At 62.5% G+C, this 57,121-nt stretch carries 56 protein-coding genes (1 of these 56 cut by a window edge); 41 read left to right on the forward strand and 15 right to left on the reverse strand.

Annotated elements, in window-relative coordinates; genetic code table 11:
* Positions 1-52: 52 nt before the first annotated feature.
* The 8 genes from AUR04nite_RS10800 (at position 53) to dapF (ending at position 7,077) form a co-directional block, all read left to right on the forward strand.
* Entirely contained in the window at positions 53-532 is a 480-nt protein-coding gene (locus AUR04nite_RS10800; RefSeq protein WP_141364848.1) for a CinA family protein, read from the forward strand.
* Positions 533-731: 199 nt separating this feature from the next.
* Positions 732-1,145, forward strand: coding sequence for a helix-turn-helix domain-containing protein (locus AUR04nite_RS10805; RefSeq protein WP_141364850.1), 414 nt, complete (start codon positions 732-734; stop codon positions 1,143-1,145).
* A 106-nt stretch (positions 1,146-1,251) separates the two neighbouring features.
* Positions 1,252-1,476 (forward strand): DUF3046 domain-containing protein, encoded by a 225-nt coding sequence (locus AUR04nite_RS10810; protein WP_141364852.1) that lies wholly within the window; start codon positions 1,252-1,254, stop codon positions 1,474-1,476.
* 230 nt (positions 1,477-1,706) lie between these two features.
* Complete coding sequence (gene recA, locus AUR04nite_RS10815) at positions 1,707-2,759, forward strand: recombinase RecA (RefSeq protein WP_141364854.1); 1,053 nt, start codon at positions 1,707-1,709, stop codon at positions 2,757-2,759.
* A gap of 59 nt (positions 2,760-2,818) precedes the next feature.
* Complete coding sequence (locus tag AUR04nite_RS10820) at positions 2,819-3,628, forward strand: regulatory protein RecX (protein ID WP_246055490.1); 810 nt, start codon at positions 2,819-2,821, stop codon at positions 3,626-3,628.
* A 29-nt stretch (positions 3,629-3,657) separates the two neighbouring features.
* Positions 3,658-5,190: a tRNA (N6-isopentenyl adenosine(37)-C2)-methylthiotransferase MiaB gene (gene miaB / locus AUR04nite_RS10825; RefSeq protein WP_141364856.1), complete on the forward strand. Its 1,533-nt coding sequence runs from the start codon at positions 3,658-3,660 to the stop codon at positions 5,188-5,190.
* Position 5,191: 1 nt separating this feature from the next.
* Positions 5,192-6,103, forward strand: a complete 912-nt coding sequence (gene miaA, locus AUR04nite_RS10830) for a tRNA (adenosine(37)-N6)-dimethylallyltransferase MiaA (RefSeq protein ID WP_141364858.1) — start codon at positions 5,192-5,194, stop codon at positions 6,101-6,103.
* Between the two features lie 41 nt (positions 6,104-6,144).
* Positions 6,145-7,077 carry a diaminopimelate epimerase gene (gene dapF, locus AUR04nite_RS10835; protein ID WP_141364860.1) on the forward strand — a complete coding sequence of 311 codons (933 nt, stop codon included), beginning with the start codon at positions 6,145-6,147 and terminating at the stop codon, positions 7,075-7,077.
* A gap of 35 nt (positions 7,078-7,112) precedes the next feature.
* Here dapF and AUR04nite_RS10840 read toward each other — a convergent pair whose 3' ends face one another.
* Positions 7,113-7,721 carry a class I SAM-dependent methyltransferase gene (locus tag AUR04nite_RS10840; RefSeq protein ID WP_141364862.1) on the reverse strand — a complete coding sequence of 203 codons (609 nt, stop codon included), beginning with the start codon at positions 7,719-7,721 and terminating at the stop codon, positions 7,113-7,115.
* A gap of 408 nt (positions 7,722-8,129) precedes the next feature.
* On the opposite strand from AUR04nite_RS10840, the gene hflX reads away from it, so the two are divergent.
* A complete protein-coding gene (hflX, locus tag AUR04nite_RS10845) occupies positions 8,130-9,698 on the forward strand; it encodes a GTPase HflX (protein WP_141364864.1) in 1,569 nt (522 codons plus the stop codon).
* On the forward strand, positions 9,691-11,688 hold the full coding sequence (locus AUR04nite_RS10850; RefSeq protein WP_141364865.1) for an ATP-dependent DNA helicase: 1,998 nt from the start codon (positions 9,691-9,693) through the stop codon (positions 11,686-11,688). The genes hflX and AUR04nite_RS10850 overlap by 8 nt, the downstream gene beginning before the upstream one ends.
* On the opposite strand, the gene AUR04nite_RS10855 is transcribed toward AUR04nite_RS10850, so the two are convergent.
* The 3 genes from AUR04nite_RS10855 to lexA form a co-directional block, all read right to left on the reverse strand.
* A complete protein-coding gene (locus AUR04nite_RS10855; protein WP_141364867.1) occupies positions 11,689-12,669 on the reverse strand; it encodes an NADPH:quinone reductase in 981 nt (326 codons plus the stop codon).
* 103 nt (positions 12,670-12,772) lie between these two features.
* Positions 12,773-13,240, reverse strand: a complete 468-nt coding sequence (locus AUR04nite_RS10860) for a phage tail protein (RefSeq protein WP_141364869.1) — start codon at positions 13,238-13,240, stop codon at positions 12,773-12,775.
* 283 nt (positions 13,241-13,523) lie between these two features.
* Positions 13,524-14,243, reverse strand: coding sequence for a transcriptional repressor LexA (gene lexA / locus AUR04nite_RS10865; RefSeq protein ID WP_141364871.1), 720 nt, complete (start codon positions 14,241-14,243; stop codon positions 13,524-13,526).
* Between the two features lie 255 nt (positions 14,244-14,498).
* On the opposite strand from lexA, the gene AUR04nite_RS10870 reads away from it, so the two are divergent.
* The 9 genes from AUR04nite_RS10870 (at position 14,499) to AUR04nite_RS10905 (ending at position 20,765) form a co-directional block, all read left to right on the forward strand.
* Positions 14,499-14,852 carry a LysM peptidoglycan-binding domain-containing protein gene (locus AUR04nite_RS10870; protein WP_141364874.1) on the forward strand — a complete coding sequence of 118 codons (354 nt, stop codon included), beginning with the start codon at positions 14,499-14,501 and terminating at the stop codon, positions 14,850-14,852.
* Between the two features lie 88 nt (positions 14,853-14,940).
* Entirely contained in the window at positions 14,941-16,041 is a 1,101-nt protein-coding gene (locus tag AUR04nite_RS10875; protein WP_141364876.1) for a histidinol-phosphate transaminase, read from the forward strand.
* A gap of 30 nt (positions 16,042-16,071) precedes the next feature.
* Positions 16,072-16,692: an imidazoleglycerol-phosphate dehydratase HisB gene (gene hisB / locus AUR04nite_RS10880; RefSeq protein ID WP_141364878.1), complete on the forward strand. Its 621-nt coding sequence runs from the start codon at positions 16,072-16,074 to the stop codon at positions 16,690-16,692.
* Complete coding sequence (gene hisH / locus AUR04nite_RS10885; RefSeq protein WP_141364880.1) at positions 16,693-17,328, forward strand: imidazole glycerol phosphate synthase subunit HisH; 636 nt, start codon at positions 16,693-16,695, stop codon at positions 17,326-17,328. It begins immediately after the preceding gene.
* 1 nt (position 17,329) lies between these two features.
* A complete protein-coding gene (locus AUR04nite_RS17915) occupies positions 17,330-17,479 on the forward strand; it encodes a hypothetical protein (protein ID WP_170184176.1) in 150 nt (49 codons plus the stop codon).
* Positions 17,480-17,501: 22 nt separating this feature from the next.
* Positions 17,502-18,236, forward strand: a complete 735-nt coding sequence (gene priA / locus AUR04nite_RS10890; protein WP_141364882.1) for a bifunctional 1-(5-phosphoribosyl)-5-((5-phosphoribosylamino)methylideneamino)imidazole-4-carboxamide isomerase/phosphoribosylanthranilate isomerase PriA — start codon at positions 17,502-17,504, stop codon at positions 18,234-18,236.
* A 36-nt stretch (positions 18,237-18,272) separates the two neighbouring features.
* Positions 18,273-18,476: a hypothetical protein gene (locus tag AUR04nite_RS10895; protein ID WP_141364884.1), complete on the forward strand. Its 204-nt coding sequence runs from the start codon at positions 18,273-18,275 to the stop codon at positions 18,474-18,476.
* 40 nt (positions 18,477-18,516) lie between these two features.
* Positions 18,517-19,398, forward strand: a complete 882-nt coding sequence (locus AUR04nite_RS10900; RefSeq protein WP_141364886.1) for an SseB family protein — start codon at positions 18,517-18,519, stop codon at positions 19,396-19,398.
* Between the two features lie 32 nt (positions 19,399-19,430).
* Entirely contained in the window at positions 19,431-20,765 is a 1,335-nt protein-coding gene (locus tag AUR04nite_RS10905; protein ID WP_141364888.1) for an MFS transporter, read from the forward strand.
* 122 nt (positions 20,766-20,887) lie between these two features.
* On the opposite strand, the gene AUR04nite_RS10910 is transcribed toward AUR04nite_RS10905, so the two are convergent.
* The gene (locus AUR04nite_RS10910; RefSeq protein ID WP_141364890.1) at positions 20,888-21,253 is read right to left on the reverse strand and encodes a DUF1844 domain-containing protein; all 366 of its coding nucleotides are present in this window, start codon (positions 21,251-21,253) and stop codon (positions 20,888-20,890) included.
* Positions 21,254-21,583: 330 nt separating this feature from the next.
* On the opposite strand from AUR04nite_RS10910, the gene infC reads away from it, so the two are divergent.
* The 9 genes from infC (at position 21,584) to AUR04nite_RS10955 (ending at position 30,162) form a co-directional block, all read left to right on the forward strand.
* Positions 21,584-22,234 (forward strand): translation initiation factor IF-3, encoded by a 651-nt coding sequence (gene infC, locus AUR04nite_RS10915; protein ID WP_246055491.1) that lies wholly within the window; start codon positions 21,584-21,586, stop codon positions 22,232-22,234.
* 170 nt (positions 22,235-22,404) lie between these two features.
* On the forward strand, positions 22,405-22,599 hold the full coding sequence (gene rpmI / locus AUR04nite_RS10920; protein ID WP_047121169.1) for a 50S ribosomal protein L35: 195 nt from the start codon (positions 22,405-22,407) through the stop codon (positions 22,597-22,599).
* Between the two features lie 99 nt (positions 22,600-22,698).
* On the forward strand, positions 22,699-23,397 hold the full coding sequence (rplT, locus tag AUR04nite_RS10925; RefSeq protein WP_141364894.1) for a 50S ribosomal protein L20, sunset domain variant: 699 nt from the start codon (positions 22,699-22,701) through the stop codon (positions 23,395-23,397).
* A 97-nt stretch (positions 23,398-23,494) separates the two neighbouring features.
* Positions 23,495-24,388: a TrmH family RNA methyltransferase gene (locus tag AUR04nite_RS10930; protein WP_141364896.1), complete on the forward strand. Its 894-nt coding sequence runs from the start codon at positions 23,495-23,497 to the stop codon at positions 24,386-24,388.
* A 15-nt stretch (positions 24,389-24,403) separates the two neighbouring features.
* Positions 24,404-24,853, forward strand: coding sequence for a (deoxy)nucleoside triphosphate pyrophosphohydrolase (locus AUR04nite_RS10935; protein WP_141364898.1), 450 nt, complete (start codon positions 24,404-24,406; stop codon positions 24,851-24,853).
* 65 nt (positions 24,854-24,918) lie between these two features.
* A complete protein-coding gene (locus tag AUR04nite_RS10940) occupies positions 24,919-25,563 on the forward strand; it encodes an LppM family (lipo)protein (protein ID WP_170184177.1) in 645 nt (214 codons plus the stop codon).
* Positions 25,564-25,704: 141 nt separating this feature from the next.
* The gene (gene pheS / locus AUR04nite_RS10945) at positions 25,705-26,784 is read left to right on the forward strand and encodes a phenylalanine--tRNA ligase subunit alpha (RefSeq protein WP_141364902.1); all 1,080 of its coding nucleotides are present in this window, start codon (positions 25,705-25,707) and stop codon (positions 26,782-26,784) included.
* A gap of 4 nt (positions 26,785-26,788) precedes the next feature.
* On the forward strand, positions 26,789-29,329 hold the full coding sequence (gene pheT / locus AUR04nite_RS10950; protein ID WP_141364904.1) for a phenylalanine--tRNA ligase subunit beta: 2,541 nt from the start codon (positions 26,789-26,791) through the stop codon (positions 29,327-29,329).
* Positions 29,330-29,331: 2 nt separating this feature from the next.
* On the forward strand, positions 29,332-30,162 hold the full coding sequence (locus AUR04nite_RS10955; RefSeq protein ID WP_141364906.1) for a 4'-phosphopantetheinyl transferase family protein: 831 nt from the start codon (positions 29,332-29,334) through the stop codon (positions 30,160-30,162).
* Here AUR04nite_RS10955 and AUR04nite_RS10960 read toward each other — a convergent pair.
* On the reverse strand, positions 30,157-31,398 hold the full coding sequence (locus AUR04nite_RS10960) for an MFS transporter (RefSeq protein ID WP_141364908.1): 1,242 nt from the start codon (positions 31,396-31,398) through the stop codon (positions 30,157-30,159). The genes AUR04nite_RS10955 and AUR04nite_RS10960 overlap by 6 nt on opposite strands.
* A gap of 197 nt (positions 31,399-31,595) precedes the next feature.
* On the opposite strand from AUR04nite_RS10960, the gene AUR04nite_RS10965 reads away from it, so the two are divergent.
* The gene (locus tag AUR04nite_RS10965; protein WP_141364910.1) at positions 31,596-31,787 is read left to right on the forward strand and encodes a hypothetical protein; all 192 of its coding nucleotides are present in this window, start codon (positions 31,596-31,598) and stop codon (positions 31,785-31,787) included.
* A 70-nt stretch (positions 31,788-31,857) separates the two neighbouring features.
* Here AUR04nite_RS10965 and AUR04nite_RS10970 read toward each other — a convergent pair whose 3' ends face one another.
* A complete protein-coding gene (locus AUR04nite_RS10970) occupies positions 31,858-32,382 on the reverse strand; it encodes a phosphoribosyltransferase (RefSeq protein ID WP_141364912.1) in 525 nt (174 codons plus the stop codon).
* A gap of 450 nt (positions 32,383-32,832) precedes the next feature.
* Between AUR04nite_RS10970 and AUR04nite_RS10975 the strand changes: the two genes are divergently transcribed.
* Entirely contained in the window at positions 32,833-34,224 is a 1,392-nt protein-coding gene (locus tag AUR04nite_RS10975; protein ID WP_170184179.1) for a DUF5129 domain-containing protein, read from the forward strand.
* Here the strand turns inward: AUR04nite_RS10975 and ppk2 are convergent.
* From ppk2 to AUR04nite_RS11010, 7 genes are all read right to left on the reverse strand, one after another.
* The gene (gene ppk2 / locus AUR04nite_RS10980; RefSeq protein ID WP_141364916.1) at positions 34,221-35,117 is read right to left on the reverse strand and encodes a polyphosphate kinase 2; all 897 of its coding nucleotides are present in this window, start codon (positions 35,115-35,117) and stop codon (positions 34,221-34,223) included. The genes AUR04nite_RS10975 and ppk2 overlap by 4 nt on opposite strands.
* Before the next feature lie 161 nt (positions 35,118-35,278).
* A complete protein-coding gene (locus tag AUR04nite_RS10985; RefSeq protein WP_141364918.1) occupies positions 35,279-36,580 on the reverse strand; it encodes a M1 family metallopeptidase in 1,302 nt (433 codons plus the stop codon).
* A 40-nt stretch (positions 36,581-36,620) separates the two neighbouring features.
* Positions 36,621-40,547 carry a Pls/PosA family non-ribosomal peptide synthetase gene (locus tag AUR04nite_RS10990; protein WP_141364920.1) on the reverse strand — a complete coding sequence of 1,309 codons (3,927 nt, stop codon included), beginning with the start codon at positions 40,545-40,547 and terminating at the stop codon, positions 36,621-36,623.
* Between the two features lie 272 nt (positions 40,548-40,819).
* Positions 40,820-41,773 carry a hypothetical protein gene (locus AUR04nite_RS10995; protein WP_141364922.1) on the reverse strand — a complete coding sequence of 318 codons (954 nt, stop codon included), beginning with the start codon at positions 41,771-41,773 and terminating at the stop codon, positions 40,820-40,822.
* Positions 41,774-41,858: 85 nt separating this feature from the next.
* Positions 41,859-42,782, reverse strand: coding sequence for an amidohydrolase family protein (locus AUR04nite_RS11000; RefSeq protein ID WP_141364924.1), 924 nt, complete (start codon positions 42,780-42,782; stop codon positions 41,859-41,861).
* Positions 42,783-42,809: 27 nt separating this feature from the next.
* Positions 42,810-43,085 (reverse strand): hypothetical protein, encoded by a 276-nt coding sequence (locus AUR04nite_RS11005; protein WP_141364926.1) that lies wholly within the window; start codon positions 43,083-43,085, stop codon positions 42,810-42,812.
* Positions 43,085-44,053 carry a quinone oxidoreductase family protein gene (locus AUR04nite_RS11010; protein ID WP_141364928.1) on the reverse strand — a complete coding sequence of 323 codons (969 nt, stop codon included), beginning with the start codon at positions 44,051-44,053 and terminating at the stop codon, positions 43,085-43,087. Before AUR04nite_RS11010 ends, AUR04nite_RS11005 begins: the two co-directional genes overlap by 1 nt.
* 167 nt (positions 44,054-44,220) lie before the next feature.
* Here AUR04nite_RS11010 and argC point away from each other — a divergent pair, with 167 nt between their 5' ends.
* The 7 genes from argC (at position 44,221) to AUR04nite_RS11045 (ending at position 51,946) form a co-directional block, all read left to right on the forward strand.
* Entirely contained in the window at positions 44,221-45,252 is a 1,032-nt protein-coding gene (argC, locus tag AUR04nite_RS11015) for an N-acetyl-gamma-glutamyl-phosphate reductase (RefSeq protein WP_141364930.1), read from the forward strand.
* The gene (gene argJ, locus AUR04nite_RS11020; protein WP_141364931.1) at positions 45,249-46,463 is read left to right on the forward strand and encodes a bifunctional glutamate N-acetyltransferase/amino-acid acetyltransferase ArgJ; all 1,215 of its coding nucleotides are present in this window, start codon (positions 45,249-45,251) and stop codon (positions 46,461-46,463) included. The genes argC and argJ overlap by 4 nt, the downstream gene beginning before the upstream one ends.
* Before the next feature lie 15 nt (positions 46,464-46,478).
* Positions 46,479-47,414: an acetylglutamate kinase gene (gene argB / locus AUR04nite_RS11025; protein ID WP_141364933.1), complete on the forward strand. Its 936-nt coding sequence runs from the start codon at positions 46,479-46,481 to the stop codon at positions 47,412-47,414.
* A gap of 26 nt (positions 47,415-47,440) precedes the next feature.
* Entirely contained in the window at positions 47,441-48,685 is a 1,245-nt protein-coding gene (locus AUR04nite_RS11030) for an acetylornithine transaminase (protein WP_174787873.1), read from the forward strand.
* 34 nt (positions 48,686-48,719) lie between these two features.
* A complete protein-coding gene (argF, locus tag AUR04nite_RS11035) occupies positions 48,720-49,679 on the forward strand; it encodes an ornithine carbamoyltransferase (protein WP_141364936.1) in 960 nt (319 codons plus the stop codon).
* Between the two features lies 1 nt (position 49,680).
* Complete coding sequence (locus AUR04nite_RS11040; protein WP_141364938.1) at positions 49,681-50,184, forward strand: arginine repressor; 504 nt, start codon at positions 49,681-49,683, stop codon at positions 50,182-50,184.
* Between the two features lie 82 nt (positions 50,185-50,266).
* On the forward strand, positions 50,267-51,946 hold the full coding sequence (locus AUR04nite_RS11045) for an HNH endonuclease signature motif containing protein (protein WP_170184180.1): 1,680 nt from the start codon (positions 50,267-50,269) through the stop codon (positions 51,944-51,946).
* Between the two features lie 99 nt (positions 51,947-52,045).
* Here AUR04nite_RS11045 and AUR04nite_RS11050 read toward each other — a convergent pair whose 3' ends face one another.
* Complete coding sequence (locus AUR04nite_RS11050) at positions 52,046-52,597, reverse strand: macro domain-containing protein (RefSeq protein ID WP_141364941.1); 552 nt, start codon at positions 52,595-52,597, stop codon at positions 52,046-52,048.
* A gap of 269 nt (positions 52,598-52,866) precedes the next feature.
* On the opposite strand from AUR04nite_RS11050, the gene argH reads away from it, so the two are divergent.
* The 4 genes from argH to AUR04nite_RS11070 all read left to right on the forward strand — a co-directional run.
* Positions 52,867-54,285 carry an argininosuccinate lyase gene (gene argH / locus AUR04nite_RS11055; protein ID WP_141364943.1) on the forward strand — a complete coding sequence of 473 codons (1,419 nt, stop codon included), beginning with the start codon at positions 52,867-52,869 and terminating at the stop codon, positions 54,283-54,285.
* A gap of 109 nt (positions 54,286-54,394) precedes the next feature.
* Positions 54,395-55,135, forward strand: coding sequence for a maleylpyruvate isomerase family mycothiol-dependent enzyme (locus tag AUR04nite_RS11060; protein WP_170184181.1), 741 nt, complete (start codon positions 54,395-54,397; stop codon positions 55,133-55,135).
* Between the two features lie 163 nt (positions 55,136-55,298).
* Complete coding sequence (locus AUR04nite_RS11065; protein ID WP_141364947.1) at positions 55,299-55,838, forward strand: adenine phosphoribosyltransferase; 540 nt, start codon at positions 55,299-55,301, stop codon at positions 55,836-55,838.
* Positions 55,839-56,015: 177 nt separating this feature from the next.
* Positions 56,016-57,121: the 5' portion of a HelD family protein gene (locus AUR04nite_RS11070; RefSeq protein ID WP_246055493.1), read on the forward strand. It continues 1,099 nt past the right edge of the window; 1,106 of the gene's 2,205 nt are visible here — the first part of the coding sequence; it begins with the start codon at positions 56,016-56,018; its stop codon lies beyond the right edge, outside the window.

The raw sequence follows: 57,121 nt of genomic DNA on the forward strand, positions 1-57,121 counted from the left end.
TTCTCGGTGCGCACCAGCTGTATCCACCGAGACCAACTGTGAAGGATGGAACATGAGGAACCAGGCACCGGCGGCGATTGCCGCAGCCAAGAGCAAGCAGCTTCAGCTGGCCACCGCCGAATCTTTGACCGCTGGCATGATCGCCGCCACCCTGGCGGAGGTCCCCGGGGCTTCGGCGGTGCTGCGCGGCGGCATCGTCAGCTATTCAAGCGACGTCAAGGCCCAGGTGCTCGGCGTCGATGCCGGGCTGCTTGAATCCAACGGGTCCGTGGATCCCGAAGTGGCCCGCCAGATGGCGGTCGGCGCCCAGCGCGTCTGCCAGGCGGATGCGGCGGTGTCCGCTACCGGTGTGGCGGGCCCGGCTGCGCACGACGGGAAATCGGTGGGCACGGTTTTCATCGGCTGGGCCATCGGCGATCAATCGGGAGCCAAAGAACACCATTTTGTGGGCGACCGTGCGCAGATTCGAGAACAAAGCACTAATGCTGCAATTAGCCAGCTGGCTGCCATTTTGGGTAAAGCTTCTTCATAGGAAAGTCGGAAATACTATTTTTCCTGGAATGTTTCGCAATGATTCGACGATATGTGGCGTGAGTCGCATTTTTATGATTAGGGTGAAGGCACGGGAACAAATTCGAACAACTCTCCGTTGTACGATTTGAAGGGCCGCAAGGATGGCCCCCGGTATTGAATACATCTTCGAGAAGGACCTAGGAGCAAAGGCTAAATTTATGGTCAAGCAACCCGTCACTGTCAATGGTGTTGTCCGTTGGCGCGATATGGGAGAAGCCCATACGGTCCAGCCCGAGAAGGAGGAGCACAAAATGGTAGTACTCCGTCATGAAATCGGCGACGTTCTGCGCGACGTCCGCCAGCGCCAGGGCCGCACCCTCCGCGAGGTTTCCCACAGCGCCCGGGTTTCCTTGGGCTACCTTTCAGAGGTCGAGCGCGGACAGAAGGAAGCATCTTCCGAGCTGCTGTCCTCGATCTGCTCGGCGTTGGAAATTCCACTCTCGCTGATGCTTCGCGAAGTTTCCGAGCGAGTCGCCTTGGCAGAAGGCATCACCATCCCAGATACCGTTCCCATGGATATGGCCAATGAATTTGCGGCGGCCCGCAATAACAAGCCGCTGGCTTCGGTCTAGGACAATCAGAATTCACCGGGGCTTCTGAAGTGAATTCAGAATTCCCGCCAACGAGGGTTCACGCGTCGAGCGTGGACCCTCGTTGCAATTATGGAAGAATGCACCAGTGCGACTTAGTGACTTTTGGCGAAATCTTGAACATGAATTCGGCCCTCGGTACTCCCATGTCTTGGCCGATACCCTCTCGTTGACCGAGCTGGGAAGTCTGACCGCAAATGAGGCGTTGAACAAGGGGATCAAGCCTAAGCAGGTATGGGAAGCCATGTGCCGGGCCCAGGATGTCCCAGTGGAGCGGTGGCTCGGCGTCGACATCGAGCCGAAGCAGTCTTGACCGGCGCAGTTTCGAAAGTTCGAAACACGCGCGTTGATTTTCGAATATCTATTCGGATAGGGTTATCCTAGATACAGGGCGATCGGATCGCCCGAACAACGTGAACTTGAAGTTTGTCCACACTTGCACGGTCTTGGACCCCAAAGTGTCGGTAGGCGCTCATACTGTCTAATGCAGGACAAAGAATCGTGAGCAGGTCGTTCGATGGCTTGCAAGAGCAAAGGTGAACCATGGCAGCAAATAATGATCGGGAAAAGGCGCTTGAGTCTGTCCTGGGCCAGATCGACAAGGCCTTCGGCAAGGGCTCGGTCATGCGTCTGGGTGATGAAACCCGCGCACCTATTGAAGTAATTCCTACCGGCTCTGTCGCATTGGACGTCGCTCTGGGTATTGGCGGTCTTCCACGCGGCCGCGTCGTGGAAATCTACGGACCAGAATCTTCGGGTAAGACCACCGTTGCCCTGCATGCGGTAGCCAGCGCCCAGCGCAATGGCGGCATTGCCGCCTTCATCGACGCCGAGCACGCCTTGGATCCCGAATATGCCAAGAAGCTTGGCGTGGATACTGACGCACTGCTGGTTTCCCAGCCAGACACCGGTGAACAGGCACTCGAAATCATGGATATGCTCGTCGGTTCCGGCGCGCTGGACATCATTGTCATCGACTCCGTGGCTGCTCTGGTGCCCCGCGCTGAAATCGAAGGCGAAATGGGCGACAGCCACGTGGGCCTCCAAGCCCGACTGATGTCCCAGGCCCTGCGCAAGATCACTGGCCGCCTGTCGGCTTCGAAGACCACCGCAATCTTCATCAACCAGCTTCGCGAAAAGATCGGCGTTTTCTTCGGCAGCCCGGAAACCACCACCGGTGGCAAGGCGCTGAAGTTCTATGCATCGGTGCGTATCGACATCCGTCGCATTGAAACGCTGAAGGAAGGCACCAACCCGGTCGGTAACCGCACCCGTGCCAAGATCGTCAAGAACAAGATGGCTCCGCCTTTCAAGCAGGCAGAATTCGACATCCTTTACGGCCACGGCATTTCCCGTGAAGGCTCGCTGATCGATATGGGCGTCGAACACAACCTGGTGAAGAAGTCGGGTGCATGGTTCACCTATGACGGCGACCAGCTGGGACAGGGCAAGGAAAACGCCCGCCGTTTCCTTCGCGACAACCCAGATCTCGCCAACGAGCTGGAGCGCCAGATCCTTCAGAAGCTCGGCGTGCTGCCAGCAGAAGAGGTCGAGGAAGACGAGACAGAACTGCGAGTCGTCGAGGGCGATAAGTAGTGGCCCCAGGCTTCAAGAAACGTAGCGTCCGCTCCGGAAGTAATTTCGGACCGGACGCTATGTCCGTTTCCAGCGAGTTTCAGGGCAGCTTCGAAGACATGCCGGACTGGGCCAGGCCCGACCCCGACGAAGCAGCGCCAACGCAGCTGGCAGAGACGGACAAACCCGCTGCCGCCCTGCCGCTGGATCCGCAGCGCGGCAGGATTATCGCCAACTTGCCGCCGGAAGAGCAGAAGAAGCCAGAAAGCATTGACGAGCTGCGCGCAGCCATGCAGCAGATTCTCGACACGCCAGCTGCACCGGCGCCCACGAAAAAGGAACGCAAGCAAGCTCGTGCCGCCGCTAAAGCCGCCCAGCAGAGCGAGGACCCGGAACAGCTCAGTGACAGCCAATGGAGGGAGAAGGCGCGAAGCATTCTGCTGCGCCAGCTGACGGCGAGCGACAAGACGGCAAAGCAGCTCAAGGACAAGCTTCTGGACAAGGAATGTCCAGAACACATTGCCGATGAGGTCATCGAACGCTATGCAGAAATCAACCTGATCGACGATGAGCGTTTCGCCAAATCATGGGTGAGCGCCAGAGCCAGGTCGCGTGGATTGGCTCGCGGAGCCATCAAACGCGAGTTGCGGACCAAGGGTGTCGACGATGAAACAGCGGCAGAAGCACTCGAGCAAATCGACGACGAGTCCGAAGAACTGAGGGCCAGGGAACTGGTCCGGGCCAAACTTCGACCAGAATCAATGGGCGTCGACCGCGACAGGGCCCTGAGGCGGCTGGTCGGAATGCTCGGGCGCAAAGGCTATAACGGGGGACTTGCCTATAAAGTCGCCCGTGAAGAATGGGACGAACGCTTCGGCCCAAAGTACTAGGCGCCCAGAAGTTTCGGTAACCTTGTAGGGTGAGCGAGCAACAACTGATTTCCACCGTAGAATCCGAAGAACTTCCCCGTACCTACGAAGTGCGCACCTTCGGCTGCCAGATGAATGTCCACGATTCCGAGCGGCTCTCGGGCCTGCTGGAAGATGCAGGCCTGGAACGCAAATCAGATGAGCTGCACGATGAAGTCGCCGACGTCGTCGTCTTCAATACCTGTGCAGTTCGCGAGAATGCGGACAACAAGCTCTACGGAAACCTCGGAATTCTCAAGGGAATCAAGGCTGAGCGCCCGAATATGCAAATTGCAGTCGGCGGCTGCCTCGCGCAGAAGGACCGCGACACCATCTTGAAGAGGGCGCCTTGGGTGGACGTCGTCTTCGGCACCCACAACATCGGCTCCCTGCCGACCCTGCTGGCCCGTTCGCGCCACAATAAGAAGGCGGAACTGGAAATCCTGGAGTCCTTGGACGTCTTCCCCTCGACTCTGCCGACTCGCCGCGAATCGGTCTACGCCGGTTGGGTGTCGATCTCGGTTGGCTGCAACAACACTTGCACCTTCTGCATCGTTCCTTCACTTCGCGGCAAGGAGCGCGACCGCCGGCCAGGAGAGATCCTCGCTGAAATCCAGGCCCTCGTCGACGACGGCGCCATTGAAGTCACCCTGCTGGGCCAGAACGTCAATTCCTACGGTGTTGAATTCGGGGACCGGTTGGCCTTTGGCAAGCTTCTGCGCGCCTGCGGAGAAATTGAAGGCTTGGAACGTGTGCGCTTCACCAGTCCGCATCCTGCAGCATTCACCGACGACGTTATCGACGCCATGGCCGAGACCCCGAACGTGATGCCGCAGCTGCACATGCCACTGCAGTCTGGTTCGGACAAGGTGCTCAAGGAGATGCGCCGCTCCTACCGTTCCAAGAAGTTCCTGGGCATTTTGGACAAGGTCCGCGAACGCATTCCGCATGCCGCGATCACCACTGACATTATCGTTGGCTTCCCGGGAGAAACCGAGGAGGATTTCCAAGCGACGCTCGACGTGGTGGAAGCTTCGCGGTTCTCATCGGCCTTTACTTTCCAGTACTCGCCGCGCCCGGGAACTCCTGCGGCAACCATGGAAGCACAGCTGCCCAAGCAGGTAGTCCAGGAACGCTATGAGCGCTTGACCGCGCTGCAGGACCGCATGGCCCGTGAAGAAAACGCCAAGCAGCTGGGACGCACCGTCGAGGTCATGGTCACCGAGCAGTCGGGCCGCAAATCTGAACAAACGCACCGTTTGGCTGGACGCGCCCAGGACCAGCGCTTGGTGCACTTCAGCGTCCCCGAAGGAGCAGAGGCGCCGCGCCCGGGCGACCTGGTCACTCTGCCGATTACCGAGGTGGCATCCTTCCACCTGATTTCGGACCCGGGCATCGAGCAGTACCAGCTGCGCCGTTCGCGCGCGGGCGATGCATGGGACCGTGCCCAGGCCGAGAGCTGCGGCGTACCTGCTCCGGGCACCCAGAGCAGTGCGCCGGGACGCACCAATCTGGGCATGCCGACGTTGAAGGTGCGCAGCTAGTTTGCCGGATGCATCCGCCCTGCCGGTCATTGCAGTTGTCGGGCCCACCGGTACCGGAAAGTCCGACCTTGCCATTGCGCTAGCCCAGAAGCTCAATGGCGAGATTGTTAATTCTGATGCGCTGCAGTTCTATCGCGGCATGGATATCGGCACGGCGAAGCTTCCTTTGGAGGAACGTGGCGGCATTGCCCACCACCTGCTGGACACCATGGACATTCAGGACGAAGCATCCGTGGCCATGTTCCAGGCCCAGGCGCGCGAGCACTTCGCGTCGATCCGGGCCCGTGGCAGCGTGCCGATCATGGTCGGCGGCTCCGGCCTTTATGTTCGGGCGGCGCTGGATGTCATCGATTTTCCGCCCACCGACCCGGCGGTCCGGGCCGAGCTGGAAGAGGAAGTACGAGTCCACGGCGACGGCGAGCTTCGCCGGCGGCTGGCGCAGGTTGACCCTGTCTCTGCCGCCAGAAACCTCGATGTGCGCCGGGCTATCAGGGCCCTGGAAGTCTTCAACATTTCGGGGCGTGCGTTCAGCTCCTACATGCCGCAGCGCCAGTATTTCCAGCCGGCAATCCAGATCGGGCTGAATTACGACCGCGCCGCATTGCACGACGCGCTGGAATCCCGGGTGCACAAAATGGATGCCATGGGGCTGGCCGCCGAGGTGGCCGGGTTGCTGAACCGAGGGCTGCGCGAAGGAAAAACTGCCTCCCGGGCCATCGGCTACCAGCAGTACATTGACTATTTGGATTCAAAGATCAGCCGGGCCGAAGCCATCGAACAAACCGTGATTGCCACGCGCAAGTTTGCCCGCCGGCAGATCACCTGGTTCAACGCAGACCCCAGGGTTGCGTGGCTGGACCCGACCGAACCAGGGCTGCTGGACAAGGCGCTTAAGCTTGTGAGCAGCGAGTAACCACTTCAACCTCCCTCTGCGACCTACCCAAAGGAGCACCCGTGTACGGTACCGAATTGCAGCAGCTGGCCGGACAGGCATTCGCCAAGGCCCAGGCCACAGGCAACGACTTCGTGATGCTTTCAGACCCGAAGGGCGAACTTGCACTCACCGATTCTCAGGTCCAGGCGCTGTGCCATAGGCGCTTTGGCATCGGGGGAGACGGGCTGATCAGGGCGATCCCCACTGCATTGGTTGCCGGCTATGAGCACCAGGCGGTGGAGAATCCGCAAGCCTACTGGTTCATGGACTACCGCAACAGCGACGGTACGATTGCCGAAATGTGCGGCAACGGCGTCCGCGCCTTCGTTCATTTCCTGATTGCAGAGGACCTTGTCGACTTGGAAGTCGGCCAGAGCCTGCAGATCGGCAGCCGCGCCGGGGTGAAGCAGGTGACACGGCTGGCCCAAGGCTACGCGGTGAACCTCGGCGAATGGGGGCTGATTTTCCCCCAGGAAGCAGAACAGGACTCTGTAGACTCCATGGTGCGCCCTGCTGGGTGGGAGCAGGGCCTGCCTGCTTTGAGCATCACCATGGGTAATCCGCACACCGTGGTGGCTTTGCCCGATGCCAAGATGCTCCAGGAGCTCAATCTGCTGGCTGCCCCAGAAGTATCTCCGGTTCCGGAGCATGGCACCAATGTAGAGTTCGTGGTTCCTGCCGAGCCGCTGCTGCATGACGGGGTAGCCCAGGTGGCAATGCGCGTGCACGAGCGAGGCGTAGGGGAGACGCTGTCCTGCGGTACCGGGGCATGTGCAGCAGCAGCTGCAGTACGCTACTGGGCTCGGGGCTCAGCACTGATCAACGTCTGGAGCGTCGAAATTCCCGGCGGATTCGTGGGTGTCGAGTTCCAAGCCAACAATAACGGCGGAGAAGACACAATTCTCAGCGGCCCGGCCCAGCTCGTGGCCCGCGGAGTCATCGGGACCGATTGATCGGAAGCTGGAAGGGCGGAGCCGCGCTAAGTTAATTACGCGGCAGGCCGCTTGACCTTCAGGACCCGGAACGCTTTTGCCGTCGCTTCGCGGGTAACGCTCCAGTCCTTGGGCAGCTGTTCTACAAGCCACTTCTGCAACGAATCGCTGCCCAAGTTCTTCTGCACCACCATCCACGCCTCGCCGCCTGGGGCAAGGCGCGGAAGCCACATGAGCAGCAGTTCGTGCAGCGCATCCTTGCCGATGCGGATCGGGGGATTAGACCAGATCGTATCGAAGCGCAGATCTGAGTCAACCGAGTCTGGGGTGCCGACCATGACATTGTCCAGGCCAAGGGCTGTGGCGTTGAGCCGGGCCAGCTCAATTGAACGCTCATTGACGTCGACCGCATAAACCTCCGACTCGGGGCTCTGCTCGGCGGCAGTCAACGCGATGGGACCCCAGCCGCAGCCGATGTCGAGGATTCGACCGCGAGGCGTTGGAACATACTGCAGCAAAACCGCAGTTCCCTTATCAAGCCCCGAAGGAGAAAAAATTCCAGCCGCAGTTTGAACCTTGCGCACGGTGCCGTTGAGCTCAACAGAAATCGTCTTGCGCTCGTCGGCGGAGGCAGGACTGGCGCTGAAATAATGATCGGGACTCATACGTCAAAGTTTAGCGGTCGATCAGAACTCTTAGGCCAACGCCTGTTGCAACGTGAGCAATACAATATTGGAGGCTTCGGGTCACACTGATAGAGTTATCCCTATGACTTTGATTTTCGTCTAATTTGCAGCCCCTCGGTTACTGCAGACCTGCAACCGGTGCAGCCGAATTGCGCGCCCATTTTGCAGATCAGATGACGGCAAAGTCTTTTTCGTTTTAAGGTCCAGAATTCTCGACCCCACTTCATTTTGCCTCGTGGTAACCGCGACTCAGCACACCAAAGAAGCCGCTACTCAAATGCGTGAGGAAACCACGTGACCAACGAACCGATGAACACACACCCGACCACGTCGCCAAGTGGGGGTGTACCGCACTATTCTGGAATGCGAAGTACTTCAAAGGAGACCATGACTAACTCCGAATCACACGAACACGACTCCGAGCCAATGGACGAAGCCCAGATTCAGGCTGCCATCGATCGGATTCTCGCTGCGGATGAGGCACAGAGCCCTCAGATTCAGCATTTCGACCAAGAAGATGAGTCCATCTTCTCTGGCCAAGCCACTGCGCTGAACCGCTTTTCCAGCGGCTATACGTCCTATGACGGGGAGCAGGACGACTTGTCGGAGCGGCGCGCGCTGCGCCGTGTGGCAGGCCTGTCCACCGAACTTGAAGACGTTACAGAAGTCGAATACCGACAGCTGCGCCTAGAACGAGTCGTTCTTGCAGGAATTTGGACCGAAGGCAGCGTCACCGAAGCGGAGAACTCGCTGCGCGAACTGGCCGCACTGGCCGAGACTGCCGGTTCAGAAGTCCTAGACGGCGTGGTCCAGCGTCGCAGCAAGCCTGACCCATCGACCTATCTCGGTTCAGGAAAGGCCCAGGAGCTGCGGGAGATCGTTGCCTCCACCGGCGCGGACACCGTCATCGTCGACGCGGAACTGGCGCCTTCCCAGCGCCGCGCGCTGGAAGACGTGGTCAAGGTCAAGGTCATCGACCGCACCAGCCTGATCTTGGACATCTTTGCCCAGCACGCCAAGTCCCGAGAGGGCAAGGCCCAGGTTGAATTAGCCCAGCTCGAATACCTGCTGCCGCGACTACGCGGCTGGGGCGAATCGATGTCTCGCCAGGCAGGCGGCCGCGTCGGCGCCGCTGGCGGAGGCATTGGCTCGCGTGGTCCTGGTGAAACCAAGATCGAAATGGACCGCCGCCGCATTCGCGACCGAATGGCTAAACTGCGCCGTGAAATCAAGGGCATGAAGCCTGCCCGCGAGGCCAAGCGCGCCAACCGCCGCCGCAATGAAATTCCAGCGGTAGCCATTGCCGGCTACACGAACGCCGGAAAATCATCGCTGCTCAACCGATTGACCAATGCCGGTGTCCTGGTAGAAAACGCACTCTTCGCGACCTTGGATCCAACGGTGAGACAGTCCGCCACCGAAGACGGGCTGACCTACACCCTCGCCGACACCGTGGGTTTCGTTTCTAATCTGCCGACGCAGCTGGTGGAGGCCTTCCGCTCGACGCTGGAGGAAATCGCGGACTCGGATTTGATCCTTCACGTGGTGGATGCCTCGCATCCTGATCCAGAAGGCCAGATCCAGGCTGTCCGTACGGTGCTTGGCGAAGTCGACGCGTTGAACATTCCCGAGATCATCGTGCTGAACAAGGCAGATGTCGCAGATCCGTTCGTCATCGAACGGGTGCGAAACCGAGAATCGAACACGGTGGTCGTCTCTGCCCATACCGGTGAAGGCATCCAGGAGCTGCTGGAGAAGATCAGCACCTCGATTCCCCGGCCTGGCGTCCAGCTCGAAGTGCTCATTCCCTACGATCGAGGCGACCTGATTTCCAAGCTGCATCAGAGCGAGTCTGAGATCTTGGAAAGCGAACATCTGGAAAACGGAACCCGTCTGATCGTCAAGGTACGTGAATCACTGGCGGCAGAGTTGGAGAACTTCAACCTACATGGATAAGCAAGAGCAAGCCCTTGAGCTGCTTGAAACCGCAGTTTCCTCGATGGGCGGCGCCATGCGCACCGGCCAGCAGGAAATGGTCAAGCGTGTGGTCACCGCATTGGAAGACGAAGAACATCTTCTAGTGCAGGCCGGAACGGGAACAGGCAAGTCCATGGGCTACCTGATTCCCGCCCTGGCCCATGCCCAGACCAGCGCCAAGCCGGTGATCGTTTCCACGGCAACCCTGGCGCTGCAGTCGCAAATCGTCGGCCGCGACGTGCCGCGGCTGCTGGAATCGCTCAAGGGCAAGCTCTCGCGCCCCATGGATGTGGCCCTGCTCAAGGGCCGCTCCAACTATCTGTGCCAGTACAAGCTCGGCGGCGGGTATCCCGAAGACGACGAAGGCACGCTGTTCTCCATGGACGAGCCTGCCGCGCCCAAGGGGCAGGTCTTCTCTCCGCTGGCCTCGGAAGTGATGAAGCTGCGCGATTGGGCAGACCGCACCGATACCGGCGACCGTGATGAATTGGTTCCCGGCGTGAGCGACAAGGCCTGGAAGCAGGTCTCGGTGTCGGCGATGGAATGCCTCGGCTCGCAGAAATGCCCGATGGCCGACGAATGCTTCTCTGAGATGGCCCGGGCCCGCGCCAGCGAGGCAGATGTGGTAATCACCAACCATGCGCTGCTGGCTGTTTCAGCTTTTGAAGGGCTGTCGGTGCTGCCTGATTTCGACGTGGCGATCATCGACGAGGCCCACGAACTCCAGGACCGTGTCACCAGTTCGGTTTCCGGAGCGTTGTCCGCGCGCATGGTGCTCACCGCAGCTGGCGGTGCCAAGCGGCACTGCGCTGTGAACGTCGACGAATTGGTGAAGGCCACCCATCGCCTGGAAAAGTCATTGACCGGTGTTCCTACAGGCTTGTTGGAAAATGGGCTGCGCGAAGACATGGGCATTGCCTTGAACGACATCGTCGAACAATGCCGGCTGGTGCTTGCCCTGACCAAGCCCGAAGCCAATGCCCCTGCTGACGGCGGACGCCAGACCGCGAGGTCGCAGCTGCAGGCGATCATGGACGACGCCATCCGCATGATGGAGTCCGAAGAGCGCCGCGAAGTCCTCTACACCACCCGGCCCCGTGAATTTGTCGATGGGCGCGGCTATGTCGAGGCCGATGATTCGCAGCCGGCTACCCTCAATGTGGCTCCTCTGTCGGTTGCTGGCAAACTGCGCGAAGGGCTTTTTGACGGCCGCACGGTGGTTCTCACCAGCGCTACCCTGGCCATCGGCTCGCAGTTCGATTCGGTGGCAGGCTCCCTCGGCTTGATGGGTGCAGGTGCTCCCTCCTGGACCGGCGTAGACGTAGGAAGCCCCTTCGACTATCCGAAGCAGGGCATCTTGTATGTTGCCAAACACCTTCCCAAGCCAGGCCGGCAGCTGGCGGCGGAAACACTGGATGAAATCGAAGAACTGATCAACGCTTCGGGCGGCGGCGCGCTGGCGCTGTTCACCTCCAAGCGGGCTGCGGAAGAAGCCGCAGAGATCCTGCGGGCGCGCGTTGACGTCGACATCCTGTGCCAGGGCGAGGCGAGCATGAAGTCCTTGGTCGAACAGTTTGCCGAGGAACGGGACACCTGCCTGTTCGGAACGATGACGCTGTGGCAGGGAGTGGACGTGCCTGGAGACTCCTGCCGCCTGGTCATCATCGACAAAATTCCCTTCCCGCGGCCCGACGACCCAATCTCCAAAGCACGCACGGAAGATGTCCAGAAGCACGGCGGCAACGGGTTCATGCAGGTTTCGGCGACCCATGCCGCCATCCGATTGGCTCAGGGCGCTGGTCGTCTGATTCGTTCAGTTAACGACAAGGGCGTGGTCGCAGTATTGGATTCGCGCATGGCCACCGCACGTTACGGAACTTTCCTCAAAGCATCGCTGCCTCCGATGTGGCCGACGATCGACAAGAAGACGATCCTTGGCGTGCTGCAGCGGATGAACCCATCCAAATAGTCAATCGCTGAGCCGGACCAGGACCTTGCCGTGAGCTTGGCCCGACTCGACCAGCTGGTGGGCTCGCGCTGCCTGATCGAGGGGGAATATCCCCGCGCTGTGGTACTTCAACGGGTGCCGTCCCAAGAAGTCATTCAGGCGCAGTGCCGCGGCATGCAGCTGCTGCGCTGTGGCATTGGAGACCGCAAATCCTTTGACACTGATATTGCGTGTATACACGGCGCCTACCGGCAGGTCTGAGCTGCTGCTGATGCCTGCACTGAGAAGTACGGTTCCGCCGATGGACAGTGCCGGGATAACCTGGGTCAGGTCTTGGTGGCCCGAGGTGTCCCACCAGATGTCGATGCCCTGTTGCGGATTGTGTACGGCTTTCGCCGCGAGCATCGGATCCTTGTAGTCTAGGATCAGGTCGGCGCCCAGCGACTGGACCCAGTTCCTGTCCGCCGCCGAAGCGCTGGCCACGATGTAGGCACCCGTGGCATGGGCGAACTGCACGGCAACACTGCCGACATTGCCTGCCGCACCTCCGATGAAGACCTTTCGGGGTGAATCGGTGTTCAACAGTGCGGACAGTGCAAGCCATGTTGTTGTGAACGAGTGTGCTGTGGCCGCCAAAACCTGCGGCTCATCGAGCTGCTCCGGGACGGGCAACAATCGATTCACCGGAATGCAGGCGAACTCGGAAATCACTCCCTGCCGGCCGTCATAACCCATCGAATTGGTCCACATCCTCTGCCCGGGAACAACACCTCGCACCTGCGGCCCCAGTGCCTCGACGGTGCCGACGACATCCCTGCCGATGACAAACGGCCGGGGGAGCGCTGTGCGGTAGGCTCCGGCCCTGATGAAGGTATCGACGTGATTGACCGCAGCAAATTCACACTTCAAAAGAACTTCGCCGGCACCTGGCAGAGGCAGCGGGATCTCGCGAATGCTGACTTGCGTTCCAGAACCTGGTTCGTCAATGACTGCGGCTTTCATGATTTCAGCATGCTCCGGGACGCGACAGGGCGCAAACGCTGTCCGTCGGACACTGCGCCGCCTGCATCAGCACCCGCTTTTGCAGTTCGCCGGCCGCCTCAATTCAAGGCCGCGGGTGCTCGCCCTTGATTACAAAGTAGGTTCCGCGGATCTCGCCAGCCAGTTTGGAACGCTGACGCGCCCATTTGAAGGAATCGAGCTCTGCCGGAGGAGCCATGCCCTCGCTGAGCTTGAACCCGACTGCTCTTTTGCCGCCTTCGGCTTTGGTCCACAGGACATTGACCGCGAGACCATCTTGGAAGTAGAGGGCTGGCCACAACAGTTCATCGTCTTCATAGACGAAAACTTCCAGTACAGGAGAGGAAATCTCGATGCTGCGCTCGGTGCGCAGGATTTCCTGAACCCAGGCCACGGTTGCAGCTTGATCTTCGGGTGCGTACGTGGTGTATCCGAACTTGAATTTGTTGTGGAAATATCGCGCCTCGTTGGCGCGCAGCCCTGCAAGTGCCTGCGCTACCGGAGAAGACTCCAGTCCTGCCGTGGAAATGTCTTTGAAGCTGATAAGTGGCATTTGTGTCCTTGTGTAGTCAGAATTTGGCAGTCCAGGTTTGGGCAGACTCTTCGGCGGGATTCAGAAGCAACAAAGGCAGTGGACTGCTGCTTCTCGCCAATGAAATTCTGGCGCTGGCAAACGCGTTGCCAGCCGCCTCGAAGCTCTTGATTGGATCATACTGGCCGGCGCGCCATCGGCACTTCTTCATTCGTGACCATGTGGAGGCCAAAGCAGAAAAGGATGCAGAAAGGTGCGGCCGGCAGAGCCGACCGCACCTTCAGCTGGACTTAGGCGTGGAGTTCTAGAGGGAACGCATGACGGAAACTACCCGGCCCATGACCGTTGCCGCATCACCGAGAATAGGCTCGTATCGCGAATTCTGCGGCAGCAGCCACGTGTGGCCGTCGCGCTGTCGGAAAGTTTTGACCGTTGCCTCTTCGTCAAGCAGGGCGGCCACGATGTCACCGTTGTTCGCGGTCTGCTGACGGCGCACAACTACCCAGTCGCCGTCGCAGATTGCTGCATCGACCATCGAGTCTCCGGAGACGCGCAGCATGAAGAGCTCGCCGTGGCCGACGAGCTGACGTGGCAGCGCAAAGACATCTTCTACCGACTGGTCCGCGAGGATTGGCCCGCCAGCAGCAATGCGACCTACGAGCGGAACCATCGTCGTATCGGCCGAAGAGCTCAACTCGATGATCTTTGCCTCTTCAGCCTTGGAAGCGTCTGCACTTTGAGTCTCTTCCGTTTTCGAATTCTCGTCTGCAAGCTGCAGCGGAAGCAAAATCTCCATGGCCCGCGGCCGGCGAGGATCGCGGCGGAGATAGCCGAGCTTTTCCAGCTGGCTGAGCTGATGAGTCACACTCGACAGGCTCTTCAAGCCGACGGTGTCGCCGATCTCACGCATCGACGGCGGATAGCCGTTCTTACCGATGGAACGCTGAATGGTCTCCAAGATTTTCTTTTGGCGAATCGTCAGCGAACGTGCGTTCGATCGGGGAGTGCGTTCTGAAGCTGACATGATCTTAGCCTTCCCTACACACCGGTTCTGAGTTGGGCCGAAACCAAACTGTCGGAACCTGGTGATGATATGTTTTCGTTCCTCTTCTACTTCGAAATCTTAGTCGATATGGGAGCGTCAATCAAAGATTTGTTCGAAAATGTCTGGACAATTTCGGACCGTCTCTGTTAGAAAAGATATACGAGGTTCGAATGTATCTTCGAAAGATGGTTTCGAACACAAATTCGCATCACTGTCATCGTTGAGGAGAAGGTCATGGCACACGCAACACTTGACTCGAATCGCACCGCAGCACCAATGAAGATCCGCATCAATCGCAGAGGTTGGGCGGTACTCGTAGGGGTGCCGGTCTTTATTCTGACCGTCGCTGCCGCTTTTCTGTTCACCATGCTGACTTCCAGCGCTCAGGCCTCGTCGCAGCTGCCGCAAGGGGTGCCAACTGTGGGAGTGACCGTCGTCCCCGGCGACTCCCTATGGAGTCTTGCCGGTGAATATGCTGCGGGGAGCGACATCAGCGCGGCAGTCGAACACATTGCTGAACTCAATGACCTCGCCACCAGCGAGATTCGGGTAGGGGACACCCTTCAAATTCCTGTTCTCTCGCGATAGAAGCCAGATCGCGCGGCTCGCGGCTGCAATGTTACTGAAGCCTGTAGCCAATTCACTAACCTTCGAACCACGCCATTAGACTTAAGCTGTGAACGTTCGTAGTGAACTCTTGAGCCAGCTGCCCTTGCGTGAGAATCTCCGCGGGCTTTCCCCTTATGGTGCGCCGCAAATCGACGTACCCATTCAGCTGAATGTCAATGAGAACACTCATCCGTTGCCGCAAACGGTGATCGATGCGATAGCGCAGGAAGTTACCAAAGCTGCGGCAACCTTGAATCGTTACCCGGATCGCGAGTTCGTTGAACTCAGAGAACTGCTCGCCGCATATTTGGGCCACGGACTCAATCGGGAGAACATTTGGGCTGCGAATGGTTCAAATGAAGTTTTGCAGCAGATTCTTCAAGCTTTTGGCGGGCCAGGCCGATCGATCCTGAGTTTTGATCCCACTTACTCGATGTACCCGCTGCTCGCCAGCGGCACCGACACCAGGTACATTTCTGGAGTGCGCGCAGCGGACTTCACTCTTTCCGCCGAGTCGGCCGCCGCACAGGTTTACGAGCACAAGCCAAATATTGTTTTCCTGTGCTCGCCGAATAATCCCACTGGCACCGCACTGACTCTCGAAGTTATCGAGTCTGTCTATGAAGCGGCTTCCGAGCTCAACGCGATGGTCATCGTCGATGAGGCGTACGCCGAGTTTTCCTTGGCATCTACAAAGTCTGCACTGACGTTGCTGCCTGGCCGCCAGCGTTTGATTGTCACCCGCACGATGTCCAAGGCTTTTGGTTTGGCAGGGGCTAGGGTTGGATATCTTGCGGCGGCTCCCGAAGTGACCGACGCGATACGTTTGGTGCGCCTGCCATATCACCTCTCGGCAGTGACCCAAGCGACCGCTATCGCGGCACTGAAGAATATTGACCTGCTGCTTGCGCAAGTTGAAGAGATCAAGTCGCAGCGCGACCGCATCGTCAGCACGCTCAAAGAGCTGGGATTGAAGCCGTCGGTCTCCGATTCGAATTTCGTTTTCTTTGGCGGTTTGGAAGATCCTCACGCAATCTGGCAAGGGCTGCTCGATTCCGGGATCATCATCCGCGACAACGGCATTCCAGGCACGCTGCGCGTCACTGCTGGAACCGAAGCCGAAACCACTGCTTTCCTCGAGCGGCTGACTCAGCTGCTTGCAGCCTAGTACTAGAGAACAACACAAACGAAGGAAGACATGTCTGCCGAACTGATTGGGGCACGTCGAGCCCGGATGGAACGAGTCACCAGCGAATCATCGGTGTTCGTTGAACTGGATCTAGATGGTTCAGGCGTCTCCGAAATCAGCACCACCGTTCCTTTCTACGATCACATGCTGACCGCGCTGTCCAAGCATTCACTGATCGACCTAACTGTTCGCGCCACCGGCGACACCCATATCGACGTGCACCACACAGTAGAGGACACCGCCATCACCATCGGCGAGGTGTTGCGCGTAGCGCTGGGCAACAAGGCTGGAATCCGCCGCTTTGGCACTTCGTATGCTCCCTTGGACGAAGCGCTGGCACGTTCTGTTGTCGACGTTTCCGGCCGCCCATACCTCGTCCATGGTGGAGAGCCTGCAGGGCAGGAGTACCACCTCATCGGCGGTCACTTCACGGGTTCAATGACCCGCCATGTATTCGAAGCGATCACCTTCCACGCCCAGATCTGCGCCCATATCGAGGTACTTTCAGGCCGCGATCCTCACCATATTGTTGAGGCGCAGTTCAAATCCTTTGCCCGAGCCCTGCGTGAAGCAGTAGAGTTCGACGCTCGTATGGGCGACAAGATTCCATCCACGAAGGGTGCACTGTAAGTGGCGCAGAAGAAAGTTGTTGTCCTGGACTACGGCTCAGGAAATGTTCGATCGGCAGTCCGTGCTTTGGAAGCCGCGGGTGCCGAGGTTGAACTCACCGCGGATCCCGAGAAGGTCATGTCCGCTGACGGATTGGTTGTGCCTGGCGTTGGCGCTTATGCATCGGTGATGCAGCAGCTGACCAAGCTCGGCGCATTGCGCTGGATTGGACGCCGCATCGCCGGAGGCCAGCCGGTTCTCGGCATCTGCGTTGGGCATCAGATCTTTTTCGAGCAGGGTGTTGAACATGGGGTGAAGACTGCCGGAATGGGCGAATGGCCCGGGTCGGTGGAACGGCTGCAGGCCGATGTCATTCCGCATATGGGTTGGAACACTGTCCGTCCTCCACAGAACAGCAAGCTATTCGCGGGCATCGAAGACGAACGATTCTATTTCGTCCACTCGTACGGAGTGCAGAAATGGGAATTTGACGTCACCCAGCCGGCGATGACGCCACCGCAGGTTACCTGGTCCACGCATGGAACGCCGTTTGTCGCCGCAGTGGAAAATGGGGCGTTGTCAGCTGTGCAGTTCCACCCAGAAAAGTCCGGGGATGCCGGTAAGAGGCTGCTGGCCAATTGGCTGGAGACGCTCTAGCATGTGGTCGATTGTTTTGTTGACCGTCGGCGCATTTCTGGCCGGAGGTGCGATCTCGTTGAAGAACCAGAACGCACATATTTCATGGATCATCGTCGCGTGGGGCTTGGCCATTGGCTGTGCCATCGCTGCATGGGCGCTGACCTACTAGTCGTTATCTCGAAAAGGACAATATGAGCGAGCAACCAATTCTTGAACTGCTGCCGGCAGTCGACATTGCTGGGGGACAGGCAGTACGGCTAGTCCAGGGCGAGGCCGGATCTGAGACCGGCTATGGCGATCCGCTTGAAGCGGCTTTGGCTTGGCAGAACGACGGTGCTCAGTGGCTTCACCTGGTTGATTTGGACGCGGCGTTCGACCGCGGAACGAACGTGGAGATCGTACAGCGCATCGCCAATGAACTGAGTATCAAGGTCGAGCTCTCCGGCGGCATCCGTGACGATGCTTCGCTGGAACGCGCCCTTGAGTTCGGCGCCACGCGCGTGAATCTGGGAACTGCCGCATTGGAAAACCCGGAGTGGACGCGCAAGGCCATCGCCCGCTTCGGCGACAAGATCGCGGTAGGAATGGACGTGCGTGGCACGACCCTCTCAGGCCATGGCTGGACCAAGGACGGCGGAGACCTATGGGATGTCTTGGCCCGTCTGGAAGATGCAGGCTGTGCGCGCTACGTTGTCACGGATGTGACCAAGGACGGAACCCTGCGTGGACCGAATGTTGAATTGCTTCGGGAAATTGCTGCCAAGACCAACAAGCCGATCGTCGCTTCTGGCGGCATCTCCTCCTTGGAAGACCTTCGCGTTCTTCGCGAATTGACCGGCGAAGGCATCGAAGGCGCCATCGTGGGCAAGGCCCTGTACTCGGGGCAGTTCACCCTGCAGCAAGCACTGGACGTAGCAGGACGCTAGGCCAACCGCCTATCCGAGCGCCGAAAACGTGGATCTGTGGAGAACAGATCCACGTTTTTGTCATGCAAGGCGAAAGCGCTGTGCCTCCGAGGGCCAGCCATTGCCCGGGTGCTGGAACAGCAGGGAGCTTATCTCGGCCTGTGTTACTGGGACAGTCGGCAGCCGGTGCTGGCCCGCCACAAGCAGAAACCACCGGGCCAGATCAACCACGTGGGCAAGCTCATGAACGAGGAAGCTTGAGAAGTTCTCATAGCGTTGTATGCACCGATAGCATGGAGGCATGAGCACCGAACAACCAGAATCTGCGCCAAAAAGACACCTGCCAGGACATATCGTCGCGGCGTTGGCTCAAGCAGGATCTGCAGCAGACTCCGCCGGTCAAAGCTGGGAAGGCCGCGACCTTGGAGGCGATGGCAACCCGCTGCACAAGTTCGACAAAGACGACGGACTGGCCGATGCGGAAGTTGTTCAAGCCCTAGCCGATCTGCGCGGCGGTGTTGGCTCGGAAGCGGCGGTGCACAAATCCTTGGCAAACGCCCGAGTTTTTGTTGCTGTGATCGCCCAGCTGGGCGAGGAAGCAATGACTGAACATGGCTTCGCCTCTGATAAGGAAGCAGATATGGCTTTGGTGAAAATCAAAGCCCCTGATGGCCGCATGGCTCTGCCGGTGTTCACCACGGTCGAAAGGCTTCAGGCCTGGCATTCCGAAGCGAGGCCGGTGGCAGTCTATGCGCCAAGAGCCGCGCTGTCCGCAGTCAGCGAAGAATGTCAGCTGGTCGTCCTTGATCCCGGAAGCGACTACACCTTCGTCTTGCGCAGGCCGGGTGTTTGGAATTTGGCCAAACAAATCGACTGGACTCCAAGCTACCTCAACCAGAACGTCGCCGACCTCGTCCAAGAGGCAACTGTTGGATTCGAACAGCTGAATACAGTGCAGCTGGCACCGGGACGCGGCGTCGGCTCACGAGATTCACAAGGCAAACCAGTCTCGGGCGGAGGCTCGGGACCGGAATTGAATCTGCAGTTTGTCTTTGCCGCTGGAACCAGCGAAAACGACGCTCGACAAATTACGAGCGCAATCCATGGGCGCCTGGCCCAGAATACCGAGTTTGCCGAAGCGGTCGACTCCTTGGAAATCAGCTTACTTAGCTCGCAGACGTAAAAGCGGGCCGACCCAGAAGGGGAGCACCACCCATGAAGCGCTACTGGCAGATCCTGCGTCAACCACAGATCGCTTCACTGCTTGCCATCGGCATGGTGGCAAGACTTCCGCATTCAGCGCTGGGCATGCTGCTGATCCTGCACCTGGTTAACAACATGGGCCTGATGTGGGTGCAGGCAGGAACCGTCACGGCGTTGATGACCATCGGCATCGCCATCGGTGCGCCGTGGCGAGGCGCCAGGGTGGACCTCTGGGGGCTGCGCCGGGCGTTGATTCCGTCGGTCATCATTGAATCGGCGGTGTGGTGTACCGTGCCGCACGTCCCGCTGGTCTGGGTCTACCCGTTGGCGTTCATCGGAGGCCTGTTCGCCCTGCCGGTCTTTTCGGTAGTGCGTACCGCATTGGGCATTATGACGGTGGGGGACCAACGACGAACAGCATTCGCATTGGATGCCACGGCCACGGAATTGGTGTTCATCGTCGGCCCGGCATCTGCAGGCATCGTTGCAACCCAGATCTCCAGTGTCATCGGTCTGACTGTCATCGGTATTACCTCCAGCGTTGCAGGCATTGCCTTGATGCTGCTGAACCCGCCGACGCAGAGCTCGGATCCTAAGGCCATCGCCGCCAGAGCCAACGTTCATGAGGAACGGCTCGGCGCGGAAGCCAGCTTCATCGCCGCCGCACCTATGGGTGTGCAGGAAGTTGAAGGCGAATTGATTCTTGCGGGATGGAAGTCTGCCCGTGCCCGAATCAAGAAGCGCGGCCGGGCATTCAAGAATCGCTTCAGCTGGGTTAGCGCTTCGGTGCTGGCCGTCCTGATTGCTTCCGCCGGCGCCGGGATTTTGCTCACCGGCACCGAGGTGTCGATTCTTGCCGAGCTCCAGGCCACCAACGACAGCGACCAGCTCGGTCTGGTGTTCCTGTTCTGGTGCGGCGCTTCGCTGATCGGCGGATTGATCTACGGCTCAATGAGCCGCAATATATCACCGCTGATCCTGCTGCTGCTCATGGCGGTGCTGACTATTCCCATGTACTTCGCGTGGGATCCTTGGTCGCTGGCCTTGTTCTCTGCGCTGCCTGGATTCATGTGCGCCCCAACCCTTTCTGCGGCCTCTGAATGGCTGACAGACCTTGTGGCGGAGAAGCGCCGTGGAGAAGCCATGGGATGGTACGGCTCGGCCATGACCGCCGGTACGGCTATTGGTTCCCCGCTGACCGGATGGTTCGTTGACGGATACGGTCCGGCAGTAGCCTTCGCCGCCATCGGCATCCTTGCGGTGGTCTTTGTGGTGCTCGCACTGACTGCACAGCAGATACGCCGCAAGATTCGAGCCCGCAGGGTTGCCACGCGTACCGCGCTGTAGCCTGCGCCCGTCGTCCTTCGTGACGCAGCAGGCAGCAGGGCATGAAAAAGATCATCCCTGCACAGCTCACGGCGAGCTGTGCAGGGATGATCTTAATCTCTTAATTTCTTCTTAAACGAGCATTAGCTCACTGGGCCGGTGTACTTTTCGCCCGGGCCCTTGCCTGGTTCGTCAGGGATCAGCGAGGCTTCGCGGAATGCCAGCTGCAAGCTGCGCAGTCCATCGCGAAGGGGTGCTGCGTGCTGCGAGCCGATCTCCGGTGCACCGGCGGTGACTAGGCCTGCCAGTGCGGTGATCAGCTTGCGAGCCTCGTCCAAATCCTTGAGTTCATTTGCGTCATCACCCTCAGCCAAACCGCACTTGACCGCTGCTGCGCTCATCAGGTGAACGGCTGCGGTGGTGATGATTTCTACTGCTGCGACTTCAGCAATGTCACGGACCTGCTGGTCGACGGTGTGCTCATGCGAGTTGGTGTCTTCGGTACTCATACTGCTAAGCTTGTCACAGACCGACTCGATACGTGCAGTTCGGATTCCACTGGTTAGCACCGGTGGGCAGAAAAGCACTAGTATTGAGCCATGCAAGTGGAGGCCAACTCCCACCCGCCGTCGCCGCCATAAGGCTTCCGGGTAATTCGGCAGAATGCGTTTGAGCGCGTTCGGAAACAGTTGTGCGGATTTATATCCTCAGTACTGTTGTGTCGTTCCTTTTGGCCTTCGCCTGCAATCGCAGACGGGGGCCTTCTTCGTTTGCGGTTACGGAATTACGAATTTCAGGAGTGACACATCAGCGATCCACGCATTAATGAGCGCATTCGCGTGCCAGAGGTACGTCTCGTCGGCCCCAATGGTGAGCAGGTAGGCATCGTCCGCATCGAGGACGCGCTTCGTTTGGCTCACGAGTCCGATCTGGACTTGGTCGAGGTGGCACCCAACGCCAAGCCTCCAGTGTGCAAGCTGATGGACTTCGGCAAGTACAAGTACGAGGCCGCTGTCAAGGCTCGCGAAGCTCGTAAGAACCAGACCAACACGGTCCTGAAGGAAGTTCGCTTCCGCCTCAAGATTGACACCCACGATTACCAGACCAAGGTCGGCCACGCACTGCGCTTCCTGGGCGCAGGCGACAAGGTCAAGGCCATGATCCAGTTCCGTGGTCGTGAACAGCAGCGTCCAGAAATGGGTATCCGCTTGCTGGAGAAGTTTGCAGCAGACGTCGCTGAGGTTGGCACCATCGAGTCCAGCCCGCGCATCGATGGCCGAAACATGGTCATGGTTGTTGGTCCGCTGAAGAACAAGGCCGAGGCTCGCCGCGAACAGCAGCAGAAGTCGGGCGGCCGCAATTCGGCCAAGCGCAAGATCCGCACCGATGAGCCAGTCGAGACCGAAGGTCAGAATGTCGCAGCAGCGATGGACGACGAAGCTCGCGCAAAGCTTGAGCAGGCTCGTCAGGCAGCTGAAGGCGACGCCTAGCCAAACCTGTTGGGCTTTCGAGCCCGTCACCGCTTAGACGGTGAAGGAACTTCCTTGGAAGATCCAACTAAAAGAGAACATTAGCGGTCACCTTTGCCAAGGGGCCCGCTTCGGATGAACCCCGTCCAGCATTAACTTGCCGGATGGAGCACGTAAGGAGAACGGCAGCTATGCCGAAGTTCAAGACTCACAGTGGCGCTAAGAAGCGCTTCAAGGTAACCGGCAGCGGCAAGCTCGTCCGCCAGCAGGCCAACCGCCGTCACTACCTGGAGCACAAGTCCTCGCGCCTGACCCGTCGCCTGGCTTCTGACCAGCTGGTTGCTAAGGCCGATGTGAAGACCATCAAGCGGATGCTGGGCCTCTAAGCCTCCCTTTCGCATTTCGGGGAAGCATTACCCCACCACCCATAGACTTCTCCCACCCTGTTACCTCAGGGATGGGGAACCAACTTGAAGGAGACACACGTGGCACGTGTGAAGCGGGCAGTAAACGCCCACAAGAAGCGTCGCGTCGTAATGGAACGCGCCAAGGGCTACCGCGGTCAGCGTTCGCGCCTGTACCGCAAGGCCAAGGAGCAGCTGCTCCACTCGTTCGTATACAGCTTCAACGACCGCCGCAAGCGCAAGGGCGACTTCCGCCGCCTCTGGATCCAGCGCATCAACGCTGCATCCCGCGCCAACGGCCTGACCTACAACCGTCTGATCCAGGGCCTGAAGGCTGCTGAGATCGAGGTTGACCGTCGCATGCTCGCAGAGCTGGCTGTTTCGGACTCGAACGCATTCGCAACTCTGGTTCAGGTAGCAAAGGGTGCCCTGCCGGCTGATGTCAACGCCCCAAAAGCGCCTAAGGTAGTAGCCGCAGCCCCTAAGGCTGCAGCCAAGGCTACTGCCGCCGCTCCGAAGGCCGCTCAGGCCCCAGCCGCTTCGGCTGAGACCCCAGCCCCTGAGGCTGCCGCAGCAGACGGTGTCTTCAAGGTCACTGAAGGTGCAGTTGTTCCCGAAGGTTTCATCATCAAGGGCAACGCTGGTTCCAACAAGTACCACGTGCCAGGTTCGACCTGGTACGAGCAGACCGACGCTGAGTTCTGGTTTAACTCCATCGAGGCTGCAAAGGCAGCAGGCTTCGAGCCTGCTGGCGGCGAAGCTCGTCAGAAGATGAAGTAAGACTTCACTCTTCATTGGACAGATCACACCAAAGGGTGGGATTCGCACTAGCTGCGGAGCCCACCCTTTGGCGTTTTGCGAAAGGTATTCTCGAGGCATGACCAGCACAACCACTGAGGTAATGGACAACCCCCGCGCGGAACGAGTCAAGGCGGTCGCCAGGCTCGCCAACCGCAAAGGGCGTGAAAACTCCGGCCAGTTCCTTGTCGAAGGACCACAGGCGGTGCGCGAGGCGCTGCGCTCCCACGGCGCCGGCCGCGACATTATCCGCGCCGTATACACGGTGCCCGGATTCATCGAGAGCCACCCGGAATTCGACCAACTACTGCGCCAAGCGCACGTGACCGCGCGCCTGGTCACCGGCGAAGTGCTGCTGGCCATGGCGGACACCCAAAGCCCGCAGGGCATCTTGGCAGTGGTGTCCATCCACCAGCCGGAGCTAAGCGAAGTTCTGGGGACCAAACCACAGCTCATCGCCGTACTGTGCCGTGTCCAAGACCCGGGCAACGCAGGCACCATCCTGCGCGCCGCAGATGCAGCGGGAGCCGACGCCGTCGTGCTGACCAAGGGCAGCGTAGACATCTACAACCCGAAGGCGGTGCGCTCCACCGTCGGCTCGCTGTTCCACCTGCCGGTGCTCAGCAACATCGAATTCGACCATCTGGTAGCCGCCACCAAGACCTCAGGCATCCAGGTTCTGGCCGCCGACGGCTATGCCGCCCACAACCTTGACGCCCTTCAAGACCAAGCGGTCCTGCGCGCCCACAACCCCGGTGCGTCAGCGCTTGAGAGCGATGCGCCAGTTCTCGAAGCACCGAGCATGTGGCTGTTCGGCAACGAAGGACAGGGGCTTGACGAGCAGGAAAAGGCCCGTGCCGACTTCCGCGTTGCGGTGCCGCTCTATGGCGTCGCCGAGTCGCTGAACGTCGGCACCGCGGCAACAGTCTGCCTCTACGGATCCGCGCGTGCCCAGCACGCGGCGAAGGCCTGAAGGGAACTCTGATTCATGGGCGAACAGCTCAAGCAAATCGTAGCCGTAGCCATCGTCGATGACCTGAACACACCCACCCGCATGTTGGCCGCGCGACGCAACCGGCCCGAAGCGCTGGCGGGCCTCTGGGAATTCCCCGGAGGAAAGGTTGAATCGGGGGAGAGCGACATCGAGGCAGTGCACCGCGAGCTGCGCGAAGAGCTCGGCGTTGACATCGAGCTCGGGGCAGAAATCGCCGGCCCGATCGATCAAGGCTGGCGGCTGAATAACAAGGCAGCCATGCGCGTCTGGTTCGCAGCCATTACCCAGGGCGAGCCGGCAACCCTCGACGGCCACGACCAGCTCGCTTGGCTGGACCTCGACGACCGCCTGGAATCAGTTGTTCCGTGGATTCCAGCCGACGCGCCCATCGTCCGAGCCTGCCTGGCACGAAGCCGAATCGGCCACGTCGGCCAAACCCCGTAGACTTAAGCCAAGCCTGTGCTCTTGGCAGCATGGCCAACCACCAACATCCACTAGGAGCTTCTTCCGTGAAGAAAATCTTTAGCGTCATTGCGCTATTCTTTACCGCCATCTTGGCCCTGTCGGGCTGCGTCAACATGAACGTCGGCGTGGACATCCAGGGCACCGACAAGGTCACCGGATCGGTAGAAGTGACTACCGCGAAAGAATCTCTGCAGGGTCTTGATTTCAAGGACCTCATGGCGCAGCAGGTCGACATGTCCAAGCTTGACTCCATGCTTGCCGGACAGTGGACCTACACCGAGGTGAATGACGGCGAAAACGTCGGCATCCGCTTTGATACCGCGAAGACCATGAACTACACCGAGCTTGCAGATGCCTTCTCCGTGTTCAACATTCCGGTGACCGTAACCGACAACGGCAAGGAATTCACCTTCACCATGCCAGGCTCCGGCCAGACCGCTGTCGACTCCAGCTTCACCGAGGCAAAGGTTGCGGTGAGCTTCCCTGGCTCCGTCGTTTCCCACTCCGCCGGTGAAGTCGAGCACAACACCGTGACCTTCGACCTGATCGAGGGCGCCGAGGTCTACACCGCAACCGGCAAGGCCAACCACGCCCTGTTCTACTCCATCGTCTTCGGCGGGGCGCTGCTGGTGCTGACATTTGTCTTTGCCGGTGCTTTTGCGCCAAAGGCCAACAAGGACGCCCACTAATAAGCAAGCACCACTAGCTTCTAGAGCATCCTGGACCAAGGGCCTGTCATCGTTGAAACGAAGACAGGCCCTTGGCAATAGAATAGAAACTAAGTGTTCAAACGCGTAAGTACAAGATAAGAGTAAGGATCGATCGATCCCATGTCTGATCAGACAACCGAACAGGCTCCGGACGCGGAGCCAAACATCCCTCACCCAACCGACGAAGCAGGAATCCAGGGCGCCGTCGAGGCAGCTTTGGCTGCCATCGAAGCGGCTAGCGACCTGAACGAGCTGAAGGATGCCCGCCTTGCCCACACCGGCGAGAAGTCGCCGCTGTCCCTGTCCAACCGACAGATCGGCAAGCTGGACAAGTCCGAAAAGGCAGTCGCCGGCAAGCTCGTCGGAGGTGCCCGAGGCCGGGTCAACAAGGCCCTGGCCGCTCGCACCGTGGTACTGGAAGAGGCAGAAGCAGCCCGCATCCTGGTGGAAGAAACCGTGGATGTCACGGCCGCCGCACGCCGCCGCCGCACCGGCGCCCGCCACCCGCTTTCGGTCCTGCAGGACCGCGTCTCCGACATCTTCGTCGGCATGGGCTGGGAAATCGCCGAGGGCCCGGAAGTTGAATCCGAGTGGTTCAACTTCGACGCGTTGAACTTCAAGCCGGACCACCCGGCCCGCGAAATGCAGGACACCTTCTTCATCGAGCCTGCCGACGCACACCTGGTGCTGCGCACCCACACCTCCCCGGTGCAGGTCCGCTCCATGCTCGAGCGCGAGGTACCGGTCTACGTGCTGTGCCCGGGACGCACCTTCCGCACCGATGAACTCGATGCCACCCACACCCCGGTCTTCCACCAGTTCGAAGGACTGGCAGTGGACAAGGGCCTGACCATGGCAGACCTGCGCGGCACCCTGGAGCACTTCGCACGCCAGATGTTCGGCGCCGAAGCGAAGATCCGTCTGCGCCCTGCCTACTTCCCATTCACCGAGCCGAGCGCCGAACTCGACATCTGGCACCCGGGCGCCAAGGGCGGCCCGCGCTGGATCGAGTGGGGCGGCTGCGGCATGATCAACCCCAACGTGCTGCGCGCCGCGGGCATCGACCCGGAGGAGTACTCCGGCTTTGCCTTCGGCATGGGCATCGAGCGTACGCTCATGTTCCGCAACGACGTCCCTGACATGCACGACATGATCGAGGGCGACGTCCGTTTCAGCCAGCACTTCGGGATGGAGATCTAAGCACATGCGTATTCCACTTTCATGGCTGCGCGAGTACGCGCAGGTACCGGCCGACGCCTCGGCCGAAGACATCATGGCAGACCTGGTCAAGGTAGGCCTTGAAGAAGAAGACGTCCACCGCCCATCGGACGAGCTCGCCGGCCCGATCGTAGTCGGCCAGGTCCTCTCGCTGGTCAAGGAGGAAGCCTCCAACGGCAAGACCATCAACTGGTGCCAGGTCCGCGTGGTTCCAGAAGGCGCCGAGCAGACCCTGACCGGCAAGGGCATCGACCCCTCAGGGGTTCAGGGCATCGTCTGCGGCGCGCACAACTTCGTCGAGGGCGACAAGGTCGTCGTCACCCTGCCGGGTGCCGTGCTGCCAGGGGACTTCAAGATCTCCCCGCGCAAGACCTACGGCCACACCTCGGCCGGCATGATCGCCTCCTCCCGCGAGCTGGGCATCGGTGAAGACCACGACGGTATCATCGTGCTCTCCCGCCTGGGCCTCGATCCGGAGCTGGGCACCGACGTCATGGAGCTGTTCGGCCTGAACGACCAGACGGCGGAGATCAATGTGACCCCGGACCGCGGCTACTGCTTCTCCATCCGCGGCGTAGCCCGCGAATACGGGCTGGCCACCGGCACCGAGTACACCGACCCGGCGGCGATCGTGAAGGTCAGCGCCGCCACCGAGGCCGGCCACGAGGTCGTGCTCAAGGACGAGGCCCCGATCTACGGAGTGCCAGGCTGCACCCGCTTCGTAACCCGCGAAGTCACCGGCATCGATCCGACCCGCCCGACCCCGCGCTGGATGGCTTCGCGCCTGCAGCTGGCAGGCGTGCGCTCCATCTCGCTGCCGGTGGACATCTCCAACTACGTGATGATGGAACTGGGCGCACCGCTGCACTTCTACGATGCGGACAAGGTCTCCGGCGCCATCACCGTGCGCCGCGCCGCTGCGGGGGAGAAGCTCACCACCTTGGATGACAAGGAACGCGAGCTGTCCAGCGAGGACCTGCTGATCACCGATGAATCCGGCGCCATCGGCATTGCCGGCGTGATGGGCGGAGCCTCCACCGAGGTCTCCGACTCCACCACCCGCGTGCTGATCGAGTCCGCCCACTTCGATGCGGTGTCCATCGCCCGTTCGCGCCGCCGCCACAAGCTGCCGTCCGAAGCCTCTAAGCGCTTCGAACGCGGCGTGGATCCGGAGCTTATGCAGATTGCCGCGCAGCGCGCGGTCGACCTGCTGGTCGAGCTGGCCGGAGGCACCGAAACCACAAAGATCACCGACGCGGGACAGGTTCCTGCACCGGCAACGATCCTGCTGCCTACCGGGTTCGCTTCGGCGCTGATCGGCATCGACTACACCGATGAGCAGATCACCAAATCATTGGAAGGCATCGGCGCAAAGGTCTCCAAGGTGGCCGAGGGCTTCGAGGTCACCGCTCCAAGCTGGCGCCCCGACATCGCCATCAAGGAAGACTTGGTGGAAGAAGTGGCCCGCATCGTCGGCTACGACAAGATTCCAGCCACCCTTCCGGTGGCGCCTCCGGGCCGCGGCCTGACCCGCACCCAGTCGCAGCGCCGCCGCGTGCTGCAGGGCCTGGCAGACTTCGGGCTGACCGAAATCCTGTCCTACCCGTTCGTCTCCGAGGCGCAGAACAACACCTTCGGAACTGCAGTAGCCGGCACCGAGGTCAAGGCCGTCACCCTGGCCAACCCGATCTCCAAGGAATTCCGCTTCCTGCGCACCAGCCTGCTTCCGGGCCTGCTGGACACCGCACGCCGCAACCACGGCCGCGGCTTCCGCGACCTGGCCCTCTACGAGGGCGGCCTGGTGTTCCTGCCAGGGGACAAGCTCGGCTCCACCGTGCTACCTCCGCTGGGCGCTAAGCCAAGCGACGAGGTGCTCGCAGAGCTCTTCGCCGGGGTCCCGGACCAGCCATGGCATGTTGCCGGCGTGCTCACCGGCAATGAGGGGCGCGCCGCCGCAGGCTTCACCCCACGCGCCTGGGACTGGGCCGACGCACTGGATGCCGCGCGCACCGTCACAGACATCCTGGGCACCGAGCTTGAGGTTGCCCAGGGCAGCCACCAGGCATTCCACCCGGGACGTGCAGCAGCGCTAAAGATCAACGGCGAGATCGTCGGCTACGCCGGGGAGCTGCACCCGGCCCTGCTCAAGGATCTGGACCTGCCGGCTCGCACCGTGGCCTTCGAACTGAATGCCGCCGCCGCGCTGGCAGCGGCACCTGCCGTGGTCGTTGCCCAGCACCTGTCCACCCAGCCGCTGGCTACCCAGGACGTGGCGCTGGTGGTCGACCGCGAGGTCGTCGCCGGCGATGTGCTGGCCGCCCTGCGCGAAGGCGCCGGCGAGCTGCTGGAAGACGTTGCACTGTTCGACGTCTACGAAGGCAAGGGCATCGAGGAAGGCAAGAAGTCGCTGGCCTTCGGCCTGCGCTTCCGGGCCACCGACCGCACCCTGACTGCCGACGAGGCGTCCGCTGCCCGTGCCGCGGCCGTTGAGGTCGCAGCGCAGAAGTTCGGCGCAGTACAGCGCTAGGCATGCGCAACCCTTTCAAACGCCCCGGCATCCTGCACAGGCAGGGTGCCGGGGCGTTGCCCTATGCTCGGATTGCATGGGAACAGGCCACCGCGCAGGCAGAGCTGCACGGTGCTCTGGCAGCGATCGGCCAAAGGCCGGACTTCACTGCTCTGGTCTTCACCGAGGCAGCTGCTTTTCCCTCAGCGCTTTATAACGAACAGCTGCTATGCCAGCCCGAACTGGAGCACGCCGCCCAATTCGAGGACGCAGCACTGCGACGCCACTGGGTCACAGCGCATCTCTTGCTGCGCCATGCGCTGGCGGCGGTGACGGACATGCCGGCCGGGAGCCTGAAGTTCTCTGCCGAGCCGTGCGTCCGGTGCGGCGGGCCCCACGGAAAGCCAGTCCTTGAACCGGCGGGCGCGCAGCGCAGGATCCACTTTTCGCTGTCGCATGCGGCAGGCTTCGCGATCGCCGCCATTGGTTCCTCGCGCTGCGGAGTTGATCTTGAGCCGCGAGCTAGCATCGGTCGTGCTGAACTTGTTGCCCGGCAGCTGCATCCCGCCGAGCAAAAAGAATTGGATGCCCTGGCTCCACCGGAGCGGGCCGAAGAATTCACACGCATCTGGACTCGCAAAGAAGCGCTGCTCAAGGCCTGCGGCGTGGGGCTGAGCCGCGGCCTGGATCAGGTGTATGCCGGCGTCCGCCCAACGTCCGGCCAGCCAGACTGGAGAATCCTTGACGGGCTGCTGCCGGGGCCGCTTCACTGGTCGGCGGCGGTCGAAACGCCAGGAGATCCGCAGCTGATCGGTATCAAGCTCACCGAGGGCTGGGCAAAGCCGCGCCTATGACTTGGCAGTTTCCTTCTGCGGTTCTTCGCTGCTGTAATCAACAGACATTTTCGAAGAGCGCAGGATGAACCACCCGCACACCGCCAAGAGGACAGTGGCGGCCGCCGCGGCGATGCCGGCCAGATCCAGTGAGCCCGCGGCGAAAGTCGATCCTGCCAGAGCGTAGCCCACCGGCATTAACCCCAAACCTATGAAGCCGTCCAAGGACAGTACCGTTCCCAAGGAACGCTGCGGCATCCGAAGCTGCACCTGGGTGTAGAAATTGACGGCGAACGCCTCAAGGAAGAAGCCTGCAATAAATGCCGCCGCCGCGACCCAGTACCACTGGGCCAGCAGGGCCACCAGGAGAATCGGCAATGCCTTCGGTGCGAGCAGCAGCACCGTCGTGCTCAACGGGCGCTTGAATGAATAACCCTTGTAGTAGATCCCGCCAAGGATGAGCCCGGCAGCAAGAGCGGTGGACACGATTCCCCAGTGCAGCGCACCGTTCTGTGAAGCATGGTCAAAGACCTTCGGTCCATTGAGCTGGAAGTAGCCAGCCCATAGCAGGTTCATCACACCCGTCAGCAGCACTACGGCAATGAACCACGGCTGCAGCGCATCACGCCAACCTGCCGAAGAATCCTGCTGCGTATTTTGGCCGATGGCACTGGGAAGAGCACAGAGGGTAATCGCCGAAAGCGCCATGAACAGCGCCAGCACTAATGCAACATAGGCCCCAGAAACAAACCCCAAGGCCAGCCCGCCCAGCGCCGGCATCAGCAAAGCCACGGTATTCAGGCTGATTCGCAGCTTGGCCACGGTCTGCTGCATCTGGTCCTTGGCGACCAGCCAGGCAAGCAGGCTTTGGGTTGCCGGCCCGTTCAGGCCGCCCAAGACGCCCAGCAAGCCAGATGACAGGATCCATGGAAACTGCTGCTGCGGCGAAGTGGCCAGCAGAACAGCGAAGAGGACCCAGCAGGCTCCAGTGACGCCTTGGACGAGTATCAAGAATAGTTTTCGGTTGCTGCGGTCCAGGATGAATCCGGCGCAGGCCATGGCCACGAGTTGGCCTACGACTTGGGCGCTGAGCATGCCGGCAAGATATGGAGCACCCGCAGCGTTTTGCAGTGTTCCCATCGTGACAACAACCGGTGCTGTGGTTCCGGAAACTGCTGCAAATATCCGACTGGCCCAATAGTTTCTCAAGGCATTAGCTGGCACTGACAGTTTCCCTTCACACCTAGAATTCTTCATCGCATGGGGCGAAGGAAGAAGAATAGCCAAGAGTTTGATGCGCTGACTAGTCGGTTACCAGTGCTCGCTATTGCGAAGAGTCTACTACCGGAATCGCGATGACTCAGCTTCACGGTTCAATATTTGGTAAGTTAATGCCGAGATTACGTGACGGAATGCAAAAAGCTCGCAAACGATGGGGGATCGTAGGAATGTCGATGGGACGAGCGATCTGGTCATGTTTTTTGGTGTTCGTGCTTGGGACCATCGCCGTTCTTGTCACGATCGCGATCGCCTGGGGAGTAGTGCTTCTTGTGCAGCGCGGCGCAGGCACGCATTTGCCGGATAAGGACCAGGCAAGCATCAGCGTCACGGATGAAGCAGTAGATCCGATGCGCCCGTCCAATTAGCCAGAGCGCTGGCGGAGTTAAAGCAATGAAGGACGACATATTGTCGTCCTTCATCTGCTGCGAACTTTATTTACTTGGCTTCTTCGGTCTTGGTCACCGGTGGCAGATCCGACCATGGGAAGGTGATCCACTTGTCGGTGCGGCGCCATTCGAAGTCTGGAACCAAAATGGTGCGTGGCTTGGTGTAGAGGCAGACAGTCTTGACGTTGGCACCCCACTCGGAAATCAGTTCAAGCACCTTGGCCAGGGTGCGGCCGGAGTCGGAAACATCGTCAACGAGAAGAACGTTCTTGCCGCGCAGCGCGCCCTCGTCAAGCATCGGAGGAAGAACAACTGGCTCGGGCAGAACCGTGCCAATGCCGGTGTAGAACTCTACATTCAATGCACCGCAGGCCTTGGCACCCAGTGCGTAGGCGATCGAGCCGGCAAGCAGCAGGCCGCCACGGGCGATGGCCACAACGACATCGGTTTCGAAGCCGCTGTCGACGACGGTCTGGGCGAGCTCACGGGAGGCAACACCAAAAGTGTCCCAGGTGAGAACTTCGCGCTCGGTCTCAGATAGTACGGCTGCGCCGGAATCGTCAATGCTAGTCATTCTATGATTTTACCGTGGGATATGACGTTTTCTGACAAATTGGGCCTTTCGCGCATTCATCAAATTCTGGATGTTTGCAGATTATCCGTTCTGATCAGCAATAATTTGGTCGATCTCAGGTCGCGTGAATCTGATGACATCAGTGGATTCCCGGCTTCGATGTAGTGCGCACTCGCCGGACAATGAAGCTTTTCTGAAGAATCACACCGCACGGCCACTGCGGTCTGGGCCCGCTGGAACGTGAATTAGCCGATACGATGGTCGAAGTTCATCATCGGTTCTACCGGGCCTGGTGCCCAGAGGAGGTCCACGGCTGTGTTCGTTGGTAGATTCTCGGTATTTGTTCGCAGATCGACGGCGCTTGCTGTGCTCGGACTCCTTGCTCTTGCTCCAGCAGCCCAAGCCGCTACGCCGGCGGTCGCAGTGCAGACAGGAATAAACATTGAATCGGTGGAAGTCTATGACACCGCAGATGTGCTCAATGAACAGAAGCTGCAGGACGCCATCGGCGCATTGGATTTCCACGAGCCGACGAAGGTCGTTGTCTATTCGCGCACCGGCGACTACTCGGACAATATCAATACCGAAACCCTGCTCTACGCCAAAAAGTCGCATCCTGAATGGATTTCGTCTGATCCTGAAGACTATGGAGACTATTGGGCTGACGGATACTTCATCATTACCCTGTCGCGGGAAGGGAAGTATTCGGGGCAGATCGGCACCTATTTCGGCGAAGACCGCAAAGTCTCCGAGGGACAGATGGAGAAAATCCATAAGGCCGGATATGACAACTTTCGATCGGCCCGCTGGACGGACGGCGTGATCGATGTTGCCGCCGCAGGGGCAAAAATCATTAACCGCCCTTGGTATCTTCAGCCGACGCTGTGGATTCTCGGCGGCGTCATTGCAGTCATCGGCGGCGGGACTGCGCTGGGTGTTGCAGGTACGAGGTCATCTCGCCGCAAGAAGTTCGCAGCTGCCTTGGAGCAGGGGCGCAAGCATCTGAGCAACGTCACGATGGACCTGGAAACGACGGAGCTGTCGGCGCGGACCTTGCCCACCGGTTCACGGCATGCCGCCGACCTTGAACGGCGGTTTGCAGACTTCATGAAGCGATACCGGGAATCATTCACCGAACAGCAAAAATTGGAAGTTGCCACGAAGAAGGAACGGGGCACCGCGGATGCGGTGAAGAACTCCGAATCCTTTAGCCTCAACGCCCAAAACCTTGATGCCACTGACGACGCCATCATTGCCGCAGCCGCGCTGTACACCCGTTCGGCGACCTGGGAACAGGCCTGGCAAGCCCAGACGGCGCCGCTGCTTGAGGACCTGGCGGCCTTGCCGGATCTCACCTCAGAGGCAGCAGAAGGTACGAGGGGTGCCGCAGCAGCCTTGGAATCCTTTGGGGTGGATGCGGCCGCAGACGTTGAAAGAATCGGAACTGATCTGAAAGCCGAAAACATTGGCGTCGACGCGGCGCTGGATCAATTGAGCGAACTGCGCAAGCAGCTGACCGAGCGGCTCGACGCTTTCGCCACTGCACAAATCGATGCCTATGCGCAAAGCGACGAGGAGAAGCGCGATATGCGCGAAGCACTGCGCACCGAACGCACCAACTATTCCAGCGGCGGCTACCAAGGCGGCGGGTCGATCTTGGATGTCACCAGCCCCGGAGAACTCTTCTGGCGGGTGCAGAGCTTCAACGTGGGCTACCACGCGGGCGTCAGCTCGGTGGACAGCTCCCGAGAAGCGGCCAGTTCTTCCTCTTCCGGAGTTTCCAGCGGATACTCCGGAGGCGGTGGCAGCTTTTCAGGCGCCGGAGGATCTTCGCACTTCTAGAATTCTTCTCCGTGCGAGATGACCTTGGCGGCGCGGCCGACGATCTTCGGATCAGGGGTGCCCACCAATTCGTGGTCCTTGCCGGTGTACTCGAAGAGATTGAGCACATGGCGCATGGCCTGTAGTCGGGCGCGCTTCTTGTCGTTGGACTTGACGACGGTCCACGGGGCGTGCTCGGTGTCGGTCTTCAGGAACATTTCCCGCTTGGCCGCGGTGTAGTCATCCCACTTGTCCAGTGACGCCAGGTCCATGGGGGACAGCTTCCACTGGCGCACCGGGTCGATGCGCCTGATGGTGAAGCGCGTGAGCTGCTCCCCGGCAGAAACTGAGAACCAGAACTTCACCAGGTCGATGCCTTCATCGACCAGGAGCTGCTCAAAGCTGGGGGTCTGGTGCAGGAAATGGGCGACCTGTTCTTCGGTGGAGAAGCCCATGACCCTTTCCACGCCGGCGCGGTTGTACCAGGACCGGTCGAAGAGCACGATCTCGCCGGCCGAAGGGAAATGCTCGACATAGCGCTGGTAGTACCACTGGGTGGATTCGCGCTCGGTCGGCTTCTCCAAGGCAACGGTGCGCGCGCCGCGCGGGTTCAGGTGCTCGGTGAATCGCTTGATGGTTCCGCCCTTGCCTGCGGCATCGCGGCCCTCGAAAACGATCATCAGGCGGCGTCCGTTGGCCTTGACCCACTTCTGCAGCTTTAGCAGCTCGATCTGCAGTGCGCGCTTCTGGACTTCATAGCTGTCGCGGTCCAGCTTCTGCTCATAGGGGTAGTCTTCCCGCCAGGTGTCAACGATGGAGCCGTCGGCGCGCACCAGCACCGGGTCGTCATCGTCAATGTCAATCACGCTGTAGCCGTTGAGCGCTTCATCAAGCAGGGGGAGTTCGATCGTCATGCTCGCCAGCTTAAAATCCTTGGGTTAACTTCTGGTAAACAGACCCTGACGTGGGTACGGAGAAAGCCGTAAATGTGATCGAGAACAACGGCTTTCGCGTCATGAGTGGTCACATTTACGGCTTCAGTTCCTTCGGGGCGCGGGGCGCCTACGCGGATTTCCTACCCGGGGAAGTCCGGGAGCTTGGAGCTGAACAGCCAGCTGTCGAACAGTTCGTGCGTGTTCGCCTGCGGGGCAAGCTCCGCCACATGCTCCATGAACAGCTGCGTGCTGACCGAGGCGAAGCGGTAGCGGGACACCCAGTCGCGTACGATCTCGAAGAACCTGTCGCGTCCAAGATGCTTCATCAGCGCATACAGTGTCAGCGCGCCGCGCTTGTAGACGCGGTCATCGAACATGTCCTTGGGCCCCGGATCGCCGATCAGCAGATCCTGCTCCTGGGAGTGCAGCAGTTCCCAGGCATCTTTCGCCCGCTGTTCAAGGCTCATCACCTTGGCGCCGTCCGAGTACAGCCACTCGCTGAAGCAGGCGAATCCCTCATTGAGCCAGATGTCCTTCCAGCGCAGCGGGGTGAGCGAATTGCCGAACCACTGGTGGGCGAACTCGTGGGCGATCAGCCGCTGGGCCTCCCAGTCCAGAGACAGGTGGTTGGTCCCGAAGATGCTCATGCCCTGGGCTTCCAGCGGGATCTCCAGCTCGTCGTCGACCACTACCACCTTGTAGTCCTCGAAGGGGTAGGGGCCGTAATGGCGTTCGAACACCTCCACCATCTCGCCCTGCCTGCTGAAGGCGCCGCGCACCTGGTTGTCCCGACCCGGAACCGAGTAGGCGAGGATGTGGCGCTCCTTGTCGAAGGGGATCTCCGAGTAGCGGCCGATCTGCAGCGTGGCCAGGTAGGTGGCCATGGGCTCGTGCTGCTCATAGATCCAGGTATCCCGGCTGGCCGCCCGGCGGTGCGAGACCAGCTTGCCGTTGGCCACCGCGCGGTAGCCGGCATCGGTGGTGATGGAGAACCGGTAACTTGACTTGTGGCTGGGGTGGTCGTTGCACGGGAACCAGGTGGAGGCGCCCACCGGCTGGCCGGAGACCAGGATTCCGTCGGTGAGCTCCTCCCAGCCGACCTCGCCCCACTGGCCGTCCGGGGCCTGCGGGCTTCCGGTATAGCGCAGCGACACTTCCGCATGCTCCCCGGCCGCCAGCTGGCGGGGCAGGGCGATCACGGTGCGGTGGTGCTTCTTGGACACCGCTGCCTTGCGCCCCTGGACTAAGGCCTTCACCACCTTCAGCCCGCTCAGGTTCAGCGCCACCTCGCTGATCTGCTGCAGCGCCCGCACCCGCAGCACCGCCTTGCCATCGAGCAGGTTGCTGGCAAGCTTCACCGTCAGATCCAGGTCATAGTGTTCGACGGTGTAGGCGGGGGAGCCATGGTGCTTGGTGTACTCATCCAGTATTTGGTGGGGCATACAGTCGGTGCTTCCTCAATGGTTCGTGGTCGGGCCCGCACTAGGCCGGCGTGCTGGCGGTGCTTGCTGGTTCCTCGATGTTCCAGCGTACTGCCGGATTGCCCCGCCAGTAGGTATTGGCAGGCAGAACCTCGCCGCGCAGCACCAGGCTTGCAGGCCCGGTGGTGGTGCCCTGCGAAATCTGGGCGGCCGGAAGGATCACGCTGTGCGGGCCCAAGGTGGCGCCGGCGCCCAGGGTGACGGAGTCGATGGACATAATGCGGTCGTGGAACAGGTGGGTCTGCAGCACGCAGCCGCGGTTCACCGTGGCCTTGTCTTCCAGGGTCACCAGGTCCGCTTCGGGGAACCAGTAGCTTTCACACCACACGCCGTGCCCGATCTTGGCCCCCTGCGCTCGCAGGAACCAGACCAGTGCAGGGGTGCCGGAGGCCAGGCGGGCGAACCACTGGGCGCAGACCAGCTCGGTGAAGGAGTCGACCATTTCGGTGCGCCAGATGAACGAGCTCCACAGGGTGTGCTCGCCGGGCTTGATCGGCCCGACCACCAGCCACTTCACCGCCACGGCGATGAACGCCGCTACGGCACCGGCGGCCACCAATACGGCGCCGGAGAGCAGGGCCGCCGCCCACGGGCCAGCCACGGCGGTCAGCTCGGACAGTGCCCAGAGCACGCCGGCGGCGATGGCGACGGTGGCGAAGACCGCCAGCGAACGGGTCAGCTCCCAGAGGGCACGGGCCACCTTGAGCTTCATCGGCGGTTGGTAGGTGCGCTCGGAGGAAGCGTCCACGGTGGTGCGGCGCAGCTTGTGCGGAGGCGAGCCCAGCCAGGAGCTGCCTGCCTTCATCTTCTTCGGGGTGGCCGAAAGCACCGCGATCAGCGAGCGCTTGGGCACCCGGCGCCCCGCATGCAGGATGCCGGAGTTGCCCAGGAAGGCCTTCTTGCCCACGCGCACCGGAGCAATGTGCATCCAGCCGCCGCCCAGTTCATAGGAGGCGACCATGGTGTCATCGGCCAGGAAGGCGCCGGAGGAAATCGTGGTCATCTTCGGGATGAGCAGCACCGTGGAGATTTCTACGTCGCGGCCCACCTTGGCGCCGAGCAGGCGCAGCCACACCGGGGTGAACAAGCTGGCATAGAGCGGGAAGAGCTGGTCGCGGGCGGTGTCCAGCACGCGCTCGGTAGCCCAGGCCTGCCAGCCGATGCGCGAGGTCACCGAATGCCAGCCTTCGACCAGGCCGATGGACAGCAGGCGCACCTGGATGATGACCAGCAGCATCTGCGAGAAGAACCAGACAACGGTGCCCAAAAGCACCACGGGGATGAACGTGAAGCCCAGCTGGGCCAGCGACTGCTCGCCGCGCAGTAGCGGAGCCACCGCCAAGACCGCAAGCACCACCGGAATCCACTGCACCAAGTTCAGGCCGATGGAGCCCAGTCCGCCGGCTACGCGCCCCAGGCGGTTATAGGCAGGCTGGGCCGCCGGCCACTTGGGCTTGCTGCGTCCCTGGCGCACCGCGGGGGAGCCGGCGTAGCGGGAATTCTCCCTGGTCTCGCCGAAGACCGCTGAGCCGGCCTCGACGATGGTGCGCGCAGCAACTTTCGCCCCGGGCACCAGGGTGGAGCGGGCGCCGACGGAAGCGAACTCGCCGACCTCGATGGCGCCCACATGTACCAGGTCGCCGTCGATCCAGTAGCCGGAGACGTCGACCTCGGGTTCAAGGGTGGCCCCGGCGCCGACGGTGAGCATGCCGGTGACCGGGGGCAGGGTGTGGACGGTGGCGCTGCGATCGATCTTCGCGCCGAGTCGGCGGGCATACCAGGGCAGCAGCGGCGCGCTGGCCAACGACACCGGATCCACCACATCAGCAATGTGCTGTGCCAGCCACAGGCGCAGGTGCATTGACCCGGACCTCTGATAGGTTCCCGGTTTCAGGCCGCGCAGCAGGATCTTGCTGGCGGTGATGGAGATGCACATGCGGCCCAGCGGGGTGACGAACACCAGCCACAGCACCGCCAGCACATACCAGGGCATCGGCAGCGGGGCTGAGAAGATGCCCACCGCCAGCAGCAGCGCATGGCCGAGCATGAGGTAAGTGAACCAGCGCAGGCCGGAGAGGATGAACAGCGGCACCGAAATCAGCGACTGGGCGAACTGGGTGGCGCGCTTGGTGCGGGTCACCGCACGGGGTTCTGCCGCCTGCGTGGCCACCTGCTGCCCGCCGAGGAATTCCACCAGCGAGCCGAAGCGCGGGTAGTCGTAGAGGTCTGCCACGGTGATATCCGGGTAGCGGGCGCGCAGCGCAGAGACCAGCTGGGCCGCGGAGAGCGAACCGCCGCCCACGGCGAAGAAGTCAGCGTTTTCGCTGGTCACAGCGACGCCCAGGGCGCCCTTCCAAGCGGCGGCCACGAATTCGCCCACCTCGTCCAGGCCGGTGAGCTCTTCGCCCTCGGTCGCCTCATCGGCCCCGGCCAAAGGCCAGGGCAACGCGTTGCGGTCCACCTTGCCGCTGGTTTTCATCGGCATGGTGTCAACCACCGCAAGGATGGGCACCATCGGAGCTGGCAGGTCCTTGAGCAGGTGCTCGCGGGCGGCCTTCAGGTCATAGCCCTCGTCGGCCTGCAGGTATCCGACCAGGATCTTGTTGCCGGTGTTGGTTTCGCGCACCGCCACCGCTGCGGAGGAGACGTCCGGCAGCGAATTCAGCGCCGCGTCGATCTCGCCCAGTTCGATGCGCCGGCCGCCGATCTTCACCTGGTCATCCACCCGGCCGATGAAGATCAAACCCAGCGGGTCGTTGACGACCATATCGCCCGAACGGTAGGCGCGCTCCCAGCCCAGGGTGGGCATCGGCGCGTACTTTTCAGCGTCCTTCTCGGGGTCCAGATAGCGGGCCAGGCCCACACCGCCGATGATCAGCTCACCGGATTCGCCCTCCGCCACCGGCACGCCTTCCGGGTCGACCACCGCCAGGTCCCAGCCGGCCAGCGGCAGGCCGATGCGCACCGGCAGGCTGCCGTCCATGGTGGCGCCGCAGGCCACCACGGTGGCTTCGGTCGGCCCGTAGGTGTTCCAGACTTCGCGGCCGTCGGTGGCCAGGCGCCCTGCCAGTTCTGGAGGGCAGGCTTCGCCTCCGAAGATCAGCAGGCGCACGGATTCCAGCGCCTCGGCGGGCCACAGCGCGGCCAGGGTGGGCACGGTGGACACCGCGGTGATGGCGCGGGAGACCAGCCAGGGGCCCAGATCCATGCCGCTGCGCACCAGGGCGCGCGGGGCGGGGACCAGGCAGGCGCCGTTGCGCCAGGCGATCCACATTTCCTCGCAGGAGGCGTCGAAGGCCACCGAGAGGCCAGCGAGCACGCGGTCCGAGGAATTCAGCGGGTCCGAAGGCAGGAACATCTGCGCTTCGGCGTCCACGAAGGCGGCCGCCGAACGGTGGGTGACGGCTACGCCCTTGGGCTTTCCGGTGGAGCCGGAGGTGAAGATGATCCATGCGTCGTCGCCCAGCTGGGGCTCGCGCGGGTCGGGGAAGGGGGCGGGGCGCTCGGAGGAGACCACGATCTGGTCGGTGCCCTTGATGATGCCGGCGACCTCGGCCTCGGTGAAGACCACCTTGGCGCGCTCGTCCGGGTCATCCCCGTCGACCGGCACATAGGCCGCGCCGATCCACAGCACCGCCAGGATCCATTCGTAGAGGTGCCTGGTGCCCGAAGGGACGCGCACGCCGATGCGGTCGCCGGCGCCCAGCCCGTGCTCGTGCAGGCGGCGGGCCTTGGCCTTGATCTCCTCGACCAGCTCGGCATAGGTTTCGATGCTGTCGCCGTCGTCGATGGCCGGCGCATCGGGGTGCTGCAGCGCGGTGGCCTTGACGATGTCCACCAGGGTGCGGGCGGTCGGCGCAAGAGCGCCCGAGGGGAACTGCGGAGGGTAGGTCCGCGCCTCGGGTGCCGGTGAATTTATAGGGTCCATGCTTGGTGGATCCGTCCCTTCACTTCAAAATGGTGCTGTGATTGGTACTCATGGGGGTGATGAGTCCGACGCGAAGTGGATCCTGGAGGGGTGGGAGCACAACGCCCCCGCAACCATTAAAGCCATCAACTTCTTCCACGTGGCGGCAAGAATGCTGATTTGTCGCCTTTGTCTCAAAAGTTACTTCATCTTGCATCCGTTGGGCGCAAAATTGCGCGAGGATTGGCCTTTTTGACGCCAGAATGTACGCGGTTGTTCGCCGAGTGCGGTTATTACCGCTTCGGCACCCGGCGCAGGCCCAGCAAGAGGATGCCTACCAGCACGCCCATTGCCGCCGCGATGCTGCCGGTCAACGCAGCGCCGAGCAGCGTGTCGGTGGCCAGGACCACCGCCGGAAGCGCCGAAATAATGATTGCCGAATGCAGCGGTTTGGCCAGGGTGATGCCCCACTGAAGCAGGAGGATCGGCGCGCTGATGGCGAACACCGATAAGGCCGCGATGCCCAGCAGCTCGCCGATTTCAGGTGTGCCGGCAAGCAGGCTAGGAAGCGAGAGCAGGCCGCACAACATCCAGGCCAGATGGAATCGGGCAACACTCATGGCTGATGCGCTGATCCCGCGCTCGGCCAGCTGCCTGGAGACCAGCAGTACTCCTGCAGCGCAGAGCCCGGCGGCCGCGCTCAACCCGATGCCCAGGACAAGGTAGCCGTTGTCGGCTTTCTGCGCGGCGAAGACAAACCACGCCACAGCTGCGGCGGCCAGCAGCACAGCCACAGGGTGCAGCAGCGTGCGTGCCGAAACTCCCCGGTGGAACAAGAACATGGCCAATGCCACGGCGATGGGGCCCAGCCCGGTTTCAATGACGCTGGCCGCAGTGGCGGGAATCATCGTGGCCGAGACATAGAAACAGGCGAAAGCGCCGGCGGTGACCAGATTCAGCTTGAGCCAGTCCGCTGGTTTCAGGCTGTTTGCAGCACTCTTGCCGCTCCTGCGCGCACCGGAGAACCGTGAGAGAATCAGGGCGATGATCGAGGCGCTGAGGAACGCGGTGAAGGTGGCGAAGGTCCCCAGCTCTGGTTCAACGAAGCGGCCAACCACTGCCGTGCCGATGCCCTGCCACAGCACTGCGGCTGCCACGACTGCCAGTCCCAGCCATAGGCTGGCGGCCTTCGGGGCGCAGTGCTGTTCACCGGCTCTCGCCGGGCTTGTGGCAGGGGACTGGTTCATTGGGAATTCCTCATGACGTGGTGGAAGTAATTCACACTAGTCAAACCCAATTGGGGGCAAAACCACTAAAACCTGCGGCTACATTTCACCCCTGGGGTAGTGGCTTCACGGCGTCCAGCAGCCTTTGCGGTGCATCGTGCAGCACCTCGCGCATCCATTCATCGCCCAGCCCGAGGGCTTCCAATGCCTGCAGCTGGTGGCTGTACGCGTAGGGGATGTTGGGGAAGTCGCTGCCCAGAACTACCTTGCCGTGCAGCTGCGCCAACAGGTTCACATAGCCTTTGGGCATCGGGGCGAAGGACTGCGTGAAATCGGTGGCCACCATGGTGGTGTCAAGGTAGACGCTTGCATGCTCCCGGGCCAGGGCCGCAAATTCCCTGTATTCGGGCAGTCCCGCGTGGGCAATCACCAGCACCAGCTCCGGGTGCGCTTCAAGCAGCCTTCTGACATTGCCGATCCCGGTGTGTTCTCCGCGGTGCGGGCCGTTGCCGCAGTGGATGACCACCGGCGCCTGCGCCGCCTCCAACAGGTCCCACGCGGCATCCAGCAGCGGGTCGTTCGGGTCGAAGTTGCCCACCTGCACATGCACCTTGAAGATCTGCGCCCCCGCTTCCAGGCAGCCGCGCACCTGGTTTTCCGCGCCGTCCTCCGGATAGAAGGTGCCCGAATGGATCGCCTGCGGGTGCTGGGCGGCGAAGCCGCGCGAGTACTCGTTGAGCCAGCCGGCCATGCCCGGTCGATGGGCGTAGTTCAGCGTGCTGAAGCGCTTCACGCCCAGGCGCTGCAGGTCGGCGATCCGCTGGGCTTCGTCGTGGCGGTAGGTGATGGGCCAGGCCAGCTCGCCGTGCTCTTCGCGGGCATCGAAGAACGCCCACACCTTGCGCAGCACGTTATCCGGCATGAAGTGCACATGAAGGTCGATCACGCCGTCAATGCCCAAGCCTTGCAGATAACTGCCGATCTGTGCATCCGCGGCGGGCATGATTCCCGAGTTCAGTACCCCTGCCATCAGTTCTCTCTTCCCAGCTAGATATTTTTAGCCCAGCAGCAAGGTGCAGCTGCGCCAGAGTGCCAGCAGGGCGAAAACCGCGCCGCTGACAAACAAAACACAGTCCTGGGCGCTGAAGGAGCTGAACACAGTGCCGAACCGCTGGAGCACAGTGGTTCTGGCGGCTGTGCCTTGCCGTGTTCCGGCTACGTGCCGCCCAGCGCCGCCAGTGGAGTTCTTACCGCGCTCGCCGAAGATCGGGTAGAGCGCCAACGTCAGGAAGCCCAGCCCCAGCACCCAAGTGGCCAGCAGGTCAACTGTCATTAGGGAACCAGCAGCACCTTGCCGGTGGTGGAGCGCGATTCCAGCGCAGTGTGCGCCGCCGCGGCCTGGGCCAGCGGGTAGGTGGCGCCGATGCGCACATCCAGCTGCCCGGCGGCGGTCCAGCCCATGATGTCGCCGAAGCGCCAGTGCAGCTCGTCGGGCGTGGCGATGAAGTCGCCCAGCTTCGGGCGGGTCACGCTCAGCGAGCCCCCGGCATTCAGCCGCTGCAGGTCAAAGGGCGGAACCTGGCCGCTGGCCCCGCCGAAGAGCACCAGGGTGCCGCGGCGGCGCAGCGCCGCCAGCGACCCGTCGAAGGTGTCCTTGCCGATCCCGTCGTACACAGCATGGACCCCGGCTCCTTCGGTCACCTCCGCCACGGTGGCCGCCACCTGGTCGTAGTCCACCACATAGTCGGCCCCGGCGGCCTTGGCCAGGTCCTTCTTCTCCTGGGTGCTGGCGGTGGTGATCACCGTGGCGCCCTTGAGCTTGAGCAGCTGGGTCAGCAGCAGCCCGACGCCGCCGGCCCCCGCATAGGTCAAGATGACATCGCCCTTGTGCACCATGTAGCTGTTGTGCACCAGGTAGTGGGCGGTCATTCCCTGCAGTGGCAGCGCGGCCGCCACATTCAGGTCCACGGCGTCGGGCACCTTGGCGATGGCGTCGGCCTCCACCACTGCATACTGGGCATAGCCATTGGCTCCCGAGGCGGTGGCGATCCGGTCGCCGACCTTGTAATTCTGCACTCCGTCGCCCACCTGGGTGACGACGCCGGAGAATTCAGAACCCGGGGTGAAGGGGTAGTCGACCTTGTAGACGCCGCTGCGCTGATAGGTTTCGATGAAGTTCACGCCGATGGCCGCCACCTTCACTTGCACCTGCCCCGGGCCGGCATCCGGCACTTCGCGCTGCCCGAGTATCAGCCCGCTGGCATCCGATGGTCCGGCGACGAGAATTGCCTCTTGCTGCATAGCTGCGCTCCTAGTGGATCGTCTAGTGAAACTGGGGTTGTCCTGCTGCCCAGTCTAGAGCCGCGACGTGTCCCAAACGGGGTTGGCAGGGCCCATGTCGAGAAAGATGACGCCACATTCATGAATATTTATTAGCTTCTATGCATAAGTTGCGGTACGATCTGGACATGACGATTTCAGTAGCTGTTTCCGGAGCCAGCGGTTATGCCGGCGGCGAGGTCCTGCGCATCCTCGCGGCCCACCCAGAGGTAGAAATTGGCGCGATCACCGCGCATTCCCAGGCCGGGCAGCGCCTTGGCGGCATTGCCCCGCACCTGCATGCGCTCGCCGACCGCGTACTGGTGGACACCACGGTCGAGAACCTTGCGGGGCACGACGTGGTCTTTCTGGCCCTGCCCCATGGCGCCAGCGCCGAGGTGGCCGCCCAGCTGCCCGAATCCACACTCGTCATCGACGCCGGCGCGGACCACCGGCTGGAATCCGCCGAAGCCTGGGTGAAGTTCTACGGAACCCCCTACGCCGGCTCCTGGCCCTACGGACTTCCCGAGCTGCCGGGCCAGCGCGAAAAGTTGGTCGGCGCCAAGCGCATCGCTGTCCCGGGCTGCTATCCCACCGGCGGCCAGCTCTCCCTAGCCCCGGGTTTCGCCGCAGGACTTTTGGAGCTTGACGACGTGGTCATCGTCTCCGCCTCCGGCACCTCAGGAGCCGGCAAGTCCCTGAAGCCCCACCTTTTGGGGGCCGAAGTCATGGGCTCGATGAGCACCTACGGCGTGGGCGGCGTGCACCGCCACATCCCGGAAATGGAACAGGGCTTCTCCAAGCTGGCCGGCGCACCGGTCACCGTCTCCTTCACCCCGACCCTGGCCCCGATGCCGCGCGGCATCCTGACCACCGCCACCGCGCGGGTCAAGCCCGGGGTCACCGAGGCGCAGCTGCGTGCGGCCTGGGAGCAGGCCTACGCCGACGAGCTGTTCGTGCACCTGCTGCCCGAGGGCCAGTGGCCCACCACCGGCGCGGTGCAGGCAAGCAACCACGTGCAGCTGCAGCTGGCCTTCGACACCCACGCGAACCGCGTGATCGTCTCCGTGGCGCTGGACAACCTAACCAAGGGCACCGCAGGAGCCGCGGTCCAGTCAATGAACATCGCGCTCGGCCTGCCAGAAAATACCGGATTGCTCATGCAAGGAGTCGCACCGTGAGCCTCGCCCACACCAACACCCACCCATCCGCCCCTGCCACCGGCGTCACCGCACCGGCAGGCTTCAGCGCGGCCGGCGTTCCCGCAGGCCTGAAGTCCACCGGCAAAAATGACGTGGTGGTGGTCCAGAACCTCGGCCCGAACTTCACCGCCGCTGGCGTGTTCACCTCCAACCGCGTGGCCGCCGCCCCGGTGCACTGGTCCCGCCAGGTCATCGCCGACGGACGCGTGGACGCGGTGCTGCTGAACTCCGGTGGAGCCAACGCCTGCACCGGCGCCGAAGGCTTCGGCAACACCCACCGCAGCGCAGAACACGTGGCGCAGCTGCTGAACATCTCCGCAGGGGATGTGGCAGTGGCCTCCACCGGGCTGATCGGCGTGCAGCTGCCCATGGACAAGCTGCTTTCCGGCGCCTCCGAGGCAGTCTCCGCGCTGGCCGGCGACCAGAACGCCTCCGACCAGGCGGCCGCCGGCATCATGACCACCGACACCGTGCCCAAGCTGACCAGCCGCCTGGTGGGGGACTCCACCACCGGCCAGGTCATCATCGGCGGCATGGCCAAGGGCGCTGGCATGCTCGCCCCGGCCCTGGCCACCATGCTCGTGGTGCTCACCACCGACGCGGTGCTTTCCGCCGAGCAGCTGGATTCCGCCCTGCGCTCGGCCACCGCGATGAGCTTTGACCGTGCGGATTCCGACGGCTGCATGTCGACCAACGACACCGTGCTGCTGCTGGCCTCCGGCGCCTCGGGCATCACCCCGGATATCGCCGAGTTCACCGCGGCGCTGACCGACGCCTGCCAGGAGCTGGCCGCCAAGCTGATCGAGGATGCCGAGGGCGCGGATCACACCATCGCCATCCGCACCTTCAACGCCGCCACCGAGGCCGACGCCCTGGAAGTCTCCAAGGCGGTCTCCCGCTCCAACCTGGTCAAGACCGCGATCTTCGGCAAGGACCCGAACTGGGGGCGCGTGCTCTCCGAGGTCGGCACCACCAAGGCCGCCTTCGAACCCGATGAGCTGAACGTGGCCATCAACGGGGTCTGGGTCTGCAAGAACGGCGGCGTGGGCGAAGACCGCGAGCTGGTCTCCCTTGAGGACCGCAACGTGTCCATCGACATCGACCTGAACGCGGGCAGCGAGGAAGCCACCGTGCTGACCAACGACCTGACCCACGACTACGTCCACGAAAACTCCGCCTACTCCAGCTAGGAAGCACACAGCATCATGACCGAAAACCTGCGCCCCAACCTGGCCGACGCCCAGCGCAAGGCCGAAGCGCTGATCGAGGCCCTGCCTTGGATCCAGCGCTTCGCCGGCACCACCATGGTGATCAAATACGGCGGCAACGCCATGATCAACGAGGAACTGCGCCGCGCCTTCGCGGAGGACATCGTCTTCCTGCGCCACGCGGGCATCAACCCGGTGGTGGTGCACGGCGGCGGTCCGCAGATCAACAAGATGCTTGACACCCTGGGCATCGAGTCCGAATTCCGCGGCGGGCTGCGGGTGACCACCCCAGAAGCCATGGACGTGGTGCGCATGGTGCTCACCGGCCAGGTGCAGCGCGACCTGGTGGGCCTGATCAACTCCCACGGCCCCTACTCGGTGGGCATGTCCGGCGAGGACGGCGCCACCTTGCAGGCCATCCGCCGCGGCACCGTCGTGGACGGGCAGCAGGTGGACCTGGGCCTGGTCGGCGAGGTGACCCGGGTACGCACCGACCAGGTGGACTCGCTGATCGACGCCGGCATGATCCCGGTGATCTCCACCGTCGCCCCGGAGTTCGACCAGGACGGCGAACCCACCGGCGCGGTGCTCAACGTCAACGCGGACACCGCCGCCGGGGTGCTGGCCACCGCGCTGGGCGCCAGCAAGCTGGTGATCCTCACCGACGTGGAGGGGCTCTACGGCGCCTGGCCGGACAAGTCCTCGCTGATCACCTCCATCACCGCCGACGAGCTGCGCGAGATGCTGCCAACGCTCGAATCCGGCATGATCCCCAAAATGGGCGCGTGCCTCAAGGCGGTGGACGCCGGCGTGGGCCAGGCACACATCGTCGACGGGCGCGAGCCGCACTCCATGCTGCTTGAAATCTTCACCGCCGCCGGCGTGGGCACCCAGGTGGTCCCCGCCGACCCAGCCGCAGCCAGCACCAAATAACCGCAAGCCTTTCGAAAGGACCCGCCGTGAGCGAGCACGCCACCGACGCCGGAATCGACACCACGCAGCTGACCGAGCTGGCGCACGCCTCTTCGGCGGTGCTGGGGCAGCGATATGCCTCCAGCCTGCTCGGCGTGTTCGGCACCCCGCAGCGCGTGCTGGTGCGCGGCGCCGGCTGCCACGTGTGGGATGCCGACGGCAACCAGTACCTGGATCTGCTCGGCGGCATCGCGGTGAACACGCTGGGCCACGGCCACCCGCTGCTCACCTCGGTGATCACCAGCCAGCTGGCCACCCTGGGCCATGTGTCCAACTTCTTCACCTCGCCCACGCAGATCGCGCTGGCGGAGAAGCTGCTGGAAATTTCCAACGCCCCGGCAGGCTCCAAGGTGTTCTTCGCGAACTCCGGCACCGAGGCCAATGAGGCGGCGCTGAAGCTGACCCGCCGCAACGCCGGCACACCGCAAGCCCCGCGCACCAAGGTCATCGCCTTGGAACACGCATTCCACGGCCGCACCCTGGGCGCCCTGTCGCTGACCTACAAGGAAAAGTACCGCGCGCCCTTCGCCCCGCTGCCGGACAACGTGGTCTGGATCCCCGCCGGCGACGAGGCCGCCTTGCGCGCTGCGGTGGATGAAACCGTCTCCGCAGTGTTCATCGAGCCGATCCAGGGCGAGGCCGGGGTGCGCCTGCTTTCGCAGGACTACCTGCGCGCCGCCCGCGAGATCACCCGCGATGCCGGCGCCCTGCTGGTCTTCGACGAGGTGCAGACCGGCATGGGCCGCACCGGCTCCTTCTTCGCCTCCGCACCGGTGATTCCGGATGTCATGACGCTTGCCAAGGGCCTAGGCGGCGGCTTCCCGATCGGCGCGATGATCGTCTTCGGCGAAGAAAACACCACCTGGCTGACCCCGGGGGACCACGGGACCACCTTCGGCGGCAACCCGGTGGCCTGCGCCGCCGGGCTGGCGGTGATCCACGTGATCGAAAATCAGCAGCTGCTCACCCACGTGCAGGACACCGGCGCCTGGCTGCGCGAGCAGCTGGCTGGCGTGCCCGGCGTGGCGGCGGTGCGCGGCGCCGGCCTGCTCAACGCCTTCGAATTGGACAGCGCCTCCGCCCCGGCGCTGGTTGCCGCCGCACTGGATGCAGGGTTCATCATCAACGCCACCGATGAGCGCACCATCCGCCTGGCCCCGCCGCTGGTCATCACCACCGCGCAGCTTGAAACCTTCATCGCCGCCCTGCCGCAGCTGATTGCCGGCCTCTAATATTTCGACGCACCGCTTTCTAGGAGCTGATCCCATGAGCACCACCCGCCACTTCCTCACCGACCTGGACTTCACCCAAGAAGAACAGGGCAAGGTGCTTGACCTCGCCCTGGCGATGAAGGCCGACAAGTACGGCTACCAGCCCTACGCCGGCCCGCAGACCGTCGCTGTCTTCTTCGACAAGACCAGCACCCGCACCCGCGTCTCCTTCCACGCAGGCATTGCGGAGCTCGGCGGCTCCCCGCTGATCATCAACTCCGCCGAATCCCAGCTGGGCCACAAGGAGTCCATCGCCGATTCCGCGCACGTGCTCGAGCGCATGGTTTCCACCATCGTGTGGCGCACCTACGCCCAGAAGGGCCTAGAAGAGATGGCGGAGAATTCCTCGGTACCGGTGATCAACGCGCTGTCCGACGACTACCACCCCTGCCAGCTGATCGCCGACCTGCTCACCGTGCGCGAGCACAAGGGCGAGCTGGCGGGCCTGAAAATGGCCTACCTGGGCGACGCGGCAAACAACATGGCCAACTCCTACCTGCTCGCCGGGGTCACCGCCGGGATGCACGTGGCCATCGCCGGACCGGAAGGCTACCTGCCCGACGCCGCGATCATCGCCGCCGCGCAGGAGCGGGCAGCTGCCACCGGCGGATCGGTGACGATCACCACCGACGCGGCCGCTGCGCTGGCGGACGCCGACGTCGTCGCCACCGACACCTGGGTCTCCATGGGCCAGGAGGAGGAGAAGGAGGCGCGGCTGAAGCTGTTCACCGACTACTCGGTCACCTCCGCGGCCATGAAGCTGGCCAAGGACGACGCCATCGTGCTGCACTGCCTGCCCGCCTACCGCGGCTACGAGATCGAGGCGGCGGTCATCGACGGTCCGCAGTCGGTGGTCTTCGATGAGGCGGAGAACCGCGTGCACGCGCAGAAGGCCATCATGACCTGGCTCATGGTCGCCTCCGGCCTGGCCGACGACGATCGCGTGGTGCTCTAGCATGGCAGTCCAGCCCACCACCAAAACCGCACGCCAGGCCCGCATCCGGGCGTTCCTGGGCAACAACTCCGTCAAATCCCAGGCCGAGCTGCTGGCCCTGCTCAAAGACGACGGCCTGGAGGTCACCCAAGCCACCTTGTCCCGCGACCTGGTGGAGATCGGCGCGGTGCGCATCCGCGACAACTCCGGCCAGCTGATCTATGCGGTGCGCCAGGAGGGCGGGGACCGCTCGCCCAAGACCGCCATCACCCAGGAGGTGCTCGACGCGCGGCTGGCCAAAATCTGTGCCGAACAGCTGGTCACCGCGGAAGCCAGCGGCAACATCGTCGTGCTGCGCACCCCGCCGGGCGCCGCCAACCTGCTGGCCCTGGCCATCGACCACTCCCAAATGCCTTCCATCCTGGGCTGCATCGCGGGAGATGACACCATCATGGTCACCACCCGAGACGTCGACGGCGGCGCCGAGGTGGCCGCCCGCTTCCTGCAGCTGGCTGAACCGCACTAGGCAGCCGCGGCCCTTCGCCGTACTTATCCACACTCCGCTGCCCAGGCGCCCCGCGAACTGCCGGACGCCGGATCATCGGAGTATGGAAACCGCAAACCCCGCCCAGAGCGCCGCAGCGCTGGTGCTCCAGCTGCAGCAGGGGCCGGCCTTGTCCGCCGGCGACCTGCTGCAGGCGCAGTCTGCCTGCCTGGCGCTCTTCGGTTTCCTCAATAACGCGGCGCATGAGCTTCCGGACCCCCGGCTCGCGGCCGCCCACGCCGCCTTCATCGAGGCGTTCTCCCGCAGCGCCGCCCGCGAATCCATCGCGGCGGCCAGCCTGGTGGAAACCACCGCCGCCCATGCGCTGGCCCTCGACGAATTTGACGCGCTGCGCGAGGGCGGCACCGACTTCACCGCTGCGCCCCAGTTCGCGCCGGGCCGCACTTGCTACCGCGACAGCGCCGAGTTCCTGGGCAGGTGGCTGAACATCAACTACTTCGAGGCCGCCGGGCGAGTGGCCGACGCGCACCTTGTCTACCGGCGCAAGGACCTCACCGGGGCAGCCTGCCCGCCGCGCTTCACCCGCCTGGCGCAGGCCTTCGACCCCGCACCGCCAACTTCCGGCGGTGCGGTTCAATCGCCCGGCACCCTGCCGGATCTCACACATTCTGCTGACCCGCGGGCAGTCCTGCGCTACGCCAGGGCGCTGGACAAATTCGAGCCGGAAGACACCACCTTCGACGGCGTGCCCACCAGCGCCACCGCCACAGCGGCAGATGGCCGGCTCATGGAAGAGCACACCGCACAGCTGCTGCAGGAAACCGACCCGCGCACCCGCGACAAGCTGGTCAACGCCCTGATCAACCGCTACAAGCTCGACCACAAGGAAACCAAGGAGCTGCCGGTGGGGCTCTTCCGTGGCAAGACCGTTGGCGGCACCCACCAGTACCTGCTCAACGTGACCGGCCTCGACATAGAAGTCATGGAATCTCTGCTGGCGCAGGCGGACAACAAGCACACCAAGGCAGGTGCGGCGGCTCGCTCGGCCGAATCCCGGAACGACTCCGGTGCAGAACCTGCTGGATCCGCGTTCTCTGCCGAGGAGCTCTTCAGCACCGACCAGCCGCTGCCGCAGTGGGCTTCCGGCGCCGCATCTTCTGACGCAGCGTCCAGCGACGAGGATTCAGGCTCACGGCCAGACACCGGGCCGGCCATGCCCAGCCCCTGCACCGTCGCCCAGCGCCGGCTCAACGCCCTGATGGCGGTCTTGGTCAACCTCGACCCGAACGCCGAGGGCAAGCGCGTGACTCCGGAAATTGTTGTCCATGCTGCCCTGGAGGACCTGCGCGATCTGTCGACCATCACCGGGGTCACCGCCCACGGCGTCCAGCTGCCGCCGGCCCAGCTGCGGGCCATGCTCTGCGAGGCCAAGGTGCTCAGTCCGATCTACAACGGCGACGGGGTGATCATGGACATCGGGCGCGACCGGCGCACCTTCCCGAGGTACATGAAGCTTGCCGTCCGGGACCGCGACGGCGGCTGCCTCGTGCCTGGCTGCACGCAGGACCCGGCGCTCATCGACTTCCACCACATCAAACCCTGGTTCAAGGGCGGGAAAACGAGCATTGCGAACTGCTGTCCGCTGTGTGCTGCGCACCATGTCCTGGTGCATGCAGGGGTGATACGGGTCGTCCAGATCAATGAGCTGCCCTATGTGATCCTGCCGCGGCATCTTGACCCTGACCAGCGGCCGCAGCGCAACCGGTACTTTTCTCGCTGCTAGTTAGCGCCCCGCACTAAATAATCCATGGCACGCCACTGGCCGCCGGCGATCATCACGATCGGCCGGCGGCCAGTGGCGCTTAAATTCCTTGACTGCCGCCTACGCAGCCAGCTCTTCCACCGATTCCATGCCGAAGGCCTGTTCAAAGGCGCTTTGGACTTCATCGTTGTAGGAGACGAGGATGATGCGGTGGATTGGCGAAATGTGCTTGTTCGTCTCTATCCACTCGCCGATTGCTTGATGGGCGATCCTTGCCACTTCCGCTGCCGGCCATCCGAAGGCCCCTGTTCCCAGCGCCGGGAAGGCGATGGAGTGGGCTTCATGGCGGGCCGCCGCATAGAGCGAATTCTTGAAGCAGTCGGCAAGAATCTTCGGATTCGGCTTGATGAGCGCGAGGTTCGGAGCCGCGGTGTGGATGACCCACTTTGCTTTCAAATTGCCGGCCTTGGTGGCCACTGCAATGCCCGAGGGGATTCCGTCGGGGTACCTCGACGCTCGGATTTCACGGGCAGCAGCTAACAGCGCAGGTCCGGCTGCGAGATGAATTGCTTCATCCACACCCTTTCCGCCAAGAAGGGAAGGGTTTGCCGAATTGACGATTGCATCGACGCTCAGCGTCGTAATGTCCCCGCGAAACAACTGGATGTCCATTTGGTTTCCTCCAATGACGTATCCGTTTACGAATATGGGTTCACCATACGCCCGCGATCTGTGAGGTGGAAGAGAAAAATTAGTATTACGAGCGCGGGGAAATTTTTTCGCTGTGCCGGGAACAGCTGACACAGACCGACGCAATGAATATTTATGAGTAATCTTGCATAAACCTTTGCTACAGTTGTAAGTAGTACAAGAATTATCCGCGTATTTACGGGTTTGGGACGCTGCAGCAATGATCCGTCGCAAGCAGAAAGGAACGGGCAATGGCCTCGTCAACAAATGAAGGATCGCTGTGGGGCGGACGCTTTTCTGGCGGCCCCGCAGATGCAATGGCGGCGCTGAGTAAGTCCACCCACTTCGACTGGCGCCTGGCAAGCTACGACATCGCCGGATCGCGCGCCCATGCCAAGGTGCTCCATCGCGCCGGCCTGCTCACCGAGCAGGAGCTGGAGGACATGATTGCAGCGCTGGACCAGCTGGAATCCGATGTGCTGGACAAGACCTATGTCGCGGCCGAGTCGGACGAAGACGTCCACGGTTCGCTGGAGCGCGGCCTGATCGAACGCGCCGGTGCCCACCTTGGCGGCAAGCTGCGCGCCGGGCGCTCGCGCAATGACCAGATCGCGACGCTGGGACGCATGTTCCTGCGCGACCACGCGCGCATCATCGCTGGCGGGGTGCTGGACACCATCGACGCGCTGCTTGAGCAGGCCAAGGCCCACCCCTATGCGCCGATGCCGGGCCGTACCCACCTGCAGCACGCCCAGCCGATTCTGCTCTCCCACCTGCTGCTGGCCTATGCCTGGCCGCTGCTGCGCGATGTGCAGCGCTTTGTCGACTGGGACAAGCGCGCTGCGGTTTCCCCTTACGGCTCCGGTGCGCTGGCTGGCCAGACTCTGGGCCTGGATCCCAACTTCGTGGCCGCGGAACTGGGCTTCGACTCTGCGGTCTTCAACTCGATCGACGGCACCGCAGCCCGCGATGTCTTCGCCGAATTCGCCTGGATCTCCTCGATGATCGGCGTCGACCTGTCCCGGGTGAGCGAGGAGATCATCCTCTGGGCCACCAAGGAATTCAGCTTCGTCAAGCTGCACGACGCCTTCTCCACCGGCTCCTCGATCATGCCGCAGAAGAAGAACCCGGATATCGCCGAGCTGGCCCGCGGCAAGGCTGGCCGCCTGATCGGCGACCTAACTGGCCTGCTCGCCACGCTGAAGGCGCTCCCGCTGGCCTACAACCGCGACCTGCAGGAAGACAAAGAGCCGGTCTTCGACGCCGCTGACACCCTTGAGATCCTGCTGCCTGCGGTAGCCGGCATGATCCAAACGCTCACCTTCAACACCGAACGCATGGCGGACCTGGCTCCGCAGGGCTTCGCGCTGGCCACCGACATCGCCGAATGGCTGGTGCGCCAGGGCGTGCCGTTCCGCGACGCTCACGAATTGTCCGGCGCCGCCGTGCAGCTGGCCGAGTCCCGCGGGGTGGAACTGTGGGACCTGAGCGATGCCGACTATGCAGGGATCTCCGAACACCTGACCCCTGCGGTGCGTGAGGTGCTCTCCACCGAGGGATCGCTGAACGCCCGCAACGGCCAGGGCGGCACCGCCCCGAGCGCCGTGGAACAGCAGATCACCGAATTCGAACGCCAGCTGGATGCCGTGCGCACCTGGGTGGGCCGGTAATCCCGCGGCAGCGCCATTGCCGAGAGGCGGCCGGGAGCGTTGGATGCGTCGTGCATTCAAGCCCCGGCCGCCTACGCTTTTAACCCGTGCACGCGATACAGTGTGTTTCATGACTCAGCTATTGGCTCCGGCCGCGCTTATTTCACAGGTCACCACCTCATTGGATGAGCTGCGTGAGCAACTGCGCGGTGTGCCTTTCGAAAAATATGCGGCGCCAAGTTCGCTGCCCGGCTGGAGCACCGCCCAGCTGATTGCCCACCTCGCCTCCTTGGCCAAGGCCGCGCGGCGCCAATTCGAGCACGCGGGCGAGGAAACCGCTCCTGAAATGTACGATGGCGGCGCCGTCGGACGCATGGAAGCGATCAACATGACCGCGCTGATGCGTCCCGAGGCGCTGGCCGAACTGGCCGACACCGCGCTGGCGGAACTGCGCGAGGTGCTTCCCAGCGCAGAATCCAAGTGGGAGCAGCCGGTAGGCTACCGGCCCGGAGCCAAGGTGGCCGACATGATGTATGCCACCTGGCGCGAGATGCTGATCCACGCTACGGATCTGGATGAATTCGTGCGCCCGGCCTCCACCTGGCCGGCAGAATTTTCCGAGCACCTGCTGCGTGCGCTGGCAGCGCGCGTGCCTGCCGAGGACCGGCTGGTGCTCCAGCCCCATGGCAAGCCACCGGTGGTGCTCGGCGACGGCGGGCGTTCCTGGGTGCTTTCCGGAACCGAGTTTGACTTGGCTGCTTGGCTTGCCGGACGCCCAGCGGCGGGACCTGTCCAGGCAACAGCAGTGGCCGACGGCGCCGAATACCCGCAGCTTCTGCCATGGCCGAGCGACCGTTTGATGAGCCGCTAGGCTCAAGGCCCGGATGCATCCGCTTGCGGCGGCAGGAATAACTATTCCTGCCGCCGTTTGCATGTCGGCGCATGGTCATGCGCCCTCGTGAATCTGTGCGAGGTGCCGCAAGGCCGTTGCAGACGCCCGGCGGAGGGCGCCGAAGCGGCTAAAATATTGAGGCGTGAACACTTCTGAGAGCATTACCGAACTTCTTGACCGCCTCTGCGCCATCGTGCCCGACTACCCCCAGCCGGGCATCTCGTTTAAGGACCTGACCCCGGTCTTTGCTGACCCGACGGGCCTGCGCCGGCTGGTTGACGAGCTGCTGGCGCCATTCGCCGGGCAGTTCGACATTGTTGCAGGGCTTGAGGCCCGCGGGTTCGTCCTGGCCGCCGCCGCTGCCTACGCTTCGGGGACCGGAATGCTCACGATCCGCAAGGCGGGCAAGCTGCCGCGCGAGGTGTACCGCGACGAGTACACGCTGGAATACGGCTCGGGCTGCCTTGAAATCCACCGCGACGAGGTGGCTCCCGGCACCCGCGTGCTGATCTTGGACGATGTGCTGGCCACCGGCGGCACCGTCGGCTCGGCAGTGCGCCTGATCGAAAAGACCGGAGCCGTCGTCGCAGGCATCGGCGTCGTACTGGAATTGGACGGGCTGGACGGGCGCGGCCGCCTGGGCGAGCACCAGGTGGTGTCGCTGCAGGTAGTGCACTCCTGAACACCGCTCCTAGACTCCCGGCGGCCACATTACGCCGGGCGCGAAGCGGATTAGAACCGCGCTCGGCGCCCCGCGTATGATTGTTTGTCCTGCGAATTTAGTGCGCAACGATTAGTACGAGGGGAAATCGGGTTGTCCGAAACGATCGAACAAGATCTGTCAGCCGAGACTCGGTATGTGGCGAAGCTTTATGCGCGGCTCGACGAGCTGCGAGCGGAGAAGGTCCAGCAGCTGGGCCGCACCCGCGCCCAGGGGGCGGTGGGCAGCTTCCAGAACATGTCCGAACGGGACTCCTTCGCGACCCTCTACGAGGACCGCATCGCCCAGCTGGACGCTGTGGAAGACCGGCTGGTCTTCGGGCGCCTGGACATGGCCGGCCACACCGACACCCCGCGCTACATCGGCCGCATCGGCCTGAGCGATGAAGAGCTCAACCGCCTGATGATCGACTGGCGCGCTGCCGAAGCTGCACCCTTCTATCAGGCCACCGCGCTGAACCCGCGCGGCGTGCGCCGCCGCCGGCACCTGATGCTCAAGGGCCGTGCCGTGGCGGGCATCGAAGACGATGTGCTCGATGAAACCTGGTTGGATGAGGGCCACACGCACCACGGCGAGGGCGCGCTGATGGCGGCGCTGCGCGAGAAGCGCACCGGGCGCATGGGGGACATCGTCGGCACCATCCAGGCCGAGCAGGACGCGATCATCCGCAGCGCGCTGCCCGGCGCGGTGGTGGTGCAGGGCGGGCCGGGCACCGGCAAGACCGCCGTGGCGCTGCACCGCGCCGCCTACCTGCTCTATGAATACCGCGAGCGGCTGAAGAACGCCGGCGTGCTGATCGTCGGCCCGTCGAACTCCTTCATGCGCTACATCGAGCGCGTGCTGCCTTCGCTGGGCGAGACCGGCGTGGTGATGAGCTCGGTGGGCGAGCTGTACCACGGGATCCACGCGGTTCCCGAAACCAACCGCACCGTCGCGCGCATTAAAGGCCAGCTGTCCATGGCCAAGGTGGTCGCCGCCGCGGTGCGCAACCGCCAGCGACTGCTGGCCGAGGACCGCACCGTGGTGGTGGAGGGCACGCGCCTGACACTGACCCGCGGCATGGTGCGCAATGCGCGAGAACGCGCCCGCCACACCCACAAGCCCTACAACCAGGCCCGCGAAACCTTCGTGAAGGTGCTCGTGGGGGACCTGGCCGAGCAGCTGCGCCAAAAGCTTGAGGAATCAGCCGGGCAGTCATCCACCTCGGACCGCTCCTACCTGCCGCAGGAAGTCCGCGAGTCCTG

It is taken from the genome of Glutamicibacter uratoxydans (assembly GCF_006539925.1).
Taxonomy (GTDB): domain Bacteria; phylum Actinomycetota; class Actinomycetes; order Actinomycetales; family Micrococcaceae; genus Glutamicibacter; species Glutamicibacter uratoxydans.

Bases quoted from the DNA above. Each gene is read 5' to 3' on its own strand.
- AUR04nite_RS10800 (WP_141364848.1), top strand. From the start codon at position 53: ATGAGGAACCAGGCACCGGCGGCGATTGCCGCAGCCAAGAGCAAGCAG.
- AUR04nite_RS10805 (WP_141364850.1), top strand. From the start codon at position 732: ATGGTCAAGCAACCCGTCACTGTCAATGGTGTTGTCCGTTGGCGCGAT.
- recA (WP_141364854.1), top strand. From the start codon at position 1,707: ATGGCAGCAAATAATGATCGGGAAAAGGCGCTTGAGTCTGTCCTGGGC.
- AUR04nite_RS10820 (WP_246055490.1), top strand. From the start codon at position 2,819: ATGTCCGTTTCCAGCGAGTTTCAGGGCAGCTTCGAAGACATGCCGGAC.
- AUR04nite_RS10840 (WP_141364862.1), bottom strand. From the start codon at position 7,721: ATGAGTCCCGATCATTATTTCAGCGCCAGTCCTGCCTCCGCCGACGAG.
- hflX (WP_141364864.1), top strand. From the start codon at position 8,130: ATGACTAACTCCGAATCACACGAACACGACTCCGAGCCAATGGACGAA.
- AUR04nite_RS10850 (WP_141364865.1), top strand. From the start codon at position 9,691: ATGGATAAGCAAGAGCAAGCCCTTGAGCTGCTTGAAACCGCAGTTTCC.
- AUR04nite_RS10855 (WP_141364867.1), bottom strand. From the start codon at position 12,669: ATGAAAGCCGCAGTCATTGACGAACCAGGTTCTGGAACGCAAGTCAGC.
- AUR04nite_RS10860 (WP_141364869.1), bottom strand. From the start codon at position 13,240: ATGCCACTTATCAGCTTCAAAGACATTTCCACGGCAGGACTGGAGTCT.
- lexA (WP_141364871.1), bottom strand. From the start codon at position 14,243: ATGTCAGCTTCAGAACGCACTCCCCGATCGAACGCACGTTCGCTGACG.
- AUR04nite_RS10870 (WP_141364874.1), top strand. From the start codon at position 14,499: ATGGCACACGCAACACTTGACTCGAATCGCACCGCAGCACCAATGAAG.
- hisB (WP_141364878.1), top strand. From the start codon at position 16,072: ATGTCTGCCGAACTGATTGGGGCACGTCGAGCCCGGATGGAACGAGTC.
- AUR04nite_RS17915 (WP_170184176.1), top strand. From the start codon at position 17,330: ATGTGGTCGATTGTTTTGTTGACCGTCGGCGCATTTCTGGCCGGAGGT.
- priA (WP_141364882.1), top strand. From the start codon at position 17,502: ATGAGCGAGCAACCAATTCTTGAACTGCTGCCGGCAGTCGACATTGCT.
- AUR04nite_RS10900 (WP_141364886.1), top strand. From the start codon at position 18,517: ATGAGCACCGAACAACCAGAATCTGCGCCAAAAAGACACCTGCCAGGA.
- AUR04nite_RS10905 (WP_141364888.1), top strand. From the start codon at position 19,431: ATGAAGCGCTACTGGCAGATCCTGCGTCAACCACAGATCGCTTCACTG.
- AUR04nite_RS10910 (WP_141364890.1), bottom strand. From the start codon at position 21,253: ATGAGTACCGAAGACACCAACTCGCATGAGCACACCGTCGACCAGCAG.
- rpmI (WP_047121169.1), top strand. From the start codon at position 22,405: ATGCCGAAGTTCAAGACTCACAGTGGCGCTAAGAAGCGCTTCAAGGTA.
- AUR04nite_RS10930 (WP_141364896.1), top strand. From the start codon at position 23,495: ATGACCAGCACAACCACTGAGGTAATGGACAACCCCCGCGCGGAACGA.
- AUR04nite_RS10935 (WP_141364898.1), top strand. From the start codon at position 24,404: ATGGGCGAACAGCTCAAGCAAATCGTAGCCGTAGCCATCGTCGATGAC.
- pheS (WP_141364902.1), top strand. From the start codon at position 25,705: ATGTCTGATCAGACAACCGAACAGGCTCCGGACGCGGAGCCAAACATC.
- pheT (WP_141364904.1), top strand. From the start codon at position 26,789: ATGCGTATTCCACTTTCATGGCTGCGCGAGTACGCGCAGGTACCGGCC.
- AUR04nite_RS10955 (WP_141364906.1), top strand. From the start codon at position 29,332: ATGCGCAACCCTTTCAAACGCCCCGGCATCCTGCACAGGCAGGGTGCC.
- AUR04nite_RS10960 (WP_141364908.1), bottom strand. From the start codon at position 31,398: ATGAAGAATTCTAGGTGTGAAGGGAAACTGTCAGTGCCAGCTAATGCC.
- AUR04nite_RS10965 (WP_141364910.1), top strand. From the start codon at position 31,596: ATGGGACGAGCGATCTGGTCATGTTTTTTGGTGTTCGTGCTTGGGACC.
- AUR04nite_RS10970 (WP_141364912.1), bottom strand. From the start codon at position 32,382: ATGACTAGCATTGACGATTCCGGCGCAGCCGTACTATCTGAGACCGAG.
- ppk2 (WP_141364916.1), bottom strand. From the start codon at position 35,117: ATGACGATCGAACTCCCCCTGCTTGATGAAGCGCTCAACGGCTACAGC.
- AUR04nite_RS10985 (WP_141364918.1), bottom strand. From the start codon at position 36,580: ATGCCCCACCAAATACTGGATGAGTACACCAAGCACCATGGCTCCCCC.
- AUR04nite_RS10990 (WP_141364920.1), bottom strand. From the start codon at position 40,547: ATGGACCCTATAAATTCACCGGCACCCGAGGCGCGGACCTACCCTCCG.
- AUR04nite_RS10995 (WP_141364922.1), bottom strand. From the start codon at position 41,773: ATGAACCAGTCCCCTGCCACAAGCCCGGCGAGAGCCGGTGAACAGCAC.
- AUR04nite_RS11000 (WP_141364924.1), bottom strand. From the start codon at position 42,782: ATGGCAGGGGTACTGAACTCGGGAATCATGCCCGCCGCGGATGCACAG.
- AUR04nite_RS11005 (WP_141364926.1), bottom strand. From the start codon at position 43,085: ATGACAGTTGACCTGCTGGCCACTTGGGTGCTGGGGCTGGGCTTCCTG.
- AUR04nite_RS11010 (WP_141364928.1), bottom strand. From the start codon at position 44,053: ATGCAGCAAGAGGCAATTCTCGTCGCCGGACCATCGGATGCCAGCGGG.
- argC (WP_141364930.1), top strand. From the start codon at position 44,221: ATGACGATTTCAGTAGCTGTTTCCGGAGCCAGCGGTTATGCCGGCGGC.
- argB (WP_141364933.1), top strand. From the start codon at position 46,479: ATGACCGAAAACCTGCGCCCCAACCTGGCCGACGCCCAGCGCAAGGCC.
- argF (WP_141364936.1), top strand. From the start codon at position 48,720: ATGAGCACCACCCGCCACTTCCTCACCGACCTGGACTTCACCCAAGAA.
- AUR04nite_RS11040 (WP_141364938.1), top strand. From the start codon at position 49,681: ATGGCAGTCCAGCCCACCACCAAAACCGCACGCCAGGCCCGCATCCGG.
- AUR04nite_RS11045 (WP_170184180.1), top strand. From the start codon at position 50,267: ATGGAAACCGCAAACCCCGCCCAGAGCGCCGCAGCGCTGGTGCTCCAG.
- AUR04nite_RS11050 (WP_141364941.1), bottom strand. From the start codon at position 52,597: ATGGACATCCAGTTGTTTCGCGGGGACATTACGACGCTGAGCGTCGAT.
- argH (WP_141364943.1), top strand. From the start codon at position 52,867: ATGGCCTCGTCAACAAATGAAGGATCGCTGTGGGGCGGACGCTTTTCT.
- AUR04nite_RS11060 (WP_170184181.1), top strand. From the start codon at position 54,395: ATGACTCAGCTATTGGCTCCGGCCGCGCTTATTTCACAGGTCACCACC.